The sequence below is a fragment of the Anaeromassilibacillus sp. An250 genome, from assembly GCF_002159845.1.
GTDB classification, from domain to species: domain Bacteria; phylum Bacillota; class Clostridia; order Oscillospirales; family Acutalibacteraceae; genus Anaeromassilibacillus; species Anaeromassilibacillus stercoravium.
The window spans coordinates 1-57,671 of sequence record NZ_NFJK01000021.1; the positions used below are offsets into that span (position 1 = coordinate 1).

Annotated in this window: 59 protein-coding genes and 1 pseudogene (1 of these 60 running past the window's edge); 40 read left to right on the plus strand and 20 right to left on the minus strand. The window is 52.9% G+C overall.

Going from position 1 to position 57,671, the window contains the following annotated elements:
• Positions 1-1,480, plus strand: a pseudogene (locus tag B5F54_RS17755) (FIVAR domain-containing protein); the annotation flags it as partial.
• A 355-nt stretch (positions 1,481-1,835) separates the two neighbouring features.
• Here B5F54_RS17755 and B5F54_RS14780 read toward each other — a convergent pair.
• The gene (locus B5F54_RS14780; RefSeq protein WP_087235003.1) at positions 1,836-2,042 is read right to left on the minus strand and encodes a helix-turn-helix domain-containing protein; all 207 of its coding nucleotides are present in this window, start codon (positions 2,040-2,042) and stop codon (positions 1,836-1,838) included.
• 589 nt (positions 2,043-2,631) lie between these two features.
• On the minus strand, positions 2,632-2,940 hold the full coding sequence (locus B5F54_RS14785) for a helix-turn-helix domain-containing protein (protein WP_087235004.1): 309 nt from the start codon (positions 2,938-2,940) through the stop codon (positions 2,632-2,634).
• A 147-nt stretch (positions 2,941-3,087) separates the two neighbouring features.
• On the opposite strand from B5F54_RS14785, the gene B5F54_RS14790 reads away from it, so the two are divergent.
• The 32 genes from B5F54_RS14790 (at position 3,088) to B5F54_RS17765 (ending at position 30,304) form a co-directional block, all read left to right on the plus strand.
• On the plus strand, positions 3,088-3,447 hold the full coding sequence (locus tag B5F54_RS14790; protein ID WP_087235005.1) for a helix-turn-helix domain-containing protein: 360 nt from the start codon (positions 3,088-3,090) through the stop codon (positions 3,445-3,447).
• Positions 3,448-3,858: 411 nt separating this feature from the next.
• Complete coding sequence (locus B5F54_RS14795; protein WP_087235006.1) at positions 3,859-4,992, plus strand: winged helix-turn-helix transcriptional regulator; 1,134 nt, start codon at positions 3,859-3,861, stop codon at positions 4,990-4,992.
• Positions 4,989-5,528, plus strand: coding sequence for a hypothetical protein (locus tag B5F54_RS14800; protein WP_087235007.1), 540 nt, complete (start codon positions 4,989-4,991; stop codon positions 5,526-5,528). Before B5F54_RS14795 ends, B5F54_RS14800 begins: the two co-directional genes overlap by 4 nt.
• 205 nt (positions 5,529-5,733) lie before the next feature.
• Positions 5,734-6,111 (plus strand): fimbrial protein, encoded by a 378-nt coding sequence (locus tag B5F54_RS14805; protein ID WP_087235008.1) that lies wholly within the window; start codon positions 5,734-5,736, stop codon positions 6,109-6,111.
• 36 nt (positions 6,112-6,147) lie between these two features.
• Entirely contained in the window at positions 6,148-6,858 is a 711-nt protein-coding gene (locus B5F54_RS14810; protein ID WP_087235009.1) for a hypothetical protein, read from the plus strand.
• A gap of 14 nt (positions 6,859-6,872) precedes the next feature.
• Complete coding sequence (locus tag B5F54_RS14815) at positions 6,873-7,796, plus strand: hypothetical protein (protein WP_087235010.1); 924 nt, start codon at positions 6,873-6,875, stop codon at positions 7,794-7,796.
• On the plus strand, positions 7,796-9,169 hold the full coding sequence (locus B5F54_RS14820; protein ID WP_087235011.1) for a C39 family peptidase: 1,374 nt from the start codon (positions 7,796-7,798) through the stop codon (positions 9,167-9,169). The genes B5F54_RS14815 and B5F54_RS14820 overlap by 1 nt, the downstream gene beginning before the upstream one ends.
• Positions 9,170-9,193: 24 nt before the next feature.
• Positions 9,194-12,223 carry a VirB4 family type IV secretion system protein gene (locus B5F54_RS14825; protein WP_087235012.1) on the plus strand — a complete coding sequence of 1,010 codons (3,030 nt, stop codon included), beginning with the start codon at positions 9,194-9,196 and terminating at the stop codon, positions 12,221-12,223.
• A gap of 74 nt (positions 12,224-12,297) precedes the next feature.
• Positions 12,298-12,825, plus strand: a complete 528-nt coding sequence (locus B5F54_RS14830; RefSeq protein WP_087235013.1) for a DUF5697 family protein — start codon at positions 12,298-12,300, stop codon at positions 12,823-12,825.
• A gap of 8 nt (positions 12,826-12,833) precedes the next feature.
• Positions 12,834-13,496 (plus strand): DUF6100 family protein, encoded by a 663-nt coding sequence (locus B5F54_RS14835; protein ID WP_087235014.1) that lies wholly within the window; start codon positions 12,834-12,836, stop codon positions 13,494-13,496.
• Positions 13,497-13,638: 142 nt separating this feature from the next.
• Entirely contained in the window at positions 13,639-14,778 is a 1,140-nt protein-coding gene (locus B5F54_RS14840; RefSeq protein WP_242969718.1) for a hypothetical protein, read from the plus strand.
• Positions 14,779-14,782: 4 nt separating this feature from the next.
• Positions 14,783-16,660: a VirD4-like conjugal transfer protein, CD1115 family gene (locus B5F54_RS14845; protein ID WP_087235015.1), complete on the plus strand. Its 1,878-nt coding sequence runs from the start codon at positions 14,783-14,785 to the stop codon at positions 16,658-16,660.
• Positions 16,661-16,678: 18 nt separating this feature from the next.
• Positions 16,679-17,983 (plus strand): S1 RNA-binding domain-containing protein, encoded by a 1,305-nt coding sequence (locus B5F54_RS14850; protein WP_087235016.1) that lies wholly within the window; start codon positions 16,679-16,681, stop codon positions 17,981-17,983.
• 137 nt (positions 17,984-18,120) lie between these two features.
• Positions 18,121-18,579, plus strand: coding sequence for a DUF4320 family protein (locus B5F54_RS14855; RefSeq protein WP_087235017.1), 459 nt, complete (start codon positions 18,121-18,123; stop codon positions 18,577-18,579).
• Positions 18,580-18,682: 103 nt separating this feature from the next.
• The gene (locus tag B5F54_RS14860; RefSeq protein ID WP_242969719.1) at positions 18,683-19,090 is read left to right on the plus strand and encodes a hypothetical protein; all 408 of its coding nucleotides are present in this window, start codon (positions 18,683-18,685) and stop codon (positions 19,088-19,090) included.
• A 62-nt stretch (positions 19,091-19,152) separates the two neighbouring features.
• On the plus strand, positions 19,153-19,707 hold the full coding sequence (locus tag B5F54_RS14865; RefSeq protein WP_087235018.1) for a DUF6550 family protein: 555 nt from the start codon (positions 19,153-19,155) through the stop codon (positions 19,705-19,707).
• 73 nt (positions 19,708-19,780) lie between these two features.
• Positions 19,781-20,044, plus strand: a complete 264-nt coding sequence (locus tag B5F54_RS14870) for a prevent-host-death protein (RefSeq protein ID WP_087235019.1) — start codon at positions 19,781-19,783, stop codon at positions 20,042-20,044.
• Positions 20,034-20,354 carry a type II toxin-antitoxin system RelE/ParE family toxin gene (locus B5F54_RS14875; RefSeq protein WP_087235020.1) on the plus strand — a complete coding sequence of 107 codons (321 nt, stop codon included), beginning with the start codon at positions 20,034-20,036 and terminating at the stop codon, positions 20,352-20,354. The genes B5F54_RS14870 and B5F54_RS14875 overlap by 11 nt, the downstream gene beginning before the upstream one ends.
• A 73-nt stretch (positions 20,355-20,427) precedes the next feature.
• On the plus strand, positions 20,428-22,128 hold the full coding sequence (locus B5F54_RS14880) for a hypothetical protein (protein WP_442856133.1): 1,701 nt from the start codon (positions 20,428-20,430) through the stop codon (positions 22,126-22,128).
• On the plus strand, positions 22,103-22,594 hold the full coding sequence (locus B5F54_RS14885) for a prepilin peptidase (RefSeq protein WP_172749763.1): 492 nt from the start codon (positions 22,103-22,105) through the stop codon (positions 22,592-22,594). The genes B5F54_RS14880 and B5F54_RS14885 overlap by 26 nt, the downstream gene beginning before the upstream one ends.
• Before the next feature lie 26 nt (positions 22,595-22,620).
• Positions 22,621-23,445, plus strand: coding sequence for a Flp pilus assembly protein CpaB (cpaB, locus tag B5F54_RS14890; protein WP_087235055.1), 825 nt, complete (start codon positions 22,621-22,623; stop codon positions 23,443-23,445).
• On the plus strand, positions 23,438-24,187 hold the full coding sequence (locus tag B5F54_RS14895) for a hypothetical protein (protein WP_087235021.1): 750 nt from the start codon (positions 23,438-23,440) through the stop codon (positions 24,185-24,187). Before cpaB ends, B5F54_RS14895 begins: the two co-directional genes overlap by 8 nt.
• Positions 24,171-25,571 (plus strand): ATPase, T2SS/T4P/T4SS family, encoded by a 1,401-nt coding sequence (locus tag B5F54_RS14900; RefSeq protein WP_087235022.1) that lies wholly within the window; start codon positions 24,171-24,173, stop codon positions 25,569-25,571. The genes B5F54_RS14895 and B5F54_RS14900 overlap by 17 nt, the downstream gene beginning before the upstream one ends.
• Entirely contained in the window at positions 25,572-26,495 is a 924-nt protein-coding gene (locus tag B5F54_RS14905) for a type II secretion system F family protein (RefSeq protein WP_087235023.1), read from the plus strand.
• On the plus strand, positions 26,495-27,373 hold the full coding sequence (locus B5F54_RS14910) for a hypothetical protein (RefSeq protein ID WP_087235024.1): 879 nt from the start codon (positions 26,495-26,497) through the stop codon (positions 27,371-27,373). The genes B5F54_RS14905 and B5F54_RS14910 overlap by 1 nt, the downstream gene beginning before the upstream one ends.
• 117 nt (positions 27,374-27,490) lie before the next feature.
• Positions 27,491-27,643, plus strand: a complete 153-nt coding sequence (locus B5F54_RS17760) for a hypothetical protein (protein WP_172749764.1) — start codon at positions 27,491-27,493, stop codon at positions 27,641-27,643.
• 33 nt (positions 27,644-27,676) lie between these two features.
• Complete coding sequence (locus B5F54_RS14915) at positions 27,677-27,898, plus strand: DUF6133 family protein (protein WP_087235025.1); 222 nt, start codon at positions 27,677-27,679, stop codon at positions 27,896-27,898.
• Positions 27,899-27,989: 91 nt separating this feature from the next.
• Positions 27,990-28,316 carry a hypothetical protein gene (locus B5F54_RS14920; protein ID WP_087235026.1) on the plus strand — a complete coding sequence of 109 codons (327 nt, stop codon included), beginning with the start codon at positions 27,990-27,992 and terminating at the stop codon, positions 28,314-28,316.
• A gap of 49 nt (positions 28,317-28,365) precedes the next feature.
• Positions 28,366-28,767 carry a zinc-finger-containing protein gene (locus tag B5F54_RS14925; protein ID WP_087235027.1) on the plus strand — a complete coding sequence of 134 codons (402 nt, stop codon included), beginning with the start codon at positions 28,366-28,368 and terminating at the stop codon, positions 28,765-28,767.
• Positions 28,768-28,803: 36 nt separating this feature from the next.
• Positions 28,804-29,388, plus strand: a complete 585-nt coding sequence (locus B5F54_RS14930) for a sigma-70 family RNA polymerase sigma factor (protein ID WP_242969720.1) — start codon at positions 28,804-28,806, stop codon at positions 29,386-29,388.
• A 47-nt stretch (positions 29,389-29,435) separates the two neighbouring features.
• Complete coding sequence (locus tag B5F54_RS14935; RefSeq protein ID WP_242969721.1) at positions 29,436-30,134, plus strand: hypothetical protein; 699 nt, start codon at positions 29,436-29,438, stop codon at positions 30,132-30,134.
• Positions 30,134-30,304, plus strand: coding sequence for a hypothetical protein (locus tag B5F54_RS17765; RefSeq protein WP_172749765.1), 171 nt, complete (start codon positions 30,134-30,136; stop codon positions 30,302-30,304). Before B5F54_RS14935 ends, B5F54_RS17765 begins: the two co-directional genes overlap by 1 nt.
• Positions 30,305-30,438: 134 nt before the next feature.
• Here B5F54_RS17765 and B5F54_RS14940 read toward each other — a convergent pair whose 3' ends face one another.
• Positions 30,439-31,272 (minus strand): metallophosphoesterase, encoded by an 834-nt coding sequence (locus tag B5F54_RS14940; RefSeq protein WP_087235029.1) that lies wholly within the window; start codon positions 31,270-31,272, stop codon positions 30,439-30,441.
• A 321-nt stretch (positions 31,273-31,593) separates the two neighbouring features.
• On the opposite strand from B5F54_RS14940, the gene B5F54_RS14945 reads away from it, so the two are divergent.
• Positions 31,594-32,307 carry a Na+/H+ antiporter NhaC family protein gene (locus B5F54_RS14945; RefSeq protein WP_242969722.1) on the plus strand — a complete coding sequence of 238 codons (714 nt, stop codon included), beginning with the start codon at positions 31,594-31,596 and terminating at the stop codon, positions 32,305-32,307.
• A gap of 36 nt (positions 32,308-32,343) precedes the next feature.
• On the plus strand, positions 32,344-32,919 hold the full coding sequence (locus tag B5F54_RS14950) for a macro domain-containing protein (protein WP_242969171.1): 576 nt from the start codon (positions 32,344-32,346) through the stop codon (positions 32,917-32,919).
• Between the two features lie 193 nt (positions 32,920-33,112).
• Here the strand turns inward: B5F54_RS14950 and B5F54_RS14955 are convergent, their stop codons facing one another.
• The 15 genes from B5F54_RS14955 to B5F54_RS17770 all read right to left on the minus strand — a co-directional run bounded on the left by B5F54_RS14955 (position 33,113) and on the right by B5F54_RS17770 (position 47,957).
• Complete coding sequence (locus B5F54_RS14955) at positions 33,113-33,904, minus strand: hypothetical protein (protein ID WP_140400395.1); 792 nt, start codon at positions 33,902-33,904, stop codon at positions 33,113-33,115.
• Between the two features lie 115 nt (positions 33,905-34,019).
• A complete protein-coding gene (locus tag B5F54_RS14960; RefSeq protein ID WP_087169855.1) occupies positions 34,020-35,441 on the minus strand; it encodes a hypothetical protein in 1,422 nt (473 codons plus the stop codon).
• A gap of 96 nt (positions 35,442-35,537) precedes the next feature.
• A complete protein-coding gene (locus B5F54_RS14965) occupies positions 35,538-36,647 on the minus strand; it encodes a hypothetical protein (protein WP_087235031.1) in 1,110 nt (369 codons plus the stop codon).
• Between the two features lie 74 nt (positions 36,648-36,721).
• The gene (locus B5F54_RS14970) at positions 36,722-38,074 is read right to left on the minus strand and encodes a hypothetical protein (protein WP_087235032.1); all 1,353 of its coding nucleotides are present in this window, start codon (positions 38,072-38,074) and stop codon (positions 36,722-36,724) included.
• The gene (locus B5F54_RS14975) at positions 38,071-38,949 is read right to left on the minus strand and encodes a hypothetical protein (protein ID WP_087169852.1); all 879 of its coding nucleotides are present in this window, start codon (positions 38,947-38,949) and stop codon (positions 38,071-38,073) included. The genes B5F54_RS14970 and B5F54_RS14975 overlap by 4 nt, the downstream gene beginning before the upstream one ends.
• A gap of 1 nt (position 38,950) precedes the next feature.
• Positions 38,951-41,431, minus strand: coding sequence for a tetratricopeptide repeat protein (locus tag B5F54_RS14980; protein WP_087235033.1), 2,481 nt, complete (start codon positions 41,429-41,431; stop codon positions 38,951-38,953).
• Between the two features lie 23 nt (positions 41,432-41,454).
• Positions 41,455-41,958, minus strand: coding sequence for a zinc ribbon domain-containing protein (locus tag B5F54_RS14985; RefSeq protein WP_204873626.1), 504 nt, complete (start codon positions 41,956-41,958; stop codon positions 41,455-41,457).
• Between the two features lie 27 nt (positions 41,959-41,985).
• Positions 41,986-42,339: a hypothetical protein gene (locus tag B5F54_RS14990; protein WP_087235034.1), complete on the minus strand. Its 354-nt coding sequence runs from the start codon at positions 42,337-42,339 to the stop codon at positions 41,986-41,988.
• A 44-nt stretch (positions 42,340-42,383) separates the two neighbouring features.
• On the minus strand, positions 42,384-43,580 hold the full coding sequence (locus tag B5F54_RS14995) for a hypothetical protein (RefSeq protein WP_087235035.1): 1,197 nt from the start codon (positions 43,578-43,580) through the stop codon (positions 42,384-42,386).
• Between the two features lie 309 nt (positions 43,581-43,889).
• Positions 43,890-45,356 (minus strand): helix-turn-helix transcriptional regulator, encoded by a 1,467-nt coding sequence (locus tag B5F54_RS15000; protein ID WP_087235036.1) that lies wholly within the window; start codon positions 45,354-45,356, stop codon positions 43,890-43,892.
• 354 nt (positions 45,357-45,710) lie between these two features.
• Positions 45,711-45,911 (minus strand): AbrB/MazE/SpoVT family DNA-binding domain-containing protein, encoded by a 201-nt coding sequence (locus tag B5F54_RS15005; RefSeq protein WP_087235037.1) that lies wholly within the window; start codon positions 45,909-45,911, stop codon positions 45,711-45,713.
• A gap of 310 nt (positions 45,912-46,221) precedes the next feature.
• Positions 46,222-46,413: a helix-turn-helix domain-containing protein gene (locus B5F54_RS15010; RefSeq protein WP_087235038.1), complete on the minus strand. Its 192-nt coding sequence runs from the start codon at positions 46,411-46,413 to the stop codon at positions 46,222-46,224.
• A complete protein-coding gene (locus B5F54_RS15015) occupies positions 46,406-46,822 on the minus strand; it encodes a sigma-70 family RNA polymerase sigma factor (RefSeq protein ID WP_087235039.1) in 417 nt (138 codons plus the stop codon). The genes B5F54_RS15010 and B5F54_RS15015 overlap by 8 nt, the downstream gene beginning before the upstream one ends.
• 74 nt (positions 46,823-46,896) lie before the next feature.
• Positions 46,897-47,799 (minus strand): YqaJ viral recombinase family nuclease, encoded by a 903-nt coding sequence (locus B5F54_RS15020; RefSeq protein WP_172749766.1) that lies wholly within the window; start codon positions 47,797-47,799, stop codon positions 46,897-46,899.
• A gap of 2 nt (positions 47,800-47,801) precedes the next feature.
• Positions 47,802-47,957 (minus strand): hypothetical protein, encoded by a 156-nt coding sequence (locus B5F54_RS17770; RefSeq protein ID WP_158097849.1) that lies wholly within the window; start codon positions 47,955-47,957, stop codon positions 47,802-47,804.
• Positions 47,958-48,638: 681 nt separating this feature from the next.
• On the opposite strand from B5F54_RS17770, the gene B5F54_RS15035 reads away from it, so the two are divergent.
• The 4 genes from B5F54_RS15035 to B5F54_RS15050 all read left to right on the plus strand — a co-directional run bounded on the left by B5F54_RS15035 (position 48,639) and on the right by B5F54_RS15050 (position 51,984).
• Positions 48,639-48,839 carry an excisionase gene (locus tag B5F54_RS15035; RefSeq protein WP_087235043.1) on the plus strand — a complete coding sequence of 67 codons (201 nt, stop codon included), beginning with the start codon at positions 48,639-48,641 and terminating at the stop codon, positions 48,837-48,839.
• 103 nt (positions 48,840-48,942) lie between these two features.
• Positions 48,943-50,184, plus strand: coding sequence for a tyrosine-type recombinase/integrase (locus tag B5F54_RS15040; RefSeq protein WP_087235044.1), 1,242 nt, complete (start codon positions 48,943-48,945; stop codon positions 50,182-50,184).
• Positions 50,185-50,258: 74 nt separating this feature from the next.
• On the plus strand, positions 50,259-51,353 hold the full coding sequence (ychF, locus tag B5F54_RS15045) for a redox-regulated ATPase YchF (RefSeq protein ID WP_087235045.1): 1,095 nt from the start codon (positions 50,259-50,261) through the stop codon (positions 51,351-51,353).
• A complete protein-coding gene (locus B5F54_RS15050; RefSeq protein ID WP_087235046.1) occupies positions 51,346-51,984 on the plus strand; it encodes a GNAT family N-acetyltransferase in 639 nt (212 codons plus the stop codon). Before ychF ends, B5F54_RS15050 begins: the two co-directional genes overlap by 8 nt.
• Positions 51,985-52,081: 97 nt before the next feature.
• On the opposite strand, the gene B5F54_RS15055 is transcribed toward B5F54_RS15050, so the two are convergent.
• Together B5F54_RS15055 and B5F54_RS15060 are read right to left on the minus strand one after the other, a co-directional pair.
• Positions 52,082-52,309 (minus strand): helix-turn-helix transcriptional regulator, encoded by a 228-nt coding sequence (locus B5F54_RS15055; protein WP_442856132.1) that lies wholly within the window; start codon positions 52,307-52,309, stop codon positions 52,082-52,084.
• On the minus strand, positions 52,306-52,701 hold the full coding sequence (locus B5F54_RS15060) for a hypothetical protein (RefSeq protein WP_087235048.1): 396 nt from the start codon (positions 52,699-52,701) through the stop codon (positions 52,306-52,308). The genes B5F54_RS15055 and B5F54_RS15060 overlap by 4 nt, the downstream gene beginning before the upstream one ends.
• A gap of 477 nt (positions 52,702-53,178) precedes the next feature.
• Here B5F54_RS15060 and B5F54_RS15070 point away from each other — a divergent pair.
• Positions 53,179-57,671, plus strand: part of the annotated coding region (locus B5F54_RS15070; RefSeq protein ID WP_087235050.1) for a cadherin-like beta sandwich domain-containing protein (this coding region is incomplete at its 3' end). Its footprint extends 1,461 nt past the window's final position; 4,493 of its 5,954 annotated nt are in view.

Here is a 57,671-nt window from a genome sequence, read left to right on the forward strand (position 1 = left end):
ACTGCCGAAGGAACCGCAGCTGCTGACGGTACAGTGGAGCGGCAACGCATCCATGAGCGTCGAGGGCAATGCGGAGGAAATCATCTCCACAGATGCGATCTATGGCGCAAAGGTGATGCCGGGCGAAGAGCTGACCTTCACCTTCACCCCGACGGACGGCGCGTTCTCCGGAGCGCAGCTCAACGGCGAGGACATCGAGTTTGCAGCGGACGGCTGCACGTACACCTTCACGATGCCGGGCGAGAGCGCGACCCTGCGCTTCACGTTCACGAACGTGGATAAGACCATCCTGGGCATCGTATTGGAAGAGGCCAACGCGGTGCCGCAGGACGTGATCGACAGCCTGGTGCCGTCTGCTAAGGAATTCTTCGAGAATGCCCTGGCAAAGGCACAGGAAGTCTATGACGATGCAGCCGCGACCGAAGCGGAAGTCAAAGAGGCGTGGAGCGACCTGCTGGATGCGATGCACCTCTTGGAATTCGAAGCGGGCGATAAGGAAACCCTGCTGCCGCTGATCAACATTGCAGAGCAGCTGAAAGACATGCTGGATCAGTTCAAGCCGGGCACGACCGAGGGCTTCGAGGAAGCGCTCAACGCGGCGAAGGACGTCTATGCCGAGGAGAACCCGCTGAAGGCGGACGTAGACGAGGCATATGACAACTTGCAGGCAGCGATCGACAAGCTGGAAATGCGTGCGGATATGTCCATCCTCCAGAACACGGTGGACGAGGCGAACGGCCTTGACCTGAACCTCTACATCGACGACGAAGCTATGGCGGCCTTCAAGACGGTGCTGGCAGAGGCGGAAGAACTGCTCGCGAATGCGAATGCAGAGCAGGCCGACGTGGATGCGAAGGCAGTGGAGCTGTCCAATGCAATGGCAGCCCTGCGCAAGATCCCGAACAAGGATGAGCTGAACAAGCTGATCGCCGAGATGGAGCAGAAGGATCTGGACGGCTACACCGACCGCAGCGTGGCAGCCTTTAAGGCGGCATTGAGCGTTGCGAAGACGGTTGCCGCGGATGCAAATGCAGACGAACAGGCGGTTGCAAAGGCATATACCAACCTGGAAGCTGCCGCGAATAACCTGGTCAAGGCGGAGAAGCCGAGCACGGGCAACAGCGGCAAGGGCAGCACGTCTGCCAATGCTGGCAACGCATATGGCGCAGCGGGCGTGGTATCCGCAGCGCAGGGCGTGACCAGCCAGAAGGCGTATGTGGTTTCCGACACGACGGTCAACTTCAATCTGAAGAGAGGCAGCGCATACTGCTTCAAGATGACGGTAGTCAACGGCAACGCCATGACGCCGAGCTTCACGGTCGGCAACGGCGATGTGCTGAAGACGCAGTTCGTGGCGAAGATCGGCAACGACTACTATTACAGAGTCTATGCCATCGGCACGCCGGGCCAGAGCACGGGCGTTTACACTACCCTGCCGGGCCAGAACGCGGTCAAGCATTGCACGGTTACGATTGCGTAATCGTGGACGAGACATCGAAATAAGAGGGAAGGCTTTTCCCTAATAAACAGCAAGGACCCAATCCTGAGAATCCTCAGGATTGGGTCCTTCTGTGTTTTATTCGTCTATTTTTTGCATGTGGTGGGACTGCGATGGTTGCCTTTATGAAGATTCTTGCCTTGCTTCTGTAGGGCTTCCCCTATGGAGCAGAAAGCAAACTCTTTTCCGTTTGCTTTCTTAGGGAACGCCGTAGGCGAGAGAGGCACTTTGTGCCCGCCGTAGGCGCGAAAAGACGCTGTGCGTCCGCGTCCTGACCGGAGGTCCGCGAAAAGACGCCGCGCGTCCGTGTGCCTGCGAAGGATGCTTTGCAGATTGTTTAAGCTTCATCGGGATGGTATGCGATGATGTCCGCAATATCGCATTCTAAAATACAGCAGAGTGTGTCCAGCGTCTTGAGCGTAATGTTTCTACCGTGTTTCATCCGGTGCAGGGTGTTCGCAGAAAAACCGAAATTGTAAATGAGCTGGTATTCCGTGATGTTTTTTCGAAACAGGGTCTGATAAAAGGGCTCATAGCTGATCATAAAATGCACCTCTGCTAGACCCTATCCTACCATACTCAATAGATTGACTATACCTAATATATTGAGTATAATGAAGATAAATAGAGACTATACAACACGTTTTAAGTCGATTTTAATCACAGATAAAAAAATCGGAACTATACAGAACCGGGTTTTTCATCAGGGGCTCAACCAGTTAGCAAACGAAGATGGTTAGAAGGCATGTATGGATGTACGGAACTTCTCTTACATATTTGCCTCTCAAAATATAAAACGAAAACAACATAGCGCAGGAGGACGTTTCGCCAGAAAAAATTGCCCATGGGAAACGGGCTCCTAAAAAGGTGTGCCAAAAAGTAGTCTGTCCACTCCTTTATTTAAAATCCCCCAAAGCGTCCGCTCAAAAATGGAAATTGCTCCGGCCGTTTGTGCGGGATGAAAGGCTGATGAATGGAACCTCCCCTGCGGGCGTCTGTAACCGGAAAATAAAAAAGGCGTTTCATAGGCCCGTCCGTCCATCAACGCGGTCGAGTACCGTATGAAACAGCCTTTGTTTCTATATACAATTTTTTGCTTTCTCATTTTTGGTGCAATTTCTGTTATTAGACCGTCATAGCTCCAGCCATTTTGCAAGTTGCAGGAGTACATGGGCCTGTTCCCCGTCGAGCTTCCGGACGGAAGCGATCAACTCCCGCTCATATGCAGAAGGATAGAGGACTTCCCGGTCTTCGTTAAAAAATTCCGGCAATGTTACCCCCAGTGCGTTGAGCAACCTTTCCAAAATCGCAACGGACGGTTGCGTGGACCCCTTCTCGATCGAATGAATATGGTTTTCCGATACACCCGTCTCTTTGGATAAGGCATAAACGCTCTTGCCTTTGCCTTCGCGTAGATTTTTGAAGCTTATGCCAATATCCATTTTTCGCCTCCAAATGCATTTTATGATACTCTATTATTATAGTATGAAAGGGACCCAAAATTAATACATATAGTGTTTAGGAAAATACAACTATATAGATGTGCTATTGAAGTGATTTTTCTTCACAAAAAATAAGGGGCGTTTATTATGATGAATCTAAATGAAGCACTTCGCATGTTGCGGCATCGCGCAGGATTGACCCAGAAACAGCTGGCCGATATGCTCGAACTGGACCGGTCCAGCTATACCTACTATGAAACCGGAAAAAGTACCCCAACCGTCCCGGCGTTCAAACGGATTTCCGACCTCTACGGCGTCTCCATGGACACCATGATGGGCGAAAGCCAGGAATCCCTGGTGCGGGCGATGGATGCCTCGCATCGGATGAAGGTGCTGGAGGAGGGCGGCCCAAGGGTCCGAAGGATCCTCTTGCAGGCGCATGGATTGGAACGCGAGGAAATGCGGGAGCTCGTTTGCGCGGTGCGGAATCTCTGGGAAAGCCGTTGACACATGGGGGGGCGGGTGTTGCGCTTTGCCGGGAAAACAGATATAATAATACCCACGGCAACCGGCGTTTGCGCCGGAAACGATTTCGATAAGAGAAGGGGTTCACATCCATGAAGTTGGGAATTGTAATTTGCGTTCTGAATTTCAAAAATCTCTAATTCTCTATAAAACCTCGCAAAGCCGCATGGCTACTGGGTTTTTGCTAATCTGATAAGTATAAACCACCATATTGCCCCATATAGCTCCATGCGAAAATGGTGTAAAAATGGTGTAGAGAGAAAATCCCTTGAAAAAAGCCAATGCAACTTTTTATGAGGATTAACACGATTTGGGGCCGATGCCTATTATGGCACCGGCCCCTGCTAATAAACCGGGAAATTTTCTCATTTCCCCTAATAAGGAGAGTCAACGATGCCAGAATATCAACTTGAAATCAAACAAATCGTGGATTACCCACGATGCCGGATCTACCGGCAATTTATACGAGCACTGATGGAAGACCGGAGCATTCGCGTAAGCGGCGGCTCCGGTCTTTTTTATTTTGTGGTGCTTTCCAGCTACGCCAACTTTCGCACTTCGTACCGGCGGTTGGATGGCATTAGCTATACTATTTACCCGGGCGAATGGATCTGCTGCTTATCTGAGATGCGCAGTTGGTTCCGGGTTCCCTTTCAAAAGCAGGTAATCTCCGTTTTGGATGAACTGCAAAAACAGCACCTCATTACTTATACCCTGCTGGGCCGGGGGAACATCGTCAAATTTCGGATTAAAGGCTGGCGCAAATACAACACTGTTTTAGATTATAATGCGCCCTGCCAGAAAGACAGCGGATTTTTCTTTCTGCCCATATCGGTGGCAACGGAGGTTGTCAGCACAGATCGATGCTCTGAGATGGACTGTCTGCTGGATCTGTGGATCAACACTATCTACAACGATGAGCAGGTACAGGGCTCAGATATAGGACCGGTGGTATATATGCGTAACGGCACCGGCAACCCATTGATTTCCTATTCTGAGCTTGCTGCCCGATGGGGTCTGTCAAAGGCTACTGTAGGACGCATGCTCAAACGCATGGAGAAAATGGGCTACATCTCGCTTGTTGCCTTCCCGGGGAATCGGGGCAGCGTTATTTATCTGCAAAACTATCTCTCCACCATGTTCCAGATATCGGATGTGATGATAGACAAAGAAGAGGTCGCCATGTCTCTTAATATCAAAATCACCTTGCCGGAAGAGCAGCCAGACGATGCCGGCGCGGAGCAGAACAGCGGTTCAAAAACGGCTTTTCGCGTTTCAAAATCCGCAGTGGAAATTATCGCTCAAAAAGTGGGGGAAATCCTTACAGCACAGGGTTTTTCCTGCTTCTCATGTCCCAAAGTTCAGTATAAGTTATATCCATTATCCGACGACTGCAAGGGTGTATTGAGGGGTACTGCCTCAAGTCAGCGACTTTTTCTCTGCGTTTCATGTAAAGATACCGAGCTTTTCCACTTTGAGCTTAATTTGATGCTCATTTCTCAACATACAGGAGGATCAAAACGATGAAAAAGAAGAACCAGGAATATGATGTCACTCAAAACCCGCTGTACCACGACACATGGAAGCTGCTGAGAAAATACCGTGATGTGGTCTGGTCGCTGGAGCTTTCGGTGCAGCAGGTTCGCAGTAAATTCCAGATTGAATATGGCAGCAGCATTGAGGATTTTTTGGAGTCCATCTACCTTGCCGGGGCAGATCTGTCCGGCAGTGAGATCGAGCACCATGCCCGCTGCATTGAGCGAAGCCACGAAATGCTCAAACTGATGGAAGCTGCGTTGGAGCTGCTGCGTGCCAAACACAAAAACGGCGAGAGTTATTACTGGATTTTATATTACTCTTTTCTTTCCCCGCAGCAGATGCGGAATGTGGAAGAAATCATTGAGAAACTGCGCCCCCACATTCGGGATATCAGCTATCGTACCTACTACCGCCGCCGAAAAGAGGCCATTGACGCCTTCAGTTCAATCCTTTGGGGGTATACCTCCGCAGATAGTTTCAAGATTTTGGAACAATTTTACCCAGACAAAGAAATTGGCATGTGAATGGCACTAAATCGGCAGAGCTTTGCTATTTCGCCGTAAATCATGATGTGCTACAATGGATATGCTCAATATTGTGCAAAAATCGAAAAGGACAGTAGGATGCACCTTCATTCGGGGGTGCTTTTTTGCTGCTTAAACGGCGTCCGATAGATTTGGACGCCGTTTCCTTTTCCGCCTGCAAATCAAAATTAGGAGGTATTTCGCATTGAAAAAGCTGAGGCAATTTTCTCACAAATCGGTTTCACCCGCCTGGGGCCGGCTCCTCTACACCCTGTTTTTGGTAATGACCCTTTCGATGGTCTTTGTCCAACCGGCTTTTGCAGCCGATACGATCTGGAGCAAGGCGTCTGAGATTATGCAGGATGTCTACAACCAGATCCTGCTCATTTCCACCATCGCAGCCATTGTGACCGCTTCAGTTGCGCTGTTGCTCATGAACTTTTCCCGCAGCGGCCGCACTGTAGACGAGAGCCGGGCCTGGCTCAAGAGAATTATTATAACTTGGGCAATTCTGAACAGCCTGGGTTTCATCATGTCGTATGTCGTCCCCTTCTTTGAGGGTGGCAAGTGGGTCGCATCATGACCTGATTTATAGCCCGCTGACGGAAGGAGTGATGATGTGGGTATTTTAGATGGAATTGTAGCTTGGATCGCAGAACAGGTGATGAATGGCCTTGATTTGATTACCACATCTGTCTTGGGCGCCTTGGGCTGCGATATGTCGGTGTTTCTCCGCTATTTCCCCGCAGCAGAGACCATGTACCAGGTCTTCGTGGCTCTGGGAGTCGGCCTTATCCTGCTCAACTGGGTGTGGCAGCTTTTCAAAAATTATGGACTGGGCATCGGGCTGGAGGCCGAAGATCCTCTGAAACTTTCCATCCGTTCGGTTCTGTTCCTTATGCTGGTACTGTTTGCCGATGAAATTGTAGCAATGATTATGACGATAGGCGGTACGCCCTATCAGTGGATTATAACCTCGGAGCTTCCGCCTCTTAATTTTGCGGACTTCAATTCAGTAGTCATTACCATCCTGGGTGTATGCGCCAGCGGCTCTGTTGCAATTATTGCATTGATCCTGCTGCTCATTTTGGCATGGAACTATATCAAACTGTTGTTTGAGGCGGCGGAACGGTATGTTTTACTGGGTGTACTGGTCTATACGGCGCCGGTCGCCTTTGCAATGGGATCTTCCCAGACCACCTCCAACATCTTCAAGTCATGGTGCAGGATGTTCGGAGGACAGGTTTTTCTTCTTCTAATGAACGCATGGTGTCTGCGGCTATTTGTAAGTATGGTAGGCGCGTTTATTTCCAATCCATTATCTTTGTAAAGGAGGCCGATTCCATGAAAAAGCATCGAAAACTTCTCATGCTGCTTGTCCTGTCGGTCATCTTCGTCTGCCTGTTTGCTACGCCGGCTTTTGCCATAACAGAGAGCGAGGTTCAGACGCAGGTGGATAGTGCAGGACGAGAGGCAGTTACTGGAAATCTGTTTATCTGGTTTCTGTGCGCCATTGCATTTCTCAAAGTATCCCAAAAAATCGACAGCTTTATGAGCAGTCTGGGGATCAATGTCGGTCACACCGGCGGCTCCATGATGGCTGAAGCCATTATTGCGGCCAAAAGCCTCGGTGCGGTCAAAGGAGCGGTCAGCGGTTTCCGGAGTGGCGGCCATACCCCATCAGGCGGTAAAAGCACCGGCACAGCGGTCGCTGCCGGTTTCATGTCAGGCGGTTTGGCCGGAGTTGTCAGCCGTCACTTTACCAGCGGCGCCGTCAAAAATGCAACTGGTGTTTCCGGCGGCGGTCTGGGTGGGATGCGCTTTGCTTCGTCGGTCAGTAAAGGCGGCGATTTTGCCAACCGCGTTATCGGCTCAGTGGCAAGGGGTAGTATCAGCACGATGGGGAGCATGACGGGTGCCAATGCAGAAGCTGCCCTGCTCTCCTACATGGGTTATGCCGGTATGGACGGCGAGGACATTCCGCATTACTCTGGTGTAGAGATCGGCGGCGGCCGCATCATGGGGACAGAAACGACAACTGATTACCCCAACGGCATCGCCTTTGGAATGTATAGCACAGAGCAGTACACCGCACCAAAGGGGGATTATACCACAGTCACCGCCGTAGACGGTTCCCAGTGGTACAAGCAGTATGCTGTTGATACCGTTGAAAAAACTCCCTATATGGCCCCGGATGGCTCGATTGCCTACAATGAGGCGATTACCAAGCGGTTGCCTGATCCACCCCGCAGAAAGGATAAAATCTGATGGCCGATGAAAACAGAAGTAGTTTGTCTGAGAGCCTTGAGCGAGGGGCTTCGGCGGCTAATACCATCCGTGGTGCTGCCAAGACCGGGAAGGCGATTGCCGGCGCCGCCAAAGGAGCAGCGGCCGGACCTTACGGCGCGGCTGCCGGGGCGCTTTGGGCGAGCAGGAAGCACCTTGGGAAGATTCTCTGTGCCATTTTGGCCTTATTGCTGCTGCCCGTCCTGTTTATCCTCATGCTGCCGGGCTTGATTTTTGGCGGCCTGATTAACGCTTTTACCCCGGATGACCCCACTTCCCCGATTTTGAATGACAGCGCCTACATAGCGGAAACTGCTCAGGAAATTTCATTTTGTGTCAACGGGGTGCTGTCTGAAGGTCTGGAGGATGTCTATGCCCGCATTGAGGACGATTTTGCCACCACCGACGGCGACGGTATGGAAGTCATCAATCCCTACGAAGCGGCTCCAGTCTATAATGTCAACCTCTTTATCTCACAGTATTGTGCGGCCAGGGATCAGGACTTTGAAAATATTTCGCTTTCGGATATGGAGCGCGTTCTGCGGGATGCAAAATCACAGCTTTACTCTTACACCCGAACCGAAGAAACGAGGACATCTACAATCACCGATGAGGAAACCGGTGAAGAGAAAACAGTTACAGAACAGTGGTTTATCTACAAAATAATCTATAACGGCGAGTCCTACTTTGCCGACAACATTTTTCATCTGAGTGATGAGCAAAAATCCCTTGCCGGTGACTATGCACAGAACTTGAGCCTGTTTTTAGGCGATGGTATGTTCCAAGGGCTTCTGCCGGATGAGTACAAAACGATTGTGGCGCTGGGCGATGTCCGCTTTACCGACGGACAAACCGAGGTCGTCTACTTCAATCAGCTGGATGAGCAGTATGCGAACGAACCCTATGGTACGGATAATATCGGCGGCTATGGCTGCGGTCCAACCGCAATGTCCATTGTGGTGTCTTCATTGACCGATAAAATCGTAGATCCGGTCGCTATGGCGCAATGGGCCTATGAGAACGGCTACTGGTGCAAAGGCAGCGGTTCCTACCATGCGCTGATACCCGGCGCCGCCGAAGCGTGGAAGCTGCCGGTAGAGGGCTGTACTGCTTCTGAGCCGCAGCGCATCGCAGACGCGCTTTCCGATGGCAAGCTGGTTGTGGCGATCATGGGGCCCGGCCATTTTACCAGCAGCGGCCATTTCATTGTGCTGCGCGGTGTAAAAGACGGAAAGATCCTTGTGGCAGATCCGGCAAGCTATAAGCGCAGCCAGCAGGAATGGGATCTCTCTATCATTGTTGATGAAGCAAGTAAACGGGCGGCAGCCGGAGGTCCTTTCTGGATTATCGGGTGAAGCCCACCGGAAAAGAGGCTACCTATGAATAACAAAAACGAACATGATACCTATATCATCCCGCCGAATTTCATTGACAGCGGCACCTTTTTCGGCGGGATGTTCAAGGCGAGAAACGCTATCGAAGCAGGGGCAGTCCTGCTGCTGGTGGGCGTACCGGTATTTTCTCTTGGCCTGTCCCTTACCGTAAAAATCATCATTCTGTGCCTGACCGCGTTGCCGCTGGCGCTGTTGGCATTGATTGGTGTGTCGGGCGAATCGCTGACCTCCTTTGCGTACATTTTTCTCTGTTATTTGAAAAAGCGCAGGGTAATCGGCTCTGTGTCTGAGGAAATCAAGCAGGAAAAACCGGGCCGGCACAAGAAAGCGGCTAAAGCTGCCCGCCATAAGGTCAAACCGGCCGCCAAGCAGCGGAGAGCAGAAGCAGACTTTCCCGCTGAGTTCAGTGAAGTGGGCCGCTACGCCCGCCGGCAGTCAATGCGGGATCGGCTGCCCCGTACCCGAAAAGAAAAGGCCAAACCGCAGCGGCACAGGCAAATTGAAAAAACACCCGACCCGCCTGCTTTTCTCAATCCGGTCGCGGAGTATTTGCCCATTGACCGGATTGAGAACGGCATCATCTATACGAAAGACCGGCGGTTTGTGAAGATTATCGAGATTGAACCTATCAACTTCCTTCTCCGCAGCGCCTGGGAGCAGAAGGGCATCATCTACTCCTTCATCTCCTATCTCAAGGTGGGTCCAATCAAAATTCAGTTTAAGGTGCTGACAAAAAGGGCGGATATCAACCGTCATCTGAAGACAGTTGAGACAGAACTGGAACAAGAAACAGACGAGGGCTGCCGGATGCTGCAGGAGGACTACCTCAAGTTGGTAAAGCAGATCGGTTCCAAAGAGGCCATTACCCGGCGCTTTTTCATTATCTTTGAGTATGAGCCATGGGCCGGCGCCCGGCGCGGAAATGAGGAGGCCGAAGCCATATCCGCTCTGCAAACCGCCACCCGTACAGCGGAAAACTATCTGCACCAGTGCGGCAACAAGGTCATATCGCCGGACAATGAAGACGAGTTTGCCGTAGAAGTGTTATACAACCTCCTGTGCCGCAGCCAGAGCGTCGTAGTTCCCATAGCAGAACGCGCACAGGCGGTTGTAGCAAAATACGTTGCAGCAGGGAAAGATGTGGATCGTATTCCTGTCAGTGAATTTTTTGCACCAGACAGCATTGATTTTACCCATGGCCGCTACATCCAAATCGACGGGGTGTACTACTCTTATCTGTTGATTCCCTCTGCCGGTTACAAATCCCAAGTGCCTGCCGGCTGGCTCAGTCTCATTGTCAATGCAGGCGAAGGGATTGATATGGATATGTTTCTTACCCGGCAGCCCAAGGAGCGCATCATTCAAAAGCTGGGCCAGCAGCTGCGCATCAACCGAAGCAAAATCAAGGAAACCTCGGATACCAACACTGACTTTGACAATCTGGATGACGCCATTCGCAGCGGATATTTTTTGAAGGATGGGTTGAGCAACAACGAGGATTTCTATTATCTGAACCTCCTGCTTACCATTACTGCCAGCAGTGTGGAAGAGCTGGAATGGCGCCAGGCCGAGATGAAAAAACTGCTTTTGTCACAGGATATGGATGTTGTCACCTGTTCTTTCCGTGAAGAGCAGGCTTTTTTATCGGCATTGCCTCTGGCAGTGTTAGAGAAAAAGCTCTATGAACGCTCTAAACGGAATGTCCTGACGCTGGGTGCGGCAAGCTGCTATCCCTTTACCTCTTATGAGCTCTGTGATGACAATGGCATTTTGTTCGGCACCAATAAATTCAACAACTCTCTTGTCATCATCGACATCTTCAATTCCCAGATCTACAAAAACAGCAACATGGCGATTCTGGGAACCAGCGGCGCAGGAAAGACCTTCACGCTTCAACTCATGGCCCTTCGGATGCGCCGCAAAGGTATCCAGGTGTTTATCCTGGCCCCCCTCAAGGGCCACGAAATGCACCGGGCCTGCACCAATATCGGCGGTGAGTTCATTCAGATATCCCCGGCATCCAAAAACTGCATCAATGTGATGGAGATCCGCCGAGTGGACAAGTCTGTGGATGACCTGTTGGACGGGCCGAGCATTGAGCGTTCGGAACTGGCTGCAAAAATCCAAAAGCTACATATCTTTTTTGCACTGCTGATACCAGACATGAGCCATGAGGAAAAACAGCTCCTCGATGAAGCGCTGATCAAAACCTATGCGCTCAAAGGAATCACCCACGACAACAGTTCGTTGGAGGATCCGGAAAACTATGCTGATCCCGGCTGTTATCGGGAGATGCCTGTTCTGGGGGATCTGTATGAAGTGCTGAAGCAGTCTGCCGAGACCAAGCGCCTTGCAAACATCCTAAACCGGATGGTCAACGGCTCCGCCTCCACCTTTAACCAACAGACCAATGTATCTCTGGAAAACAAATACACGGTACTCGACATTTCCGAGCTTTCCGGGGATCTGCTCACGGTAGGCATGTTCATCGTTTTGGATTTCATCTGGGACAAGGCCAAAGAGAACCGGACCCAGGAGAAGGCGATTTTCATCGACGAATGCTGGCAGCTCATCGGCGGCGCCGGCGGTATCAACGGCGCTGGCACCACTGGATCCCACCTCGCCGCCGAATATGTCCTGGAATTGTTCAAGACCATCCGTGGATACGGCGGCAGCGCCATCTGCGCGACTCAGGACCTCAACGACTTCTTCTCCCTTGATGAAGGTCGTTTTGGGAAAGGCATCATCAATAACAGCAAAACAAAAATCGTTCTCAACCTGGAAGATGAGGAGGCGCAGCGTGTCCAGTCGGTCATGCACCTCTCGGAAGCTGAGGTCATGGAGATTACCCATTTTGAACGCGGCTCCGGCCTCATCAATACCAATAACAACAATGTCACCGTGGAGTTCCGCTGCAGCCAGCTTGAAAAGGACCTCATTACCACAGACCGCCGTGAACTGCAGGAACTGATCCGCCGCGCCCAGCAAAAAGAGGACGATGCACCGCCGGCTTAATACGGCGCTAATACGCATTCATAATGTATACCGCGATAATACGGACTTAATACGCATTAGAAAGGAACAGAACCGTGAAAACAAGGGATCAAATTTACGGGCAGGAAGCAGCCCGCCTGCTGCGGGATGTAACAATGTACCGAGCGCTTACCAAGCCGCAGCTGCTTGCGCTGTACCCCGGAAAAAAAGAAAAAATCGCGGCGCTGCTCAACCATCTGGTCCGGCAAGGCCGTATTTTTTATGACAGCACCAACGATTGTTACCATGCCGATGCCGAGATGAAACAGGATGCCGGCATGATGGCTGCGGTCTGGGTTTTGATCGATTTCATTGAGGAAGTGGAGTTTCACTCCGTCAGCGATTACCCGGCCAAGCTGCTGTTTTTTGCCGGCGGCGAGGTGTACGAGGTCATCTATGTTCCGCTGAATCAGGAAGCCCTTATCAATCAGCTTTGGGTACAGAAGGAGGAACAGCCGCCCCGCCGCATTGTCCTTGTGGATATGCCTGAGCAGATCCCGCGCATCCATATCCCGGGCTGCAGCGGGTACTGCACGGTTTCCCCCGCCGGAAGCGTGACTTATTTTCAAAAAGAAGCGAATTGAGGTGTTAAATGGACAGACAAGTTATTTCTCAGCGCATCACCTCCATTTTAGGTGATATCAGCCGTCTTCAAAGCGCTCTGTATGCGATGAACACAACAGACATCCAGCGTTATCCTGACAACTACGAAGTTCTTTCCACCGACGCGGCCCTCCGCAGTGAAAGTATTGCCTGCCGTCTGCGGCATTTGATATATGCAACAACAACTGTAAAAAAGGCGGAGTATCTGCAATCGGCCAGTGTCATGCACGGCATTGAGATTCGTTATGAAAGCGGCGTTTTGGAGGTAATGCTCCCGTCCCTGCTGCCCAAAAGAAAACAGCGGCAGAGCACAGAGTTTTTGATTGATCCGGTGTACTTTGCGCTCAACAACTACGCCGACCACCATCCCATGCCCAAGTTCAGCCATTGTGTTGTCTGCTTTTCTCATATTTACAGCCGGGAACTCCCAGCCAGACGGGTGCGGGATTATGACAATCTGGAACTCAAGCAACTTTTGGATGTCATCTCCACCTTTATCATGGCAGATGACTCCGGCCTTTTGTGCGACGCCTACAACACGACGGAACTGGGGGAACAAGACTGTACCTGTATTTCGGTTATGGATCAAAAGTCCTTTTCAGAATGGCTTTCCAAGCGCCAAGACCACATGAAATCCATATCCGATTTTTAGCGGTTTTACGGCCCAAAAATCGGGACAGCCCACCAGAGGCCCGAAACTGCCGGACGGCGCGGCTTTCGCAGCCCCGGCAGCTACCTAAAAATACCCGGGTTATATGCAGCCTCGGTAGTTTCCCGCACAAGGGGGTGATTTCTTGAATCCCACCAGCCGCACATTGCCCAAACGCTCAACCAAGCCGTATCTGCTGCTGACCCTTACCGCACTCTCCGGCGAGTTCCCAGCCGGTCAAGCCGACAGGCTCGGCAGTCCCACCTACTTTGAGAGCGTTGTCAAGTCGCTCAAAAAGGCGGGCCTGTTGCGCACCTACTACAAAAACGGTCACCGAGGCTATCGGCTGACCCTCAAAGCCAAGGAGCTGCTTTTGGCAGACCAGCCCGCACGGTTTTCCTTTTTTCTTACCGGCAGCAGCGAAACCAACCACCCCAAGAGCGAGGTGACCCGCCGCCTGCGCCTACACAGAATTGCAGAGAGCATCGTCACCATGATTGGGGCGGATGTGGCGATTTTCCGGGATGAAAAGCCTCATGTCTTCTTCCCGGAGGGCGCTTCCGCGCCGCAGGCGCTGGATATGCCAGCTCCTGCCTTCTATACATCCAGAGAGATTAAAGAGGTCGGGACCGAACTTGCCCAGATTCGCGGCGCCCGCGCCGTTGGGGTACTGCTTACCACGGACCGGATCTTCTTGACCTATAATACCGGCGGTGCCGCCGAAATGAAGTGGGAGAATAAATCGGAGATGCGGGCCAAGGCGCTGATGAAGACTATCCTCTGCCAGCACCGCCTGCCATCACAATACGGCCCGGATGCGGTGCAGGCCCTGCTGATGGGAAGAGATATGGAAATCGTCAAACAGATTTTGATGGGACAGCGCACCGGCAACCACAATTATTTCATTTTTGATGGCAACTACGACCACTTTTACTACATTCCCAACAACCACGCCGGCGAGATCATGCTGAAGCTGCTCTGCAGCGAAGCCCTGTCCGCCGAACTGGACGGGATTCTGCGGCAGAATCTGATGCCCCGGCAGGCGGGCGGTGTAATTGAAAATGACGCCACCGACGCCCAGGGCGATCCGGTCCTGTTTGCTTATCTTCTGGATCTGCCCCGCATCCTGCGCTTTGACAGGGCGCTGGAGCTTCAGGACCGGCAAGGAACCGTAATCTGTTTTGACTTTCAAGCGGAGGTATTGAGGCAGTTCTGCTGTAAGAATATTTCCTTTGAAGTCATCAATCTGCAAAAATATGAAAGGGGGATCCTCCATCAAGCATAAAAAAATGCTGTTGGTACTGCTGGCCGGACCGCCGGTTCTTTTGGCGCTGCTTTATGCCGGCGGCTATTTGGCCCAGTTCATCGCCAACTACAATGCGTGGAAACAGGCTGGCGGCTATCCGGGAGACGGCACCTCGCCCATGATGCCGTCCGCCTCTTTTCTTACCTGTATCCAGTCAGTATTTACCCCGCCGTATGGCGTGTTCGGCATTTTTATCTGCGCCGGCCTGCTGTTGTTGCTGATCGCACTGGTGATGAAAATGGGTTTCAGTGACAATGGCGAGTACGACCGGGAGCGAAATCTCATCTACTCCCGCAAAGGCACCTATGGTACAGCGGGGTTCATGAGCCGCAAGGAGATGGCCGGCGTACTCGATCTGGTGCCGGATATCCGCCGTCACAAGGGAACAATCCTTGGGATGCTGGACAAGCAGGTGGTGTGCATCCCGGAAGATACGCCATTTAACAGTAATATCGCAGTGTACGGGGCCAGCGGAAGCAAGAAGACCCGGGCCTACTGCATCAACCGGATCCTGCAGAGCGCAGCCCGCGGCGAATCTCTGGTGTGCAGCGATCCGAAATCCGAGCTTTATGAAAAGACAAGCGAGTACCTGCGCAGCAAGGGCTATGTCGTCAAGGTATTCAACCTCGTTTTGCCGGAGAACTCCGACTCATGGAATTGTCTGGCTGAGATCGAGGGGAATGAATTGATGGCGCAGCTTTTCTGCGATGTGGTGATTAAAAACACCGGAAATGAACATGGGGATCATTTTTGGGACGCTGCCGAAATGAATCTACTCAAGGCATTGGTCCTCTATGTGGAGCAGGGATATCCGCCTGAAAATAAAAACATCGGCCAAGTGTACCAGCTTTTAACGCTCAACTCGGAAACAGAGCTGAACCATTTGTTTGACCTGATTCCGGCGACCCACCCTGCCAAAGCGCCCTTCGCCCTTTTTAAGCAGGCGTCTGATACCGTCCGAACCGGGGTCATCATCGGGCTGGGTTCCCGGCTGCAGGTGTTCCAAAACCAGATGATACGGGAAATCACCGGACATGATGAGATCGATCTGGAGCTGCTGGGGCAGAAACCCTGCGCATACTTCCTCGTGGTGAGCGATCAGGATTCGGCGCTGGATTTTCTCTCATCGCTGTTTTTGTCTTTTGTTTTCATCAAGCTGGTGCGCTATGCGGATAAAAATTTTGAAAATGGCAAGCTGCCGGTCCCAGTCCATGTCCTTGGAGAAGAGCTGACCGCGTGCGGCATCATCAATGACCTGTCCCGAAAAATTTCAGTAATCCGTTCGAGAAATATCAGTATGTCCTGCGTGTTTCAAAACCTCGCGGGCCTTCAAAACCGGTATCCGGACAACCAATGGCAAGAAATTTTGGGATGCTGCGACTTTTCTTTGGCCTTGGGCTGTACCGATGAGCTCACCGCCAAGTTTTTAAGCGACCGTACCGGCGAGGTTTCCGTCCACGTTTCCAGCAAGGCCAAGCAGCTGGGGACCTGGCGGATCTCCGACTACACCCCGGAATACCGTGAAACCAGCGGCGTCGGCAAGCGGAAGCTGTTGACGATGGATGAGGTGCTGCGTATGCCCATTGATAAGGCTCTCGTCATCATCCGTGGGCAGAAAGTACTGCAAGTCGATAAATATGATTACAGCCTGCACCCGGAGTCCAAATACCTTCAACCCTGCAAAGCTTCCGCCCACCTCCCAGAGTGGCGCAAGCAGCAGGCGCATCCGTTTTCTGCATCGTCTGCCTCATCAGCGGAGCCCACCACACCCAAATCATCCCGGCGGCGCAAGCCCAAGGCAGCAGACGGGCAGCCATCAACCGTCCGTAAGGCCGATAAACGGTCTATCATGGACAACTAAATAAGGAGGAACACATTTATGCCGAGAAAGAAAAATGATTTGTTGGAAGTTTTAGAACCCATACCCCAAGAGCAAATGGAGGATCAGGCTGATATGGCATCGGCAGCGGGTGCTTCTGGACAGGAAGACATCAGCGAGATTTTGGCGTCGATGGACGGCACCACTCTTGGATCGGACACGTTGCCGGAATCCGCCCCGCCCGCAGATGAAACACCTGAAGACACCCCTGCCCCTGCCGATACCCCCAATGCCGCTGAAGATACAGAGCCGGATCCGCCCAAGCCCAAGCGTGCCACTCGAAAGAAAAAGACCGCGCCCGCTGTACCTGTGGAAACATCTCCGCCTCCCGCTGCCCCTCCGGAAGTTCTGGAGCCGAAACCAGCTCCCAGACCATCGTCCCGCCGTATTCCGGTGGATGACTCAATCCTCACTGTGGATGTCCGGGGTGAGGCAGAGACTCATGAGAGCATCGAGGATACCATCTGGCATGAGATACACAATGCCTACCGCACCCATAAAATTCTGACGGGGACCCTCAGCGGTATTGAGCAGACGGACTCCGGCAAAACCTTGGTGGTGGCGGACTATAAACATTTCCGTATTATCATCCCGCTGAAGGAGATGATGATTAGTCTGGGTCGCAGCCCTTCCGGCGAGGCGTATACCGATTTGGTCCGCCGTCAGAACAAGATCCTTGGTAATATGCTGGGGGCCGAGATTGATTTTGTTGTCAAGGGCATCGACTCCAAGACCCGCAGCGTGGTTGCCAGCCGTAAAGAGGCCATGCTCAAAAAGCGGCAGCTCTTTTATCTGGACACCGACGCATCCGGGCGCTACCGCATTTATGAAGGGCGCGTCGTCCAGTGCCGCGTAATTGCAGTGGCCGAAAAAGTCATCCGGGTCGAGATATTCGGTGTAGAGACCTCCATTATGGCCCGCGACCTGGCTTGGGACTGGATCGGTGACGCGCATGACCGTTTCTCTGTGGGCGATCAGATTCTGGTGCGTATTACCGGCGTTTGGCGGGAGGGTTTGGAAGATGTCGGCGTAAGAGCCGATGTCAAGAGCGTATCTCAGGCAACGGACCGCAGCAACTTGCAGAAATGCCGGATCCAGAGCAAGTACGCCGGCACTGTCACCGACGTGCATAAAGGCATCGTTTACATCCGCCTGATGAACGGGGTCAACGCCATCGCGCACTCCTGCTATGACCGGCGGATGCCCGGAAAAAAAGATGATGTCAGCTTTGCCGTGACAAAGATCGATGAGGAGCGCGGGGTAGCAATCGGGATTATTACCCGCATTATCAAGCAGAACTTGTAATTGGCACAGGCCTGTCACAACATTGGCACGGTTTTGCGATGTTCAAGTAAATCCATATCTGCTATAATCAGTACAGTGAAAATTATGGACAGCGGCTGCCGGCCTCCCCGATTTGCAGTCGCTTTTTTGTAAAGGCGGTGATTTCAATTTTACAAAAGCGTATTCGCAGGCTCTTACATTCCGAGGCCGGCGACGCCAATTATCTGAGCACGCTTCTGTTCATCTTCATCGCGGTCATCCTGCTGGCTTTCATCTTGAATGTTTTCAGCATCATCAGCACAAAACAGCAGCTCGACCATGCAGCCGACCAGATGGTAAAGCAAATCCAGCTGGCTGGAGGCGTCAACGATGACACAGATGAACTTTTCGACTTCCTGTGTTCTGAGATAACCGGAGCCAGCGATATTGATTACACAATCTCTACCAGCTACCATACTCCACGGCCTGCCGGGATGCAGAAGGCCATCCAGCTTGGTACCCCGTTCTATATCACCATCACTGGACGAGCCGAATTGGGCGGTTTCTGGAACTTTGATCTCATCAACATCCGTGTGGTCGCCCGGGGCTCCGGTGTGTCAGAGATCTATTGGAAGTGAGGTGGATGGATTGCGCGAACTGATCAGCCGTATAAAACGGCCGCTGAAAAATGAACGTGGGGACATTCCGGTTTTCGCCTGCTTTTTTGTTACCGGAGTCATTATGCTGGTTACTTTCCTGCTACTCTTCTTCTCAGTCCAAATCAACTGCATCAACATTCGCAATGGCATCAAAATGGAGCTCAACAACCTCAGCGCCTCCATCTACGCAGACACCTACCGGTCACAGCGGGAAAGCAATTTCAGCGAGTATTTGAACACCCTCTATCAGAGCAGCAGCTATAAGAGCCAGCTGGAGAACATTGTTTTGGATGGGCTGGAAAGCAAAATTTCTCTGTCTACCGATGACTATACCATTCGCAACACCGATCTGGAGTTTTCCATAGACGGGGATCGCATGGAATATGTGTTTACCTGCGAGGTTGACTTTTTTATTAAAATGTTTGGCAGCAACTACCCTGTCATCACACAGGAGATCCGTTTGACCGGCTACCACAACACCAAGTTCTGAAGCCGCTGTTGAAAAAGGCCTGGCGAAAAGCGTAAATAAGGAAAGAAGGAGGTCTTCACTTTATGAAAAAGTTTTTTACGTCAAAACCATTTGTCATTTCTGCTCTGGCGGTCCTTTGCATCGGTATTGTTGCCGCCTGTCTGATTTGGGGACGGGATAAACCCAGCGAGTTCACCCCTGACCCGCAGGAGAGCCAGACCACCGATGAGTGGAAAGACAATTCTTCCTCCGGCAACGGCGCGGAAAGCTGGAACACTCCCGGTGGTGCGGAAAACCAGCCGGACGAAGCATACCCCAAAGTCGTGGAAGAAACCGAAGATGAGGTCGTTGTTGATTTCACAGCGCCCAAATCCCCGGATGAGGCGGAACCCCCCGAAATACCGGAAGGCAAGACAGAGATTGCGGATCCGGAACCTGACCACACCCCCAACATCGACCCGTCTGTTACAGCGCCTGAGCCCGAAGCGCCGGCATCCAGTGGCCCTGCCCCCGGCAGCACCAACAACAACGGTGAATTTTATGATCCAGTGTTTGGGTGGGTAAAGCCCGGGACTGTTCAACAGCAGGAAATCGACAACGAGGGCGACCCCAATAAAATGGTCGGCAATATGGGTTAATATTCAGACATAATCATGCTTGAATATCGCACAGTATTTGTGCTATACTATAGGCATGAAAGGAAGTGATCTTATGCCAACCATTCGTCCTATGGCAGACCTTCGTGATACAGGCAAAATTTCTGAGCTCTGCTATCAAAAAAACGAGCCTGTTTTTATCACAAAAAACGGAAGCGGGCATCTTGTGGTAATGAGCATGGATACCTACGAAAAGCAGCTTGGCATTCTGGATGTCTACCGCAAGCTGGGCGCCGCGGAAAAACAACTGGAGGATGGCGTTCCGCTTCTGGATGGAGACGAGGTGATCAAGCGCCTGCGCGAAAAGCATGGAAAATGAGCTGTATAAAATCCGTTACACCCCTCTGGCATACGAGGATCTGGACAGCATTGACAGCTACATCTCTGAAACGCTGTGCAACGAGTCTGCGGCGGAACGGCTGCTGGACAAAATCGAAAAAGCGGCCGGCCAGCTCAAACAGTTCCCGCGCATGGGCAGCGAGGTAGAGGATCCGTACCTGAGCGCAAAGGGGTATCGGAAACTGGTGGTTGACAACTATCTGCTTTTCCACCTCATTGATGACGCCCAAAAGGAAGTTATCGTTATGCGCGTCATATATGGCGCACGCGAATACCATGACCTTTTATAAACAATGAATAGAAGGCATACAAGCCGTCACTTCATGACAGGAAGTGACGGCTTTTTATGTTCAAAGGAGTGTGATTTCACTGAAAAGACTGTGCGGCCTGCTCTTGAGCTGCCTGTTGCTGATGGGTATGCTGGGGACTCCGGCTTTTGCGGATGGCGGAAATCCCAACATCGACGGCGGCGGTGGTTCGATGGGGCAAGGTACTTCTACAAATTTTTGGAATCCGGGCAATGATGGCGTTCGGATTACGGTTGTGAACAGCGAGAGTGGTTCTGCAGCGGCAGGGCCGGTGGATTTCTCCAACCGGACGCAATCCGGGACGATTGCCCATTTTGGCAAAGTAAGCAAGCTGAGCTACCGTGGTGGTGCTTCTCTTTCCCTGCAGTCCGGCGTCGCATATACCTGCCTCAAGCCTAAAACGGCAATGCCGACCATCGTAAGCAGTGGGGGGCGCAATAATATTGACGCCATCAAGCGGTACTTTTGCAGCGAGTATGCCTGTATGATGGTAGCGGAGGCCACCGGGATTGGCTATGAAGACCTCATCAGCGGCCAGTATAAGCTGCTGATTGAACCAATGGTCTTTTTTACCTACAACGGCCAGTATTATGCTATGACTGCGACTGAAGCTGCTCTGTACGATCAAATGGCAAGCGGCGGTCTGCGAAGCAAAATGGCGTCTCTGACGCATCAAAACCTCCCGCTGGCTCTTTACCTGGAATACAGCGATCTTGGCTTCCCAGTTTGGTCCGGCGGCGCCAGCGGCCGCCAGTCCAATACCGATATTATCAACGCCCTGGGGCTTGGTATTGTGTGGTTTGATGAGGTCCCAGACCCGCCCAGTATCGATGCGCCGGATGTTCAGTACCGGGTAGATACGGATGTAATCACCAGCATCACCCTCTCGACTGGCAGCCGCAGAACTCCGGATAATCCCGCGTCGGTAACCTTTACCATTGACGGACGGCGCTACCGGGTTGACAACATCGTGATTCCCGCCGGCGATTCCCAAGTGGTCTGGGTAAAATGGCACACGCCCAGCACGCCGCAGCGGCTTACGATTTCCGTATCGGTCAGCGGCGGATCCACAGCCCAAACCACATTTATTGCCGATATTGTGGATCTAAAAGAGAAAGTCCCCCCAGATCCGCTGGCGACGGATACCAATCCGAGCTACTCCGTCCCCAGCCTGCCCTCCAACTCCCAGAAAACCACTGCGCACTGGGGAGTGTGGGACTGCTACTGGGTGCCGGATTGGGATTGGTGCGACCATGGCGAGGATGGCGGCCACTGGGTTGACAACGGCGATTGGGAATATTCCTATGACAGCTATTCCGCCAGCATTACCGGAACGATGGAACTGATGCCCGATGATATTGTTCCTACCGCTGAAGGCAAAAGTATGAAATCGGGCTATGGCGTAAAAGTAGATGTAACGACGAGATTGACTACGAACTCCCCCTCCAGCCATTACACTTATACCCAGACCGCCCTGTCCGTATTTCCGGAGTTCCAATACCAGACATACCTGCGGTTGCTGGAGCGGACTTCAGGCGGGATGAATGCGGTATTCAATTTCCGTGAAAATGAGTTTTCCACCTATAACCGCAGGGTGCATTTCACTCCGGTGTGGTTCCCAGACAAAACAAAATACACGGTTTACACGCAAGTTTGGGACACCTGGACGCCAGATGGGATGCTGTCGGTCAATCTGAACGACTATGTGGCGATTGACAAGAGTTTGTTTGATGACTGGTACACAAATCGGGAATAACCCGCTGCTGGCAGCCTATGGCGCCGTTCTGGTTGCCATCATTACCGCTTTTGCAATCTATGACCTGTACAAGAGGCGGGTGCCGAACAAGGCACTCGCCTTTTCTGCACCTGTTTTTCTGGCCGCCCCCATATTGGCGGCATGGGATGGCGGATCTTGGAGCATGGCGGTTGCAGCAGGCCAAATCATATGGTCCCTTCTGGGGGCGCTGGTGGGCTTCGGCATCCTTCTGTGCGCGGCGATGCTCACCAAAGGCGGTTGTGGTGTTGGAGGCGGCGACATCAAGTTGGCCGGCCTGATTGGCTGTGCTCTCGGTCCCTATGGGACGATGGGTATGTTGCTGACCGCCTGCATTTTGTGTATTCCGGCGGCATTGTTCTGCAGGATGCGAAGGAAAACGGCGGCGTTGTCTTTGCCTTTTGTACCATTCCTCGCTGTTGGCTGCTGCCTGGTCTTTCTATTTTAAATCATCAGTTAAAGGAGTCGATCAATATGAAGCTTAATAACCGATTTCTGTTCGGGATTCTCAGTATCCTGCTGGCGGCCATCATCGCTTTTGTGGCCCTGCCCACCATCAGCCGGCAGACTAACGGGAAAACAGAAATTGTCCGTGTGACCCAGCCGGTGCTGAAAGGCGCTGCCATCACCGACAAGGATGTGGAGATCGTAGAAGTTGGCAGCTACAACCTCCCCTCCAATATCGCCGTTTCCAAAGAAGATGTGGTGGGGCGGTATGCCGCTGCCGATCTGGCGGCAGGCGACTATATCCTGTCCAGCAAAGTCAGTGTGACTCCGGTCACATCGGATATTGCCCTCAACAGCATTCCTTCCGGCAAGGTGGCAATTTCACTGACGGTCAAGACGCTGGCCAGCGGCCTGTCAGATAAGCTGCAACCGGATGACATCATCCGCATCTACCACTTCCTCGACACCGCAAAGGACATCCCTGAACTGCAATTCGTCAAGGTCCTCTCGGTCACCGATTCCAAGGGCTACAATGTGGATAACACCAAGGAACTCTCCGAAGAAGAGGAAAAACAGCAATCTGCCACAATTACAGTGCTTGCCAGCCCAGAACAGGCCAAAATCATCACTGGACTCGAAAATGACGGCATGGCCCATGTCGCTCTGATCTCACGCGGTAATGAGGCGCTGGCAGAAGAACTGCTGGCCGAGCAGGATCAGCTTTTGACGGAGCTCTATTACCCGGAATTGCTGGAGCCGGAGCTCTCCACTCAAGAAGGCCCCGCTTCTGAACAAGGGCTGGAGAGCGAAGAAAGCACCATAGCTGAAGAGGAGGTAAGCGCCAATGAGTAAGGTCATCACTGTCTGGGGCAGCCCTGGCAGCGGCAAATCCATGTTTTGCTGCATTCTGGCCAAGGCGCTGACCCGGGACAAGCAAAAAGCAATCATCATCAATGCCGATATCAGCGTACCCATGCTGCCGGTATGGTTGCCCGAGCAGATGATTGAAACGGGGGCATCCATCGGCCATGTGCTGACCTCGGTGGATATTGACACCACTCTGGTGGCCAGCAAGGTCACTGTCCTGAAGAGCTATCCCTTCATTGGACTGATGGGGTACACCGCTGGCGAGAACCCGTTGAGCTACCCGGAGATCCGCTATGAGATGGTACTCCGGCTGATCGAGTCTGCGGCCAAGCTGGTGGATTTCGTAATCTGCGACTGCAGTTCCAATATGACGAACTTCTTTACCCCGGCCGCTATCGAAGCCGCCGACACAGTGGTCCGCATTTTGACGCCTGATTTGAAGGGCGTGAACTACCTGAAAGCTCATCAGCCTCTGCTGACCGACAAGCGGTTCAAATATGCGGAACACTTGACTTTTGCCGGCCAAGCACGCCCTTTCCACGCCATTGATGAAATGGAGCATCTGATCGGCGGTATGGACGGCCTGCTGCCGTACAGCAAGGAGATTGACCGGTGCGCAACTGAGGGCGGTATGTTTCAGGCCATCAAATACTGCCACCCTAAATATATGGCGTCGCTGAAAAAAGTTCTGGAGGAGGTGGCCGCAGCCGATGAACAATTTGAATGATATTTTCTTTGCCCCCACCGCCTCTGAAGAACTGAGCTATGAGCAGATCTTGGAGGATGTGCAGCGGTATTTTGCGGAAAATCATGCTGTTGCCATTGCCGGCGAGGGTGACAAGGGCGGCGAACTGCTTCAGGAGCTGATGACCCAGTATCTTGTTAAACGCCGGTACACTGTAGAGGGCCTGTCCACCGAAGAATTGGTGGAGCGGTTATATGAGGATATGGCCGGCTACTCCTTTCTCAAGAAATGGATCTATCTCACCCCAGGCGTAGAGGAGGTCAACATCAATGCCTATAACGACATTGAAGTCATCATGAACAGCGGGCGCAGCGTCAAGATCCCTGAAAAGTTCTCATCTCCCCAGCACGCCATCGATGTGGTGCGCCGAATGCTCAGCTCCTGCGGTATGATACTGGATGACACCATGCCCTCGGTGGTGGGCTATCTGGACAAAAACATCCGTATTTCTGTGGATAAGACGCCCATTGTTGACCCGGATGTGGGACTCAACGCCAGCATCCGAATCGTCAACCAGCAGACCGTGAGCAAAGAGAAGCTGCTGGAATCCGGAAGCGCCACCAGCGAGATGCTGGAATTTCTGACGGCCTGCATCCGATACGGCGTATCAGTCTGTATCGCCGGCTCCACCGGCAGCGGCAAGACCACCATCATGGCATGGCTCTTATCTCAGGTCCCCAACAACCGACGCCTCATCACCATTGAAGAGGGCAGCCGCGAGTTCGATCTGGTGCGGCGCGATGAAAACGGCCGGATTGCCAATTCCGTCGTCCACCTGCTGACCCGCCCCCATGAAAACCCGGCGCTTAATATCAACCAAGACTTCCTGCTGGAACGGGTGCTGCGCAAACACCCCGATGTGATCGGCGTCGGTGAAATGCGGTCGGCGGCAGAGAGTCTTGCCGCCGCCGAGAGTTCCCGGACGGGGCATACGGTCTGCACCACCATACACTCGAACAGCTGTGCATCCACCTACCGCCGTATGATGACGCTGGCCAAGCGTAAATATATGATGAGCGATGAAGTTCTAATGCAGATCATGGTGGAGGCGTATCCCATTGTCGTCTACACCAAACAGCTGGAAGACCGCAGCCGTAAAATCATGGAGATTATCGAAGGTGAAGGCTATGAGGACGGCAGGCTTATCTACCGCTCACTCTACAAGTATGAAGTGGCGGATAACACGATAGATGAAAACGGCGAGCCTCATGTAGTGGGTCGGCACAGAAAGGGCGATGACATCTCGGGCAACTTGCGCAAACGGTTCCTGGACAATGGCATCTCGTTCAAGGAATTGGAGGTTTTCTCCCAAGAGCCGAGCCAGCTTATGCGCAAATTGGGCCCCTTCCCAAAGGAGGTAGATTGAATGCCGTGGCTTTATATCATCATTTTTCTGCTCATCAGTACCGGGCTGCTCTCCCTGTTCGGCGTTCATGTAACAGATCTGCTTACCATTTTTTCTAAAAGCAAGAGTGTGACGCTCTCCGACGAATTGAAGGTCGTGATGGGCATTCCGGTCAAAGGGTTCTTCAACCGCGAGTACGAACTGGGTGAGATGCTGCGCAGTATGGGCCGCGCAGAAAAATTTACTGCTGTTAAACAGCTGTCTTTATTGCTCTTCGCCGTGGGCGCCGTGCTGGCGCTGCTGTTGAACAACATCTATATGGTCCCTATTTTCGGCATCGGTTTTTCTCTTGTGCCGGTCTGGTATCTGCGCAGCACCGCGGCTACCTATAAAAAACATCTCAACGAAGAGTTGGAAATGTCGATCTCCATCATCACAACATCGTACCTTCGGACAGAAGACCTTATCAAATCGGTCAAGGAGAACCTGCCTTTTATCAACGAGCCGGTCAAATCCACCTTCAGCGCCTTTGTATCGGAGGCGGAACTCATCAACGCCAATTTGGTGAGCGCCATCAACTCGATGAAGATGAAGGTTCCAAACCGGGTCTTTCACGAGTGGTGTAACATTTTGATCCAGTGTCAGTCAGACCGGTCCATGAAACAAACGCTGCCCACCATCACGCAGAAATTCAGCGATGTCCGCATTGTCCAGTCAGAGCTGGAGGCCATGATGCAGGGGCCGCGCCGTGAAGCGATCACCATGGTATTCCTGGTGATAGCCAACATCCCTCTGCTCTACTTTCTCAATCAGGACTGGTTCCACGCCCTACTCTTCACTACACCCGGGAAAATCGCACTGGCCATCTGTGGAGCCATCATCCTGTTTTCTGTATCGCAGATTATGAAGCTGTCCAAACCGATTGAGTATGGGGGTGATGTATAATGGTGTTCCTTGCGCTGATGGCCTGCATCCTGGTGGGCGTCGCAGCCTATAACCTGACCTGTGCATTTGTGGATGTCCCCACCAGCAAGACCTCAAAAATGATGATGTTTGCCAAAAAGCAACAGGGGATCCGCAGTGAAAAACTGCACGAGGTCTACATTACGAAGATTGCCACCAAGCTAGCCCCCTTCATCCATTTGGATAAACTGAAACGGGACAAGCTGCAGTCAGTACTGAGCATTGCCGGTATCCCGTTGTCGCCGGAAGTCTATACGCTCCGGGCTTATGTGACGGCCAGCCTTATTGTGCTGGCAGCCTTGCTCATGGCTGTAGTCATGCCGTTGTCGGTCCCTATCCTGATCGGCCTGGCTGTCGCCATGTGGTTCTCCACTTATTACAGTGCCTTTGATTTTGTAAAGAAGAGAAAAAAGGTCATCGAGGCGGAGATCCCCCGGTTCGCCCTCACCATCGCGCAGAATCTGGAGAACGACCGCGATGTGCTGAAGATCTTGGCCGCTTACCGCCGTGTGGCCGGCAAGGAGTTCGGCATGGAGCTGGACCAGACGGTGGCCGACATGAAGACCGGCAACTACGAAAATGCCCTGATCCGGTTTGAGAGCCGGATTGGCAGCACCATGCTCTCTGATGTGGTGCGCGGGTTGATCGGCACTCTTCGCGGCGACGACCAGCGGATGTACTTCCGCATGATTACCTTTGACATGCGCCAGATCGAGCAGGCAAACCTCAAGAAAGAAGCAGCAAAACGGCCCAAGAAGATCCAGCGCTACTCGATGATGATGCTCTTCTGTATCGTCATCATCTATCTGGTGGTATTGAGTACCGAGGTACTCGGCTCTCTGGGGGCCTTCTTCGGGTAAGAAAGCCCCACTTCAAGGAGGTGATGGAAAATTGTATTTTAGTGGGATCCCCCCTAACCGGGCGAGCAGCGATATGCTGTACGCCCGGTTTTTTTGTATCCCCAAAAGGAGGAGTCGATGAAAAAGAAAAAATCCCGCCGCAGCCGTAACCGGCGATTTTTCCAGCGGCGTAAGCCCTGGCTGGCGGCAGTCTATCGTCGGCAGCCGGTACCCAGCAGCACCGCACATCCATGGAGAAATCCGTTCCTCAAATCTATTAGACGTACCTAAAGAACCACAATAACACAAATATGGAGGTAATTTATGTCCAAATTTTTCAGCAAGATCCGATCTGGAGTGAATGCTCTGGCCATCCGTTCCCATATGGCCCTGTCCAACCAGAGGGGAGATTTTTATATCAGCGACGCTGTGAAAATCATCATTGCCGTCGTGTTGGGTGCTCTGCTTCTGGCCGCCCTGACCCTCATTTTCAATGATACGGTGATTCCGCGCATCACCCGTGAAATCGAAGGGCTGTTCAGCTGATTCGCCTGCCCGGGACTGGCGCTGTATCGACGCCGGCCCCGGGCTTTTTTTATTAACTTTTTTGAATGTTGAATAATGGAGGTGAAGGGACATGAACGAACACACCTGTGAACTCTATCCCTTTTTGAAAGCAGCCGGCGGCAACTGGCGCAACGCCCTGTTTGTCCGGTGCGGAAAGCTACCATGTGCGGATATGGCAGACTGCTCCGGCTTCTTATTCTGCGCAGACGCCGATGGAAGACCCTTACTCGTACCGGAGCATCGGTTCCGCCAGCTCTCCGGCGAGCAGATTGATCCAGCGGAGTGTGCAGCTCAACTGGATTGGCGGGCCTTCGCGTCGTCCTATCATCTCTGGCTGGTTTGGACGATAGAAAACCCCGCCCACTGTCCCTGCTTACAGATAGAGTCATCTATGTAAGCAATTATACGTATTAACACCGCATTACCGCGGTACAGGAGGTGATTGATTGAAACGGGCTTATGTAAAGTGTCCCTACTGCGGCGCTCAAGCGATGCTGCGGCCTGCCCATGTCGTACACGGTGACCAGGCAAAGCAGGGCCAGTACCTCTATGTCTGCAACCGCTACCCTAAATGCGACGCCTATGTGGGAGTTCACGCCAAGTCCCTTCTGCCTCTGGGAACGCTGGCCAACGGAGATCTTCGGTACAAGCGAATTTTGGCGCACCGGGCGTTTGAGCAGCTCCAGCGAACCTGCAAGATGGAGAAATGGCAAGCGTACCAATGGCTTCAGGCCAAATTTTCTCTTCGCCGTGACCAGGCTCATATCGCAAAGTTTTCTGTGTATATGTGCGATCAGCTGATTGCGGCCTGTGAGGAAGTAGAGGCAAACCACAGGCGAGCAGCTTGAATCTGTCACATTTGATAATGGAAACGAGGTGATTTTATGAAGAGGCTGCCGCCCTTAAATGAGCAACAGCAGCAACTGGTGGAAAAGAATTTAACTGTCATCCACTGGGCGATCCACAACTTTGTGAAGATAAATGAAACGGTATTTGGTTTTGAATATGATGACCTGTACGGAGAAGGCTGCGTATTGCTTTGTAAGGCCGCAGCCACCTACGACTCCGAAAAGGGGCGGTTCAGCGCCTATGCTCAGACCGTTGTGAAGAATGGGCTGCTTTCCTACTGCCGCATCATGTGCAACAGGCAGAACCGGCAGCGTCTGCTTCTGGATCCCAAGGTCTTTGAGGATAACGAGGAAACCTATGCAGCTCTGTTGGCGATTGAGGATCCTCTGGATGAACTGACCTCTGAAATAGACGCCCTGGCGCTTCTGGCATCCGTCAAGAAGAACTATCACGGAATCGTTCGCCTCGGCATCGAGGCGTTGGAGTGGAAAATAAAAGGGTTGTCCGGCCGGGATATTGCCGATCTGTACGGCGTTCAGCCCAACACCGTGGGCGCATGGATCTCCAGAGCCGCAGTGAAGCTGCGGGAAGATGAGCGTGTTTTAACATGGAAATGTTGAACTTCCGCAGTTTCAAAGCGTAAATAAGAAATAAAGGAGAAATTTTCATGACTACAATCTATACAGCCGTTGGGAGATTTCAAAAGAGACAAGGCGCCGGCGGTTTGTCCTGCCCCATCATCACGGTGGGCCAGCGGGAATACGGGGTTGATTTGCAGGAGATGATCCTCTGGACCATTCTTAACTGGAGAATTTTGAAAGCTGAACAGCTTGAGGGGCTTTATCAGGAGAAGTGTCTTGAGGTCAATTACCAGGCCAATCGTCCCTTTGATGGTTGTCTTCGCCGCCTGCTTCAGCGCGGGCTGGTGGTCTCCGGATCAGGCCAGACGGATGAAGACGCCCTGTACCATTTGCTCTCCTGCCTCTATATTGTCCCCATCTCTCAGAGCATTCCCCTCCGCGCCGCCACCTTCTTAAAGCTCATGCTGTCCGGAAAGGCCACCTTTGCCCAAGCTAGGCGGCTGTTCAAGAAGAATACCCTGTCTGACTGTGAGCGACGTGTGATGGAGTTGTCGAAACAGGCCCTTCTTTCTACTGCAGAAGTCATCAAATGTGTGGAAAAGGATGCTTATGATCTGTCCAGCAGTACAAAAATCATGGACATCCTATACGGCGACAATGAAACAACCAGTGACAACATCGCCAGTATAGCGCGGTGTTTTGAAAGCCGTCAACCCGTTATTCTCGCCGTGGCGAATTTGTACCTGCGCCAGCAGATTATTTTTGAACGGGGGGATCTGGCTTAATGGATATATGGAAAGACTGTCCCCAGATCCTGATTCATAAGCTGTTTTTAACATTGCTGATAGGAGTCGGCTGCCTGCTCGTCGGGATTGCGTATTTCTGTTTTTACCACGACTTTTTCTTTTTGGTACTCAGTGCCGCAGTTTTTATCAGTACATTGCAGCAACTGTGACAGAGGAAGGGGTCGTCCTGTCCTGGTAATGGGGACGACGCGAATCACAAAGGAGGAGTGATATGATTGAAAGCCGGGTTGACCCGCGAGGAATGGGCAGCCGAGGTCGCTCGCCAGAATACGGAAAAGGCCGATTATACACTGATAATTTCGGGTCTGTTGTTAAATCGTATCGGGATGATGCTATTTCCTATGCCCCTACTTACAACCATAGTTGTATAATTTTCTGAGTATATCCCGGCATCGTACTTTGGAAACAATCCTTGATTAGGCGCCACTATTCCACCGATAATAGGTAAGCGAAACTGTCCTCCGTGTGCATGGCCACTCAAAACAAGGTCAATATTTTCGGATACATAGTCTTCAAATGCTTCTGGTCTGTGTGAAAGCAACACACAATAATTGTCAGTTAGATTCATATTATTGATTTTCGTTTTTATCATGCTTTGCTGAAGGGGGGCTCTATCTGTAAAATCGGGGTCATCTAAGCCAGCAAGCTGTATGCTTTCCGTGTTTTTTATCAATTGTACTGCTCTATCATGGAGAATAGCAACACCTTCATCAAGCAATATACTTTCTAATTCCTGATATTGCTCACCAAGCCATGCCTCATGATTTCCTGTTACATAATAGCAAGGTGCAATCCCTGTAAGAGTTCCCACGAGTTTTTGGGCTATATCAATATTGGTCTTGTTGGAATCTACCAAGTCCCCAGTTATTACTATAATATCAGGCTTTTCTTTTTCTATCAATTTTATTAATTGACTGTTGTTTTCACCGAATTCGGCATTGTGTAGGTCAGAAACGACAACAATACTATAATGATCAAATGAAGCAGGGAGCTTATCGCTTGCAACCGTATAGTGCGTAATCCCCACAGTTGTATTGCTCCAAGCGGTCCATATTACGAGAAGAACCACTATTACTGTTACTATATAAAAATGCCTTTTTGATTTTTTCCTTAACATAATGCTTCCCTCGCTTAATTTCCCGCTCGATAAACCTGAGTACTTGCATGAGAAGGCTGTCCGACAACCACAAGATCCCTCGGGAGGCCCAGTCCTACATCATCGACTCCACCGGCGCCCCAGTCTGCGCTCTGCTGCCCTTCTCCACATGGGCGGTCTTCTTCGCCGGTCTGTTCTACGCCGAAGCCGGTATCCCGGAACTGGGCTACGGCAGTGCTATTGACACCTTCTACCACATCATCCCCTTTACCTTCTACGCCATCGCCGCCGTAATCATCGTCCCCCCTGTTCGCCTATGGCCTGATCCCCAAGTGGGGGCGAATGCGGAAGGCATATCAGCGAGTGAAGGAAACCGGGCAGGTCTACTCTCCGGAGAGCCGGGATCTGAATCTGGATGAGGAGGATGAGTCCCCCGACATCAAAGGTAATATCTTGGATTTCGTCCTGCCCATTGGCGTGCTGATTGCCTTGACCATCGTCACCGGCGAGCTATTCCTGGCCCTAATCGCCGCTATAGCCGTGTGCTTCCTGCTTTATATCCCCAGGAAGAAAATGACCGCCGCCCGTTTCTGCGACCTTGCCATGCATGGATTCTGCAACATGATCCCCACCGTTGCCATCATCTTCTTTGTCTTTGTCATGCAGCAGGGCATGACCGACATCGGAATCGCCAGCTATGTCATTGACGCCGTGCGGCCCGTGATCAGCCCCGTACTGCTCCCGGCCATCACCTTCCTGCTGGTAGCAGCGCTGAACTTTGCCACTGGAAGCACCTGGGGCATTCCTGCTCTGGTCAGCCCCATCATCCTTCCGCTGGCTCTGTCCATCGGCGTCAACCCTCTGGTGGTCATGGGTGCCATCGTCTCCGGCGCCACACTGGGCAGCCATGCTTGCTTCTACTCCGATGCAACTGTCCTGACCTCCAGCTGCTGTAAGATGAACAATATGGATCACGCGCTCTCGCAGTTGCCCTATGCTATGTGTGCGGCCGGGATTGCAACGGCGGGCTACCTGATTTGCGGTTTTCTTCTGTGATGAAATATGGTATGATTTCGATGGAGGTGTTTGCATATGCGTATCGTACTTGGGGATATTACTAAAATGGACACGGACGCCATCGTCAATGCCGCCGTTTCCGATCTCTCCCCCTGTCCCGGAATATGCAGCGCAATCTTTGCCGCAGCGGATACGGAGGAGTTGAAAAAGGCCTGCCGGAAGATTGGGCGATGCCGAATCGGCCACGCTGTGGTCACGCCCTCCTGCGGACTTCCGTCCAAAATCATTTTCCATGTGGCTGGCGCTGGCTGGTATGGCGGGGTCCAGCGGGAGCGAATGCTCCTGGAGGAATGCTACCGCCGGGCGTTGCAGAAAGCTCTGCTCTACAATTGCAGGACTGTGGCAGTTCCACTGATCTTCTCCGGCGACTGCCATATGCCTCGGGCCGAGTCTATCCGCATCGCGGGAAAAGTTATCCGGGAGTTTGAGGTTCGCCATCCGGACATTGAGGTCACTCTGGTTCTCTACCGAGAGGGGGTCTATGAGATGGCCCGCCGTCTGCTGGCTCAAGATAAGCCAGACTCTACTGAAGCTGATGTTGGTCGCTCGGAGCCGGAGCCTGGCAAATCACCGGATCGCCCATCTATATAACACAGTAAGCAGGAGGCTGGTCGATACCGACCGGCCTCCTGCTGCTTTGAATGGCTTTGCCCATAGATAGAGGCGAAGACATTTTCAGGTCTTTACAAAGAGGTTTCATTGAATCATAGTTATGCCGCCGGCATACGCCTTTGCAGGCCCCGAATCTTTTTGAAACCTCGTTTCCAAGGATAAGAGTCACCGTCTATGCGATTGGGCTTGTGTAGGTAAACCGGTGCCCGTTGAGCTCCATGTCCAGCACGACGCTCGTCTTGGCCTCAGCATAAACAGACGGAGGGAGCAAAGCGGTGACAACTGTGATATATTGCGTTATAGTCTGACGTTCATCCGGATTATCCCAAGAGGAAATCTCGGTTTCCTCCGTTTCACCGTCAACTGCGTAGTTTTCCTGAGGGATGGGCTGACCATCCGCCAGCACCGTCACACTGACAGTTTTACCCACCGCGTCTTCCGGCGCACCGCACACCACGGGGAGGAAGTCCTCTCCTTTAAACTCATACAACCGGATTTCCACCATACCAGTATCCGGGTCATAGGAGCAGCGAAACTCGGGGCTTCCGCCCATATGCTCGGCCACATAGGTTTCCGTTTCTCCATCGGTCCGCTCAATGGTCAGGGTGATCTCAAAATCCGGATGGCTCCCCTCGCCGTTGGCCGCCCAATATGCTTCGAAATCGGGCACAAAATTATCATACATCGCGCTGTAATGCCCGGTATCGATCTCCTCCCTGGAAATGCCTTCACCAAAGATGTCTTCATAGAAAGCCTTTTGAGAAACTAAATCAAACACATCGATCCTGGCCGATGAAATGGTCTCCGGATTGGCCAGAGTCGCGTCTATCAGCCCATAGGAGCTGTTTATGATGGCAGTGTAGATTTGGCATTCCTCCTGCGCATCCGGTTCCTCCGCATCAGAGGATGGCACTTCATGCGGGTCAGAAGCCTGCAGTTTCGGAGAGCCTGTCGAGGATTCCACGACAGATCCTGTATCCGAATTTTCTGTTATTTTTTCTGCCGACTCTCCACACCCAGCCAGGACGGTCAGACACAGGAGAACGGGAATGAATAAACTCCATTTTGGTTTTCTGCAGTCACTCATCGCGGCCCACATCCTTTCCTTCTGTTTTTTCTAAAGCCTTTTTCCTGCGAACCAAAACGAAAAAAGCCAGTGTCACTACTGCGGCTAAGAAAATGGCGGCGGCAATGGAGAGCACTGTCCATCCGTTTTCATACTCTTCCGGCAGATCTGCCGGCGGGGAAATGGATTCCCCGTCAGCCGGGTCGACGGGATCTACATTTTCCCTTCCGGCTGAAACGGCGGCGGCATCTCCAGATGGGGATATCTGAATCACATCATTTGTGCAGTAATAACTATACATACCTGTTTTTTCAATTTCAGGCCGATAATCCTCCGGAACCGCGCTTTGATCGGTGGTGAGGTTCCTTAGACCGTCCACAGGAACTACAAGCTTTGCAGGTGCCGTCTCGCCGCTCCATGCATCTGTGATTGGGATTTCCATGATGCTCCGATAGACGGAATACATGTACTCCTTAGGATACTCTTCGCTTTCTTCCAAACCGTCCGTGCCCCAAAAGAATATTTCTCCATCCTTTTCAATGGCCCCCATGCTGGATAACTCAGACTGTCTTAGGGTCATCATTTTGTTTTCAGGGTCTTTGGTGTATTCCTCCGGCCATCTGTCTTGACGGAGGGTAGCGACGCTGACAGCGAGATACTCATTTCCACTTGGAAGCCCGGCGGCAGGGATCAGTTCAAAAATATCCACCTGCCCTTCGGTAATGACCTCATCAGGCTCAAGAACCCGGATACCATAGAGCCGATTATCGCCTTTTTTGGAAGCAAGTTCAACGTCGGCGGTGTATTCGCTTTCCTTTATGACTGTTTCTCCAAGCCAGGCCTCTTCTTCCATGCCGGAGTCATCTGTCAGAATTGGTTCTGCTGCCAGCTTGCCCTGCAAGGGAAAACTGCTGGAAATAGAACCCACAAACGCTGCGGAATAATATTCGGCGTCGGAACCTCTATATGCTGTCAGCGTAGCTTCCGGACCGATTTTGAGAACGCCTTTCGTCCCTTCTGCCATAAACCGTATCGCAATGGGGGATTTCTTGGTCTCATTGATAATCAGCGAACCGTCCCCGATGATTTCCAAGCTTCCACCCCATCCGAATCCCCACACAACAAGAGCGGAAATATGGTTTTCCCCAACTAACTTCAGCTTCAAATCATCTCCCATTTCATTGGTGTTCAAACTGGTGTTCGGGTGATTGTAGTTGGTCAGCGTGATGGTGTTGGTCTCACGATCATAGGCCGCTCCCGCTACTTCGACAGCCGGCTCGCTGCTGCTGAATAGAAGCTGCGCTTCTTCTCCTTGAATCAGTTGAATCCAGGCGCTGCTCCATTCTCCGGAAGACGGTCCGTTTTCCGCGAATGCCGCTACGGGCAATCCAGCAGCGATGCAAATGGTCAGCAACACTGCAATCAGTCTCTTCATGAGCTCTCCTCCTTTTTCCGGCTTTGCCGGGGATAAAGCTGGACAGGATACAATGGCATGGTATCCCGATGTTTGTATGGTTCTGATAGTCTCATCCTATTTATGAGATGATGCTTTTTTTCTGCGTGCAAGGAGGATAAAAGCCGTAACCCCTGCTGCAACTGCTGCGGCAACAATCAGCCCAACCGCCATATAGGAAGTTTCGCCGTCATCCTTTTCCGGTTCGGGTTCCTCTGCCTGCGGACTATCCGGTGAGACTGGTTCTTCAGAGCCGTTGCCGTCGGACGCCTGAGCGGAGGTTTCCGGGGTTTTGCCTTCCATAGAAGCAGTTCCAGACGCTTCAGACTGCGGGCTATCCGAGGAAGCGGCTACCGGCACAAAGGGCTTGTCGGATCCTAGGATAGCGATCCGCCCCAGGGAAGGGGCTTCAAAAATCAAAGCGTCGCCCTCGGAAACGGTTTCAAGAGGCTCCGGCTCCTCGCCGAGATAAACCGCCTGATGATGGCTTTGGCTTTTCAGATGATCATTTAAGGGGATGCGGATCTCTATCGGAATGTCCCCCAGCTCCAGCCGTCTGCCGCTTTGCCGGATCGAAATCTCATAGACCGATAAAAGCCCTGGCAGCTGGGCTTCCAGTCCGGGATCGGCGCAGAGCAGGCTTTCCGCCGCCATTGTATCGGCATAGAGCTCTGCATCCTCCGATAAATCCGCTTGGAGGGAGACGGACACGCCGTTATCCGGAAAGGTGAGTTCCACCTTCCCGGAGCCAGCCGCAGCAGGGGCCGGCCCGTCTGCTTCCGGGCCGCTGGAGGCCCAGGGCCCCCAGTCCCCAACATCGGCTACCATATATTGGCCGTCCGGATCCCCGACGATCATAATCCACCGGGCACGCACCCGGATGGTGTATTCCTCCTGCGGCAGGGTCACGGTATCGGATGAGAAAAAGACATAGGGCTGGATCTCCGACGTCTGGTTTTCCAACACCTCGCCTTCGAGAAGCAGATGAGCCTCGTACTCGAAACTGTCGCTGGAACCGGCGTTTTCCGGCTTATCCCACTGCACTTGATTTTTGTAGCCTGACCAGCGGGGATTGCCGGGTATATATTCTTCCGCAGCCAAAGCAGGCTGGGCAAGCGCTGGGAGCGTGATGCAAAGCGCCAGTGCCATTCCCCATATCCGCTTTTTCCATGTAGCCCGAATCTTCATGGCACACTAGATCCTCCTTTTTTACTGTAAGGCGCGGGAAGAGGCTGTCTCCCCGCGCCTCTTGTTTCCTGCTCTCAGTTCAGTACTGCGCCGCCCCACTCGACCGCCTCAAAGCCGCTACGGTCCATGGGAACGATTTCCGGCTCGGGAACCGCGCCGCCCTCGTACCGGACAAAGCCAAACCACAGGCGGAATATGTTGTCCGGCTGGACCGAGAAGCGGACCGGCATTTCCGCATCCACCCCTTCGGTGAGCAGTGGATACATCACATAATCTACGCCGGGCTCCAGGTAATCCGTCCAGTATTCGATAAAGTCCAGAATTTCCTGCTCGTTGAAGCCATAAGCCTCCAGCACCCGGCGGTAGGTCTGCTCCCGCTGCTCCGCCTTCACCACAAAGCCCTCGTCCAGGCGGAAAATGGAGGGATCTGCCAGGCTTTCGTAGAACAGGAAGCCATATTTGCCGCCTGCATCCTCCAACGTGCCGTCCGGATGGGCGGTAACTGTCCATCCGTCCCCATACAGCGGGTCGGACACGGTCAGCAGCTCCGGCCGGTCAAAGGTGACGGTGATCTGCGTCTCTGCTTCGGGGTACAGGTAGATGTTGGGCTTTTTGACCTCCACTCCCCTGGGGGTCATGGAGGAGGGATCCTGATTCATGGAGTTGAGCCGGTCCAGAAGGGCCTGAGCCTCGGCTTCCTTGCCCGCGGCGATCAGCTCGGCGTACCGCTGGTACAGCTGGGCGATCCTCCAGTCCTGCCAGTTCTGGCCTTGGACATCATCGAAGGCGTTGAAATCCCCCGCAAGGGACTCATACCCGTTATCGCGGATGTTCCGGATATAGGCGTCCCCGTCCCCGCCGAACAACTCGGTGATCCCCCAGTTCATGTCGATGGTCATCTGATCCATGAAATCAATAATGGGATGCTTGTTCTCGGCGATATAGTCCACCACCGGCTGGGACTGGATCACCCCCTGGGTCACCTCTGCGGCGGTACCGATCCGCTCTGCGCCGGGATGCTTGACCATCTCCGATGTGGCGCCGATTCCGGTTAGGATATTATCGATAAATTCCATCCCGGGGGAAATATTGGCGTAGGGGCTGCTGCCCGGGGTCATATCCTCCACCGCTTCGGTCAGGGTGGAAATCTTTTCCACCCCATTCTGGAATCGCTTGGCCCCCCGCCGGACAGCGGCAGAGCTGGGGGTCTGGCTTGGACTTTCCCCCCGGGGTCTGGTCCAGTTCTGGATCGTCTCCTCGGTTAGCATGAGATAAACGCCTCCGGCGGCGTCGGAGCCGGAGGGCCGGTAGCCCTCAAAACTGCTGGGCAGCGACCCGGAGGGCGGGTCGTCGGCGTAGACCGGCGTTATGGCGGCCGACGCCGCGATGATCGCCGCCAGGGCAAAAGGCATCCATTTTCTTCTCATTGCAGTTTTCCCTCCTTTTTCGTAAATTCCGTGTATTCCGCTATGGTCTGGGAGAGCGCCTGGTCCTTTCCGTCGTCCAGTTCCGTCGCCTGATCCAGATAGGTCAGGGCCAGGGGGTAGTTCCCCCGGATGCAGTTGGCCACCCCCAGATAACAGTTGGTGTAGGGATTCTCGGGGTTCAGTTCGTAGGCCCGGCCGAGGAAGAAAAAGATGGTAGGCAGGACATAATCCATATCGCGTGCAGTCACTTCGTCCAGTATGCTAATCCCTCGCATCAGGTTGGCGGTCTCCCACTGGGGATAGGCGTACACGGCATCCAGCCAGTTGTTTCGGAAGCCTACATCGCTTCCCATTTGGCGGCACAGCTCGCCGTACTGGAGGAAATACTCCTGGCTTCCTTTGTCGGCCACTTTCTTCAGAGCTGCCTCTGCCCCGGCCGGATCTCCAGCCACGAGGCAACACTGGGCCAGGAGCAGATGTACCGTGTCGTCCGCCGGGAGGAACTCCGGCGCGCCGTTTTCCGCAATATCCTTTTCACGTCCGGCAGTGTATTCCGCCGCCAGTCGATCGCCTTCAATCAGATCACCTGAGAGCGCCGCCTCCGTCAGTTGTGCAATCAGCGGGTTCTCAGCTGGGCTTTCTTCGGACAGTCCGGACGCTGGAAAAAGAAGTCCCGTTCCGGCCGCAACTGCAATCAACAGTACGCATCCTGCCGTCGCCAGCTTTTTCTGGGGATACCTGCGCCGCAGCACTGCCAGGGCCGCGGCCCCAGCCGCCAGGGCCATGCCGAGGATCCCCCCCAGCAGACTTCCCTTCAGGAAAACAGTGCAGCACAGAAACAGAATAAACACAAGGATCGATATGGTCATCATCATTTCAGTTCCCTCCCTGCGCAAGCTGTCCTCGGACCCGTTCCAGCGCAAAACCCGCGTGAACGGACACCCCGGTCCAATCTCCGGTATGGCTGCTGCCGATTTTCGGCATGATGTCCAGACTGATCTGGAACGCCTGCTGGGCGTTTTGCAGATCTCCCAGTTCCTCATAACAGGCGCCCAGGGCGTACCAGATGTAATGTTCGTCTGGTTGCTGAGCCAAAGCCGCAGTGTATTCCCGGATTGCCTCTTCATACCGGTCCACTCCATTGAGAACCATCCCCCGGATATAGTGGGGGAAGCCGGCTTCCTCCTTCATGGAGATGAGGGCGTCCGCCAGCTCCAGCGCCCTTTCTCCCTCGGGATCCTCCCATCGATAATAACCCAGATCCACCACCGTATTGTCTGTGGATGCGGCGAAGGCCTGGATATAGGCGTTGAGGTATTCGTTCTCCTGGATCTGCTTCAGCTGCTCCTCCGGCAGCTCGTGGTAACAGGCGGCGCCGGGGAACCTGTCGCTCATTGCATACCAACTGTCCTCCACCGTGAGGTAGCTGACGAACTGATAGAGCATATAATCGGCGTAAGGGTCATCGCTCTCTTTGGCGATATCCGACAGGCGTACTCCATAGTCCGCCACCGCCGGGTAGTCGTCCAGCAGCATGGCGGCCCTGCCGGCATAGCTGAGGGCTATAAAGCTGTCAGGATCCTCCTTCAATGCCGCCTCTGCCAGCTCCAGGCACTCCTCTCCCTGGGCCAGCATAAAATAGCCGTACATAGCCTGTTCGGTAAGGAAGGGGTCACCTGTTTCCTCTGCGGCCCGCTGAGCGTAGGCGGCCCCCTTTGCGGTGTCCCCCAGCTTCAGATAGATACCGGTAAGCTTCTTCATGTGGGCCAAACGCTCATCCTCACTGTCCTCAGCCATAAGCTCCTCCCGGTAGAGGGTATCGTATCGGTCGACACAGGCGAGGATCTCAGAGGATTGCGAGGATCCCGGGACAACCGGATACCCGTCCAGCATGTAAAGGACCAGGTACTGGTAGGCGATCTCTTCCGGGAAATCCTCTGCCAGCCCCATAGTCCGATGCATGATATCGTTGTCCACTCCGCTTTCTCCGACGCTATCTCCCGCCTGAGCCCAGGAGATCAGGTCCGCGCAATTATACTGCACCTCCACCTGCGCCCGGCCGGCCAGAAGCCGTTCCACGGCGCTGGGGGAGAGTCCTGTTTCCTCTTGTGCGGCGCCGCTGTAAATCTGGGCCGCCGCCAGCTGCACCACAGCATCCTGCTGGAGTTCTTTTTGCGCATCGGACAGCTCTTCGGCCTGCCGATATGCCTCCAGCAGCCGGAAGCACAGGGCCGATGTGATCTTTCCCTGCCGGTACTGTTCCTCCAGCAAAGTAAGTTCATTCGCTCCGGCAGTTATATTGACCAGCTGCGCTAGGGTCTCGTTGCGGGTGTGTGCACTGGCATGGAGAGAACCAAAGTGTCCTCCTTCCGCATACTGCTCCAGCGCGTCCAGCGTTTCCAGATAATCTACATACTCCTTTCGGGCAGAGAGATAATCCCCTGCCGAAAGATAGGACTGTGCGGCGGAGAGCTGCTGCTCCATGCTGGCCAGGAAGCCGGTAGACCCGGCCTCCGTGGTGGTAGGAAGGGCTCCCCACAGCAGTGTGAGCGCCAGAACAAGGCAGGAGAGGGCCGGGCGAAACCAGCCGCTTTTCCATACCGGCGATTTGGGAGGCGGGGCTGCGGATGCGTCGTCTTCTCCGGAAGGCTTCTGCGCGCTGGGCATTTCAGTTGGCAAACCAGTGGCCAGGGGCCGTCTGGAAGCGGCGGCGAGGATCCCGGTCAGCACAGCCCATTGGACAATGGCCGAGACCAGCCTGGCCAGCCCGGCGGCGAATACGCTGTCGCCCGCTGGCTGGAGCAGAGCGACCGCTGAGCTCAGCATCGCAGAACCCATGAACAGCCCGACCATGATCACTGCGGAGAAGATGGCTGAAACAGACACACCTTTCGCTCTCTTTTCACCTGTAACCGTTTCCACCACATGAAAAAGAAGCATAGACGTCAATACAGAAGCGGTCGCATTGATCAAAACAGCGGGAATCCAGACGCTCCAAAGGTTTTGGAACATCGGCGCAAGGTAGGTTTGGAGCAGCGACAGCAGCAATTCCCGGCCGTAAAATACGGCGAGCAGAGGAAGAATCCCGCTGAACAATAGCCGGAAAGGGAACCTCTTATCAGGCCGGGCTGACCGGGCTGCAGCCAACACAAAGGCCGCGCCGCCCAATATCCCGGCAGAATCCGCAAGGAACAGGGTCAACACATCCAGCGAATGTTTTTCTATGTAGAGCAAGGCTGTTTTCAAAAGAAAGGGAAGCAAAAGCTGGCAGCAAAGCCCGCCGAACAGCCATTTTGCCCAGCCGCTTTGATATGCGTCAGCCAACGTTCGTATCAGTCGTTGTTTTTCTTCTTTCAAGGCAAAGCCTCCTTTCAGTGGAGTCATTGTTCATCTGGCCGAGGGGCTTGTTCCGGCTGAGAAAGAGCCGTGCCGCATTCCGGGCAGAATTTCACTCCCGGTTCCGCAGCCGCCCCGCATTGTGGGCATACAGCAGGGGACTCTGCCACCAGTTTTGTTCCACATTGCCGGCAAAATTTTGTTCCCGCTGTGTTCTCTGTCCCGCAGGATGGGCAAACAGGACCTGCCGAGGCCGTCGTGACAGCCTGCGCTGCTTCCGCCGCGCGGATTCGGTCAATCTCCAACTGTGCATGTGCAGCCTCATCGTAATGCGCTTTGGCCGACTGACAGGCCTCCAGTATCTCTGGCTCTATCTGGCCGCCGGAAAGAAATTGGCCATAATAATACTCACCGATTTTTCTCAGCTCTGTTTCCGCAAGAGCCTTTTCCGATGTAATTTTTCCGTTCAACTTGCTCATCGCAATCGCTTCGTTGGTTTTATCCCCCAAATTTTTTGCCAAGCTGCCTAACTTATCCAGAAACGCCATAACAATACTCCTCTCTTATGATTTTGTTTATCTGACAGAGCCGTTTTCCGGCTCATGATTCAGTCTTTCGACGGGTCGATTCATTAAAAGCTCGTTTTCGAGATACTGTACGATCTGATCCGACATAGCGGCCATCGTCCGTTCTTTTCCCTGTTCAGACAATCCCCCGCATGGCTGCAGCAACGCGACCTTCAGCTCGGTTCCTACCTCCTTTTCCTCGGCAGAAATAGAAAAGACGCTGATATTTCCATACACCTTTGCCCTGGCCACGATCGCGTCTTCTTTCTTGTGATAGGAAATGCTCTCTTCATCCAACACATCGTAGATCGCCATCAGCACATACCGCCTCACATAGGGAAGGATCCGTTTTACATTTTCCATATCATCGCCTCCTTTTTTCTTTATCGGTTCTCTATTTGTGGCTGTCATTCGATATATCCGCTGATGGGTTCCAGATACATCGAGTCTTCTGAGACCAGCTGATACCGGTCGCCATGATACCCGTCGCTCCAGCCGTTTTCCGCTTTGTAGATTTCCCCGGTTTCGGTATCGCAGATACGCTCGTATCCGAGGGTTGCATCGCTTTGCTTTTGACTGATGATATCCTGACTGGTGTTTCGGTTTTCCCAGGAGGACATGATCCCGTCTAGCACCTCGTTTGCATTCCGGCTGAACTCCATAGCCCGCGCGACGGTTTCAGTTCCGGCCTGTTTTACGGCATTTACATAGCTTTCAGAATATTCTAGGCTCCTTGCGCACTCCGTAAGGATGTCGATCCATTCCAGAAAAGAATCTTTCACGGCAGTTACAGCCATCACATTATAGGCCATATAATAGCCGCCATCCGCCGATGGGATCTGATATCCTACTGGTGGCCCCGCCGCAATCTCAGCACTTCCGAAATCCACCACTGACGCGGCAAACATGCCCTCACCCTCTTTTCCTCCTTCGGTAAAGGTAGCCCGTAGAATCTCATCGTTCAGTGCGTAAGCACTCAAACCGCCGGTTGACGGGAAACGCTCGGTGACAGCAAATCCTTCAAACCGGGGGAAGGTATAGCCAGTATAACCCGGCTCAGCCTGCACAGCAAAATCTGCATACTGCGGAAAAATTTTAAAAAAGTTCTCAGTAGAGGGGGTTGACAGGACTGGCGCCAGGGCAAATATCTGCATTCCGGGGACGCCTGAAATCCCGGAATAATAAGCCCAGGCGTCCTTTCCCTCCTGACTGTGGAGCAAAGCATCTGCCTTCAGCAGCACGAAAATCTGGTTGAGAGGCTCAGCAGGATCCTGGACCCGGATGGAGTGATACATGCCTGTGCCGCCGCTCGTTACCGTCCATCCCTTGGGGATTTGCAAACTGAAATCTGCTGTTTCATACAGCTCCAGTTCGACCGATTTGGCTGCTGTTGGCGTGACGGCGATCTCGTCCTTCGATGAAGATAAAGCTTCCTCCGAAGGAGGGGTATCTGGTTCTGTGTCCGAAGGATGGGTTTCCAATTTGGAATCCGAAGAGATCTGAGACTGCGCAAGGTCTCCAGCTTCTCCGCATCCGGAAAGGGTAGTCAGAAAAACTGCTGCCACTAGTAGAAGTATAAATTTTGTCCGCCTCAACTTTTTCATACCATAAGTCCTCCTGATCCATACAAACGCTTTAGATAGAAACGTAAAATTTGCTGAAATAGTGATTTCACAGGATTGTTTTACATCTTTATATCCACTCCTTCCGGTTTCTTGTTTGCAGAAAACTTCTGCGCAAATAAAATAGCGCCGCATCAGAAATTCTGACACAGCGCTATACTGCTTTTCAGATCTCCGCGCCAGTCCCTTAAACAGAGAATAGCATGGAGTATCCTAAAATATAAGGTTACATTCATCTCTTTTTTTGTTTTTATGCTGTTTTTTCTGAGATAACAAGGGGTTACATTTGTCTCAAGCCCTAAAATCCGGGCTTTTTTCAAGGGCGGCGTCTTCTTTTTCCGGAATCCACTCATAATAAAATTGCAACAGGCCGATTCGGCTTTTGGTACCTGTTTTTTCATTGAGACTGCTAATATGGCGGTACAGTACGGGTCTTGAGATCGCCATCTGCTGCGCGATATCCTGCACACTGCTATCGGAAACCAGAAGATACTGCAGAACATCCTGCTCTCGGTCGGTCAATGAAAAAAGACTTGCAAAGGAAGAAAACTTTTCTTTTGGCGTGTATCCTGTTGCCGGGGCCTCGGGCGGGGCCAATGCCGTATGGGATCTAGTCGTATAGGCAAACATCAGAATACTGACAGCAACAAACAACACCAGCATGAAGATGACCAGTGTGAGGTTTCTGCCTGAAAGGAGCAGAGTTACTGAGCTGTTGGTAACCAGCGCCGCCACAAGGTTATTCACCGCCCGTCCCATGCCTGCCCAGAGAGCTGGTATACGCATGCAAGCCGCAAATTCTAAAAAGCTAGTGGTAAAAAACACAACAAAAAATCCGGAAGCTATATAGGCGATCACTACTCCGGTCAAAAATGGGCCGCCCCACCGAAGTATTATCACACACAGAACAGAGAATACCATTACGCAGTACATCATAAGCGTCATGTATTTTCTGTTCCGAATATCAAAGAGAAAGCCTGCCGCCAGGCCGCTCAGCGCCAGCAGAATGCGGGGCCATTGCCCGATATCCATTGCGCCTGCAGCATGGCCTAAGGTGATTGCGTTGTCCAATGTGCTGAATACGCAGGCCATCAGGGCCACTAGAAAGACCAGGAGTAAGCCCGTCGTTATTTTTTTCTGTATTGGGCCGTTTGTTTTCTCCAACGCTTTAGATAAAGTTTTCTCTTCACCCATCAATTCCACGCGAAAAACATGCCTCGTCCGTATAAACAGAACGCTCAGCACTGCTAGAAAAACAGAAAGAATGACCGCTTCGGCAATTTCTATGTTGATTAAGTTGTTATTGATATATTGCAGAAGAATACCGCCCGCATAGGCAAAACCCACCAGCCGGGCCAGTGTTCGCTCCCCATGGATGGTACAGACAGCCAAATAGTGAGCCGAACTGCCGAAAAGCCCCATCAGAAAAAACAAAATCAACCCTGCTGTTAGGGTAATGGCGTATGAGATATGTTGCTGGATTAGAAAAATGCAGATGATGGAGACCAGAACGGTAGAAAAGGTAAGTAGGGCTTTGAACCGTTCATGAACCGCCCGATTCAAAACCGGATACAAGATAAATCCCAAAACGCTGATACCGAGTGCGTAATTTTGAGCAATCACTGTCTGATCCTCACCAACCATACGAGACATCATATTGACATAAAGATACTCCACGCCTAAAAAGACGAATGTAAATATGCTCAACAGCAATATGGCATTGATGGATGCTGGTGTTCTCAATCCCCTTGTCTTCATAGATTCTCCTTCACTTTATGCAATACGCATGGTCTCATCACACACTCTCTTATATTCACCATTATAGGAGATATAGGCTGTATATTGTTAACGCCCATTAGGAAGAGGGTGATATTATATTCATCAAACTCCACTTACGGAGAGATCACAAGTTAGTGTTATAAAACGATGAAGCAGTTGTAACTTCCACCGGAATTACTTGTTTACATGGATATATGGATATATGGTACAAGATATTCTGTCAGATACAGAAATATTTTTATCTCTCAGAAATGCCGACTAATATACCAACACCATTAAAAACAAACAAAAAGCATGACTCATAGAATCTTATTCGCCCTTTTCTTCATCTGCTTATGTTTCAAAAATAGTGGCCGCAAATTGAGCAAATGCACTTTTGGGCGGGATAGCCAACCCTCTGCTTTCGTCTCCCAAAATCATCAGTGTATCTCCTGGATTTATTTTGAAAATCTCTCGGGCTTGCTTAGGAATTACGATTTGTCCTTTTTCACCAACCGTCACAGTCCATGCATATTTTCCTTCCGACTTTTCCATGTTCAGTTCTCCTCCGTGAAACAAGTATGATTTGTATAATTAATTATACTTCGTAAAGAGCTTAAAGTCAATATAGCACTGTTGAAAAAGCATCTTTACAAATATGCGGATGTGAAAAAATTGACCAACATTTTAAATAGGGTACAGTTAAATAACACTTTTGATAAAGCTAGACACTGCTTTGTATTTGTGTGCTTGCTTGAAAACTGGCAGTGACAGTCATGTTTTCAGGGATGCCAAAAACAGAAATTCAATACAGGGAAAAAGGTCCCCAGAGTCTGGGGGCCTTTTTCATTACACTGAATTAGATTCAGATTTTGATTGTTTGGATGCAGCGGAAAAGGGTCAAGCTCAATTCTTGAAACAGATCTTCATCCATATCCATTCTTCCGTTGATAATGGATTCCTTTAGCAGCAATGGCCGGTACATTGCAAGAATTTCCTCAAAGGCGGCTTGGTCATTCTCCTTTGCTCGGAGTAGCAGTGTTTTGAAATCAGTCATGCATAGCATCCCCTTTCATCATGCGCCGCAGTTTTAATATCAACCGGTAGTAGGAGTTGGAGACCGCCTTATAGCTGACGCCGAGATTTTTGGACAGCTCAATGAAGCTCCGCTCATCAAGAAGCCGCGCCAGCAAAATATGTCGTTCCCAATCCTTGATCTGCAGCAGCGCCTGTAAAAGCAATGGATTTTCAATTTGTTCCATCAAGGGCAGCCCCTCATCCAAGTTGAATTCTGCGTACGTTTCAACCTCCGCTCCGCAACGCTCAAGAAATTCCATAGCACGCCTATGGGCTTTGAGCTTATTCATGTACGCAGCTTTTCGATTAGCAACCGCAGTAATCAAATAAGCGGTGAATTTGTTCTGTATAATATTCGCCTCGCTGGCACCATCATTTCTATGCCACATAATGTATCCTCCATTTCTTCTAAGTCTTTCGGGAACTCAGAAGAAAGGGGGATCACGGCAGTGAACGCGGTGTCTTACGGTGTCCCATTCACATCGCAGGTAGCGGAGCAGCCGGCCCCCAGTTCGGCTACAATCAATCCTTTCATGCGCTGTAATTCCTGGTCAATCTGTTCAACAGAGGCCTCGACCTCGCTCTTGGCCTGCTGCAACTCCAGAAAACGCAGCAGATAATGGGAAGACTGTCCGGTCAAAGCAATCGGGGGCAGATCTGTATTGGCTGGTCCAAAATGCCGGCGCACACTCTCGATGATGAGATCGCCCTCTTCGATATAGGGCGGCGGCACCTGACGCAGAACATGATTGTTCCAAAAATCTTCTTCCAACGCGATCATCTCGGCCTCATACTCCAAATCTCTGTCCAGCTCGCGGACAATCAGATAGTTCTCGCTGTTCCCATGCAGGCAGGCGTAGAACATCTTGTTGATGTGCATGACCGGCATATAGTGTCGGCCCTGGAGCTGATAGTTGAGGGGAACGGTTGGTTTGTCGCCATCCCACCATTTCTCTGTAGCGTCCGGACTGGTCGTTTTACATTCCAAAATGGCAAAACTTCCATCTGGCAGTTGGACAAAAAAATCTACATCCGCAAGCATAAAAGAATGCTCACGGCTGCGGAACATTTTCCGGATTTTGAAGACACGGTATCCTGTGACTTCTGCGAACATCTCAGCCACGACATCTTCCAGCAGGGTACCGATCTTTTTCTGGTACTTGTTTGCCTCATCATCGTAAAAGGAGGCGATGCTCAGCTTGTCATAGTAGATATCCCGCGCAGTCCCAAAGGGTGAGATGCCGAGAATTGCTGCAACATCGCTGCCGCCGATTCCGGTCTTGCGGTATGCAAGCCATTCATCTCTGGGGAGATCTGTGGTATCGGTGATGACGATGGGCTCATATGGAAGTATGATGTCCGGCAAGATCAACACTCCTTTCTTTCTACACTGCGGCGATAAGGCCGCATCACTTTTGGAAACGGTCTGTAGTTTCCCCCTTTCTTGCGAGTTCTGACATTCCCTTTTACCACCGCACCCCGGCGGAAAGGCGTGTCAAAAAACTTCTTCTTGTACTTCATCATTCTGCGTTCCACCTTTCTGTATTGATATATTCCAAACACCTCGCGGCATTTTGGACAATAAAAAAAGCGAGAACAACGATCTCCTTGCCATTTGGCACTGGCGTTCACATCGCTGTGAACCATCGTCATTCTCGCTGAAATTAGGGGGCAAAACCCCGCAAAAACAAAAAAGCCAGCAAAATAGCCGCTTATGAGCATGACTATCCTACTGACGCATACAAACTTGAACTGCGTGTGCAATGCAGATTGCTCCGCGTTTCTCTCCTATCGGATTGAAAGCCCAATACAGGCGCGCACAAAAATCAATTACACATACACTCTAACACAATATACGGTATTGGTCAAGTCAAAATCTCCTGTATATAGTATGTTTTAAAAAAGTCAAGGTTGATTTGGGGAATATGGCGAAGCAATTCTCTTTTTATAAGGCAAAAGGACCCGCCCAGGCGATCCTTTTGCTTTTTTGGTACCTTGACAATTTCATAGCCCCCCATCAGAGGTTATACAGGAGCTGCGGACAGCAGGCCATGACGCCAACAGGCCGAGCCTGCCCGCAGCCGAAATGCCGCATAGCGGCAGCCTGCAAATACGCGGCTGAAAGAATGGCGCAGGAAATGGGCTGGTGGGGGAACATCTCATATTTTAAGGAACGGCTTCTATCTCTTGGAAAGGAGAGCTTATATGGAATATGAAAAAATACCAATTCATCTGAAGATGACCTTAACGATAAAAGAAGCGGCTGAGTATAGCAATATCGGTATAAACAAAATCGAAAAAATGCTTCGGGAACCGAATTGTCCATTTGTTCTCTATGTTGGCACCAAAAAGTTGGTAAAACGAAAAGAATTTGAAGAATTTATCAGCAAAAAGTTGATTATTTGATGGCAGCGGCTCGCGGAGTTTTCCTTGAGAAATAATAGCCTTTGTGATACAATCAAGTTGTTGCATTGGCTCTTTTTCTCGTGGCAGGAAAGGAGTTCACCGAATGGGAAAAAATTTGAAAGGAAAAGAATGCGGAAAAGGCATTTGCCAAAGAAAGGATGGTCAATACTACGCGAGATTTGTAGATAGAAGCGGGAAACGCCGGGATGGATATTTTGCCACACTTCCCGATGCGCGGAATTGGCTGGAAGATGCTCGCTATCAGGATAAACACGGAAAGCCGATCACATCTCCTGATATGACGGTGGACGAGTGGTTTGAGTTTTGGCAGGCAGAACTTCTCCAAGGGTTATCCCCCAACACCAAACGGAATTATAGAGATCGCTATGTGCATAACATCAAACCAGTTATGGGGGATATGCGGCTCGTTGATGTGAAGCCTATGCACTGCAAAATTGTGCTGAACCGTATGGAGAAAAAATATGCCGGCTCCACGATCCGTCAAGCCTATATTGCCATGGGAACCATGTTTAAGGCGGCCAAAATGAATCACATGATTGACGCACACCCGATGGATGGTGTACGATACACCAAGCCTGTCCGGGCGGCGGATGACATTCATTTTCTCACCATCGAGGAACAGGAAAGGTTTCTGAACGCGGCACGAAGCACCCATAATTTTTATCAGTACGCGCTTATTTTAGAAACCGGACTGAGGACAGGCGAAATGATTGGCTTGACTTGGGATGCGATTGACTGGAAGAAGCGGACGCTTACCGTCAACAAAACCTTGGAGTATCGGCACAAGCAGGGGCATTGGCGGGCGGGTCCACCTAAAACCGTGTCCAGTTACCGAACCATCCCGTTGACGGAACGGGCTTATGATATTTTGAAGGCCGTTCATGCCACCCGCAACTTCCGCAAACAGGCGCCGCTATTGTCTGAAACCTTAACCTACATTGACCGCCGAACCGGTAAGGAGATGAAGTTCTTTCTGGGAGATCTGGTATTCATCAACTTCCGAACCGGCGAGCCGAGCAAGAACAGCAGTTATGATACCCACCTCTATAAGATTTGTGATGAGAACGGGATCGAGCGGTTCTGTATGCACGCCCTGCGGCACACCTATGCCACCCGCGCCATCGAACGCGGGATGCCTCCCAAGACACTTCAAAAACTTTTGGGGCATGCCAGCATTAAAACTACCATGGACCGGTATGTTCATGTAACCGAAGAATCCTTGGTGGCGGGAGTGCGGCAGTTTGAGCAGGGCGATCCAGCAAACACCCAACTGGAGCAAACTTCAGCGGGTGACAACACCAAGAAATCAGATAGCGCGGCCTAAATGGTGTAGAAATGGTGTATGAGCCATCTCCTAAAGGCCGCAAACCCTTGAAAATAAAGGAGATGTGGAGATATATGAAATTAGGTATTGTGGGCTTGCCGAACGTCGGCAAAAGCACCCTGTTTAACGCGATTACCAATGCGGGCGCACAGTCCGCAAACTATCCATTCTGCACCATTGAGCCGAATATCGGCGTGGTGGCTGTCCCCGACCAGCGGCTGGACAAGCTCGCGGAGATGTACCATCCGGAAAAATACACGCCCGCAACCATTGAATTTGTGGACATCGCCGGGCTGGTGCGCGGCGCCAGCAAGGGCGAGGGCCTGGGAAATAAGTTCCTCGCCAATATCCGCGAGGTGGACGCCATTGTGCATGTCGTGCGCTGCTTTGTCAACGACGACATCGTCCATGTCGAGGGAAGCATCGACCCGAAGCGCGATATTGAAACCATCAACCTGGAATTGATCCTCTCCGATATGGAGGTGCTCGACCGCCGCATCGAAAAGACGCAGAAGATGCTCAAGGCGGATAAGAAATACCAGGAGGAACTCGACTTTTTCAAGCGGGTCCGCGAAGCGCTGGACGAGGGCAAGTCCGCGCGCAGCGTGGAATGCACCCCGGAGGAGGCGGAGCTGCTCTCCACGGTGTCGCTGCTGACCAACAAGCCGGTCATCTATGCCGCCAATGTGAGCGAAAACGACTTCAAGGGCGGCATTGAGAACAACGCCTATTTCCACCAGGTGAAGGAGATTGCAGACAGCGAACACGCCGGCGTGCTGCCGATCTGCGCGGAGATCGAGGCGGAGATCGCGGGGATGGACCCGGAGGAGAAGGAGATGTTCCTTGCGGACATGGGCCTGCAGGAGTCCGGCCTGGACCGCCTCATCAACGCCTGCTATTCCCTCTTGGGATTGATTTCCTACTTGACCGCCGGGCAGCCGGAGGTGCGCGCCTGGACCATCAAGAAGGGCACGAAGGCGCCCCAGGCGGCCGGCAAGATCCACAGCGACTTTGAGCGCGGCTTTATCCGCGCGGAGGTTATTTCGTTTGACGACCTGATGGCGTGCGGCAGCATGGCCGCGGCAAAGGAGAAGGGCCTGGTCCGCTCCGAAGGAAAGGACTACGTGATGAAGGATGGGGACATCGTCCTGTTCCGGTTCAATGTCTAACCCAGGCAAAGGCGTGTGCTGCATCCGGCAGGCCCGGCCGGAGGATGCGGCCGTCCTCGCGGGGATCTATGCGCCCTATGTGCGGGACACCGCGATCACCTTTGAATACGATCCGCCGGACGCCGCGGAGTTTGCCCGGCGCATCCGGAAAACGCAGGAGCAATTCCCCTATCTGGTCTGCGAGGTGGACGGGAAGCCGCAGGCGTATGCATATGCGTCCCATTTCCACGAGCGCGCGGCGTTCCAGTGGGACGCGGAGCTGAGCGTCTACGTGGCCGCGTGTGCGCAGCAACGGGGGATTGGGCGGGCGCTGTATACCTGCCTGATCGCGTTCCTGCAAGAGCAGGGGTATTCCACCCTTTACGCGCTGATTACCGTGCCAAACGATAACAGCGAGCGGCTGCATGCGAAGCTGGGGTTTGAGCGGGCCGCCCTCTATCCCCGCACAGGCTACAAGTTTGGGCAGTGGCGGGATATGATCGTGATGGAAAAGCGGCTGTCGCCCCCCTTTGCTCCCCCAGAGCCGCCGCATGCGTTTTCCACCCTTCCGGCCGCATTTGTGGAAAACGTGCTGCGGGAAGAAGCCGCAAAATGCAACGCAAAAACAGAGGCCGGGAACCCGCAGCGGTAAAAGCGGCTTGGCTTTATAAAAAAGAGATGCAACCCCCTGCCAGAGGGAACATGCCCCTGGCAGGGGGTTACTTGCTGTATGTGGGCCGCATAACGCTTCAAGCCCGGCCCTTTTTTTCGGGTTCCTCGGTGAAAACGAAGATGTCTTCCACCGTGGTGTGGAAAACCTTTGCGATGTCCATGGCCAGCTTCAGGGAGGGGTTGTACTGCCCCCGCTCCAAGCGCCCGATGGTCTCCCGCCGGACGTCCACCAGGCGCGCCAGCTCGCTCTGTTCCATGTGGCGCTCCATGCGGAGCTCCCGGATCTTTGTCTTGAGCATGGTCAACCTCCAAAGCGTTCCAGCGCGAGGAACAGCGAGCTGCGCCCCAGCCAAAGCAGCACAAAGCCCAGGGCCAGGTCGTACGATGCAATCGCGAAGTCCCCGGCAAACACTGTGCACGCCAACACAACGCCCGCCAGGACATACAGCAGGTTGCAGATGATCGAGTTGGCTTGCCGCTCGTTTTTGACCGCGCGCTCATCCATCTTTTCCCGGGGAAGGAATGCCACCAGCAGGGTGCCAATGATGACCACGACGGCCACACAGAGGGCTGCCACGCGGAGCCAGGTAGGTTTTTCAAAGGGCCATTTTCCCAGCAGCAGGAAGCACAGGATCAGCGCGCCGCCCATGACGTCCAGCTGTTTGGCGCGGGTGATGGACAATTCCGGAAGTTTCATAGGGGATTCTCCTCTCCGTGTGATATATTTGTATCTTATGTGATAAATATATCACTTCAGTGCGGCATTGTCAAGCGCTATTTCGGATTTTATGGATGGGACAGTGGGCGGGGTATCTCTAACATTTGAATCGTTTTTTCACTTTAATAATTTGTATTCATGAATACATAAAAATGTCAGAAATAGATAGGGTTCCCTTTTAAAGCGGCGAAAACAATAAAAGTTATGCGAACAATTCATGAATTTTCAGTTGAAATATTGACAAGGGAGGGGAACTATGTTTTAATATGTTTACTAAGTTCATTGGAATAAGTATTAAATTGGTATTGCTTTACAATGGGATGAACGACCATTGCAAAGGCCGGAATCGCCTTCTTTCCGGCAAGGGTTTTGAAAGGGGGATGCAAGGAGAAGGCACGGTGGAAGAGAAAGGTTCCAATGGGGAACAAGGAAGATTGTCATTTTAGGAGGAGAAAAATGTTTCAGGTGAAACGGAGGGCGACCGCGCTTTTGCTGGCCGCTCTGATGGCAACATCTGGATCGGGCGCTGTTGGGATGGCGGCGGATTACTCCGCGCGCGGGTCCCTGGACAGCGGCGCCGTGTGGGAACTGGGGGACACCCAGGTCACCGGCTCGCTGCATGCAGCACCGGCCGAGGCAGACCTTGAGCAGGAAGGCCCGCTGGGATGGATCCATTTCAGCGACAAAACCCTGGAAAACTGCCCGCAGAAGGACGGGGACAACGGCATCACCAATGTCGAGCTGTCCGGCACGCTGGCGCAGATCGCCGGGGATACCGCAACCGATTTCCGCTATACGGACGCGCCGGAGGGCAACACCAAAGGCCAGGTCATCAACGGGACGGGCGGCCGCGTGTCGTTTCACGTCCCGGCCAGCACGGAACCGCGCTATCTGCGCGTCTATACCGGCTCTTGGGCGTCCGAAATCACGCTGCGCGTCTCCATCAACGGGGAGGAGCAGTACACCCGTTCCTTTGGAAAGCGGAACACAACGTCCGGAGCGGACTGCTATGTATCTTGGATTACGTATCAGACCGAATCTGAAGAGGATGAGGTCACGGTGACCGCTGAAATTACCGACGTCTACGACAGCAGCGGCAGCGGCAACATGAGCATCCAGGCAATCGCCCTGACCGACGAGGCGTTCCCGGAGGAGGAGCAGCTCGTGACGGGCCAGGTGCTTGATGCGCCCGAGACGGCAAACCTCTCCAAGCAGGGCGGGCTCGATTGGGTCCAGCTTGATCAGACCGATTTTGGCGCGTTCAACCGCAAGGATACCGAGGACCCCATGATCGGCGGCCCGGAGTTGATCGGCGAGCAGGACTATGTCGCCACAAACACCCAGACAAACTTTGTGTTTTTGGACGGCATTTCGCCCATACAGTCCGTTGAGGACGACAACCACAAGGGCCTGGTGTTCACCGGCGAGGGCAACGGCTTGGAGTTCACGCTTCCGGCCAGCAAGGAAGAGCGTTATGTAAACATCTATACAGGCGCATGGGCCGCGGACATCACGGCGGAAGTCTATGTCAATGATGAACGCGTCTATGCAGAGACCTATGGCAGCGCCGACACCACCGCGGGCACCCCCGCAGACTACAAGATGCTCCAGCTGTCCTACAGCTGTGCGGATGAGGGCGATGAGGTGCGCGTCCGGATGGTGGTTTCCAGGGCATACGACAGCCAGTGGGGCAATATGTCCGTCTCCGCCATCACCCTGAACGATGCATTGGTGGAGGATACCGGTTCCGTTGCGGCGGGCAAGGTTTCCACCGCGCCGGTTTCCGCAGACCTAACCAGCGAGGGCAACATCGACTGGGCTTATTTCAACAATGCCAGCTTTGCGGATTACAACCGGAAAAATGTGGAGGAATCCCAGATCACCAACGTGACCCCGGTTGGCGAGCAGCAGAGCAGCCCGGTGATCCGCGACGCCAAGACCGCGTACGTCTATACGGACGGCGTGGACCCGGAGACGGAGGAAGGCGCCCACAACGGCTTTGTCTTTGTCAAAGAGGGCAGCGGCGTCACCTTTAACGTGCCCGGCGGCCCGGATCTGAAGTACCTGAACGTCTACACGGGCGAATGGGCGTCCGACATCACGCTGGAGCTATTGGTCAACGGCGAAGTTGAATACAGCGCCACCTATGGCAGCAGCGTCACGACCGCGGGCACCCCCGCTGTGTGCAACGTCGCCCGCCTCCAGTATTATACGCCCAGCGAGGACGACGAGGTCGAGGTGCGCGTGCTGATCTCCCATGGCTATGACGTAAACTGGGGCAACATGAGCATCCAGGCGGTCACGCTTTCCGATACCGCCCCCGTCAGCCTGGACGAAAAGATCACAACGGACGAGTGGGAAATCGACCACACCGGCGGCCAGATCCAGTCCATGAAGACCCTGATCGACGGCGAGATGTACACCATCCCGATGCGCACGGACGACCGCGGCGGGTTTATCTGGAAGTACAACGGCCGCCAGATTGCGATGACCTCCGGCGACCCAGCGGAGGACGGCAGCATCACGTATACCGGCCGTTCCCGCAGCTCCAACGAGGACCTGACCTTCACGCTGCGGTATTCCGTGGACGAACAGAAGCAGCTTGTGGTGACCGCTTCGGTGACCAACAATAAGGATACCGAACAGCCGGTGGACAAGCTCTCCCTGAACCTGGGCTTCAACACCTATCTGGAGAGCTATCCGCAGTACAACGACCAGCTCTTCCCCACGCTCCTGCGCTGCGAGAAGACGCATCTCTGGGGGTACCTTTCCACCCCGTCCGGCCGCCTGATGACCATTGCGACCGACGCGCCCGTGGCCTCCTATACCCTGGACTATGAATGGGGTGCGCACCGCATCTATACGGCGTCCCTGGACGTCTTGCAGTCCGGCGAGCTGCCGGAGCGCCATCCGGAGGGGATGGACCACCTCGCAGCCAACGAGACCAAGACCTGGAACGTCTATCTGAAGCCGGTCGAGAATTTGAATGCGATCGACGAGGTCAAACCCACCATCTCCAACAACACCATGCTCCCGACCATCGACGCAGACCGCTACACCATGGCGGAAAATGAGGTTTCCCAGGTGACCATCTACTCCCAGTCCCCGCTGAAGGACGGCGTGGTCACGATCGTCGATGAGGACGGGAACGAGACGCCCCTGGCCGTGACGGACAACGGCGACAACACCTATTCCTGCACCTTCGAGGCGGAGGGCAAGGCAGAGGGCGTCTATAAGCTCTGGGCCGAGAACGAAGCCGGCTATAAATCGGAAGGCATGTTTACCATCCGGATGCCGTGGTCCTGGTACACGAAGATGGCCCGCAAAGCAGCGGTTGAAGCGCCGCAGAAGGCGACCTCCCATACAGAGTCCTGGTATGGCCTGTACTCGGCGTACATCGCCAAGAGATACTTCCCGGACGAGGAGCTGGACATGGCGATCGACGAGAAGTTCGAAGAAATCTATCCCCTGATGTACGACGTGACGACCGACCTGCCGACCTCCTGGCAGAGCCGTATCCAGAACCATTCCGGTATGCTGGGCGTCTTTGTCGATAAATACCAGAGCTCCGGCAATATGAGCGACCTGGAGAGCGCCGTCCATCTGGCGGACTTCCTGCTCACCACGCAGGGCGAGAGCGGCGGCTATTACAACGGCAGCACGGATTACACCTCCGTCATCTATCCCGCAAAGTCCATCATGGAATTGATCTATGTGGAAAAGGACCTCATGAACGATGAGAGCCTCTCCGAAGAAGACCGCGCAACCTGGGCGGAGCGCTACGAGCGCCATTTCGCTTCCGTGACCCGCGCCATGGACAACCTGGTCAACTTGGACGGCCACTTCGAGACCGAGGGCCAGCAGACCTTTGAGGACGGCGCAAACTCCTGCTCGGCGACCCAGCTCAGCGAATTTGCCCTGATGTTCCCGGAGGGGTCTGCGGAGCGCGAAAAGTATACGAACGCAGCGCTCAAGATCATGAATTACCACACCTCACACCAGCAGTCCATCATCCCGGATTCCCGCATGAACGGCGGCACCCTGCGTTTCTGGGAAGCCCAGTATGACGTAGAGATGCAGCTCACCGGCGATTCCCCGAACATGATGAACTCGCCGCACGGCTGGTCCGCATGGAACATCTATGCGCTGTTCAACCTGTATGAACTGACCGGCGACCAGCAGTACCTGGAGCGCGGCATGAACGCCATGGGCTCCTGCGCACAGCTGATGGGCTTCGACGGCACCCTCCGCTGGGCGTTCATCGCAGACCCGTACCGCAACACCGGCCTGTGGGTCAAGGATGAAGAAGCTTCCCACGACGATGTGATCGTCGGCAAGCATGTCAACACGGTCATCGGCGAAGAGTACGTCGATATGATCTCCTACTGGTGGAGAGCACCGAAGAACACCTGGGTGCCGGGCTACACCGCCATGGGCGGCGCTGTCACACAGGGCGCGGCGTGCGACAACGACGTGCACGAGGTGTTCAAGGCATTGGGCGAAGTCGCCCTGACCAAGGCATATGTCTTCCAGAAGGACGACGGCGCCTATGAAGCGTACAACTGCACCGTGGAAGAGACGGACGGCGGCCTGGTGATCACGCCGGCGGAAGACGTCGTCTCCAACGTCAGCGTGCAGGTCAACCAGGACACCAACGTCACCGTGAAATTCTACAACGGCGACCTGTCCACAACGGTTTCCGCGGGCCTGCCGCAGTGGGTTTCCACGGAAGAGAACGCAGCAGACTTTGAGAATGGCGATAAGGATTCCAGCCTGAGCAGCCTGACCGTGAGCAACGGCGAGCTGAGCCCGTCCTTCCAGGCGGATGTGCTGGAATACACCGTGGACATCGGCGCACAGGCGGGCACGGTGGACATCACCCCGACGGCGAACAGCGAACACGCGGTCGTCTATGTCAACGGCACCCGCGTCCTTCCGGGCGAGAGCTA

Bases quoted from the DNA above. Each gene is read 5' to 3' on its own strand.
- B5F54_RS14780 (WP_087235003.1), bottom strand. From the start codon at position 2,042: ATGATCAGCTATGAGCCCTTTTATCAGACCCTGTTTCGAAAAAACATC.
- B5F54_RS14785 (WP_087235004.1), bottom strand. From the start codon at position 2,940: ATGGATATTGGCATAAGCTTCAAAAATCTACGCGAAGGCAAAGGCAAG.
- B5F54_RS14790 (WP_087235005.1), top strand. From the start codon at position 3,088: ATGATGAATCTAAATGAAGCACTTCGCATGTTGCGGCATCGCGCAGGA.
- B5F54_RS14795 (WP_087235006.1), top strand. From the start codon at position 3,859: ATGCCAGAATATCAACTTGAAATCAAACAAATCGTGGATTACCCACGA.
- B5F54_RS14800 (WP_087235007.1), top strand. From the start codon at position 4,989: ATGAAAAAGAAGAACCAGGAATATGATGTCACTCAAAACCCGCTGTAC.
- B5F54_RS14815 (WP_087235010.1), top strand. From the start codon at position 6,873: ATGAAAAAGCATCGAAAACTTCTCATGCTGCTTGTCCTGTCGGTCATC.
- B5F54_RS14820 (WP_087235011.1), top strand. From the start codon at position 7,796: ATGGCCGATGAAAACAGAAGTAGTTTGTCTGAGAGCCTTGAGCGAGGG.
- B5F54_RS14825 (WP_087235012.1), top strand. From the start codon at position 9,194: ATGAATAACAAAAACGAACATGATACCTATATCATCCCGCCGAATTTC.
- B5F54_RS14835 (WP_087235014.1), top strand. From the start codon at position 12,834: ATGGACAGACAAGTTATTTCTCAGCGCATCACCTCCATTTTAGGTGAT.
- B5F54_RS14845 (WP_087235015.1), top strand. From the start codon at position 14,783: ATGCTGTTGGTACTGCTGGCCGGACCGCCGGTTCTTTTGGCGCTGCTT.
- B5F54_RS14850 (WP_087235016.1), top strand. From the start codon at position 16,679: ATGCCGAGAAAGAAAAATGATTTGTTGGAAGTTTTAGAACCCATACCC.
- B5F54_RS14860 (WP_242969719.1), top strand. From the start codon at position 18,683: ATGCTGGTTACTTTCCTGCTACTCTTCTTCTCAGTCCAAATCAACTGC.
- B5F54_RS14865 (WP_087235018.1), top strand. From the start codon at position 19,153: ATGAAAAAGTTTTTTACGTCAAAACCATTTGTCATTTCTGCTCTGGCG.
- B5F54_RS14870 (WP_087235019.1), top strand. From the start codon at position 19,781: ATGCCAACCATTCGTCCTATGGCAGACCTTCGTGATACAGGCAAAATT.
- B5F54_RS14875 (WP_087235020.1), top strand. From the start codon at position 20,034: ATGGAAAATGAGCTGTATAAAATCCGTTACACCCCTCTGGCATACGAG.
- B5F54_RS14885 (WP_172749763.1), top strand. From the start codon at position 22,103: ATGACTGGTACACAAATCGGGAATAACCCGCTGCTGGCAGCCTATGGC.
- cpaB (WP_087235055.1), top strand. From the start codon at position 22,621: ATGAAGCTTAATAACCGATTTCTGTTCGGGATTCTCAGTATCCTGCTG.
- B5F54_RS14895 (WP_087235021.1), top strand. From the start codon at position 23,438: ATGAGTAAGGTCATCACTGTCTGGGGCAGCCCTGGCAGCGGCAAATCC.
- B5F54_RS14900 (WP_087235022.1), top strand. From the start codon at position 24,171: ATGAACAATTTGAATGATATTTTCTTTGCCCCCACCGCCTCTGAAGAA.
- B5F54_RS14905 (WP_087235023.1), top strand. From the start codon at position 25,572: ATGCCGTGGCTTTATATCATCATTTTTCTGCTCATCAGTACCGGGCTG.
- B5F54_RS14910 (WP_087235024.1), top strand. From the start codon at position 26,495: ATGGTGTTCCTTGCGCTGATGGCCTGCATCCTGGTGGGCGTCGCAGCC.
- B5F54_RS17760 (WP_172749764.1), top strand. From the start codon at position 27,491: ATGAAAAAGAAAAAATCCCGCCGCAGCCGTAACCGGCGATTTTTCCAG.
- B5F54_RS14915 (WP_087235025.1), top strand. From the start codon at position 27,677: ATGTCCAAATTTTTCAGCAAGATCCGATCTGGAGTGAATGCTCTGGCC.
- B5F54_RS14920 (WP_087235026.1), top strand. From the start codon at position 27,990: ATGAACGAACACACCTGTGAACTCTATCCCTTTTTGAAAGCAGCCGGC.
- B5F54_RS14930 (WP_242969720.1), top strand. From the start codon at position 28,804: ATGAAGAGGCTGCCGCCCTTAAATGAGCAACAGCAGCAACTGGTGGAA.
- B5F54_RS14935 (WP_242969721.1), top strand. From the start codon at position 29,436: ATGACTACAATCTATACAGCCGTTGGGAGATTTCAAAAGAGACAAGGC.
- B5F54_RS17765 (WP_172749765.1), top strand. From the start codon at position 30,134: ATGGATATATGGAAAGACTGTCCCCAGATCCTGATTCATAAGCTGTTT.
- B5F54_RS14940 (WP_087235029.1), bottom strand. From the start codon at position 31,272: ATGTTAAGGAAAAAATCAAAAAGGCATTTTTATATAGTAACAGTAATA.
- B5F54_RS14945 (WP_242969722.1), top strand. From the start codon at position 31,594: ATGCGGAAGGCATATCAGCGAGTGAAGGAAACCGGGCAGGTCTACTCT.
- B5F54_RS14950 (WP_242969171.1), top strand. From the start codon at position 32,344: ATGCGTATCGTACTTGGGGATATTACTAAAATGGACACGGACGCCATC.
- B5F54_RS14960 (WP_087169855.1), bottom strand. From the start codon at position 35,441: ATGAAGAGACTGATTGCAGTGTTGCTGACCATTTGCATCGCTGCTGGA.
- B5F54_RS14965 (WP_087235031.1), bottom strand. From the start codon at position 36,647: ATGAAGATTCGGGCTACATGGAAAAAGCGGATATGGGGAATGGCACTG.
- B5F54_RS14970 (WP_087235032.1), bottom strand. From the start codon at position 38,074: ATGAGAAGAAAATGGATGCCTTTTGCCCTGGCGGCGATCATCGCGGCG.
- B5F54_RS14975 (WP_087169852.1), bottom strand. From the start codon at position 38,949: ATGATGATGACCATATCGATCCTTGTGTTTATTCTGTTTCTGTGCTGC.
- B5F54_RS14985 (WP_204873626.1), bottom strand. From the start codon at position 41,958: ATGGCGTTTCTGGATAAGTTAGGCAGCTTGGCAAAAAATTTGGGGGAT.
- B5F54_RS14990 (WP_087235034.1), bottom strand. From the start codon at position 42,339: ATGGAAAATGTAAAACGGATCCTTCCCTATGTGAGGCGGTATGTGCTG.
- B5F54_RS14995 (WP_087235035.1), bottom strand. From the start codon at position 43,580: ATGAAAAAGTTGAGGCGGACAAAATTTATACTTCTACTAGTGGCAGCA.
- B5F54_RS15000 (WP_087235036.1), bottom strand. From the start codon at position 45,356: ATGAAGACAAGGGGATTGAGAACACCAGCATCCATCAATGCCATATTG.
- B5F54_RS15005 (WP_087235037.1), bottom strand. From the start codon at position 45,911: ATGGAAAAGTCGGAAGGAAAATATGCATGGACTGTGACGGTTGGTGAA.
- B5F54_RS15010 (WP_087235038.1), bottom strand. From the start codon at position 46,413: ATGACTGATTTCAAAACACTGCTACTCCGAGCAAAGGAGAATGACCAA.
- B5F54_RS15015 (WP_087235039.1), bottom strand. From the start codon at position 46,822: ATGTGGCATAGAAATGATGGTGCCAGCGAGGCGAATATTATACAGAAC.
- B5F54_RS17770 (WP_158097849.1), bottom strand. From the start codon at position 47,957: ATGATGAAGTACAAGAAGAAGTTTTTTGACACGCCTTTCCGCCGGGGT.
- B5F54_RS15035 (WP_087235043.1), top strand. From the start codon at position 48,639: ATGGAATATGAAAAAATACCAATTCATCTGAAGATGACCTTAACGATA.
- B5F54_RS15040 (WP_087235044.1), top strand. From the start codon at position 48,943: ATGGGAAAAAATTTGAAAGGAAAAGAATGCGGAAAAGGCATTTGCCAA.
- ychF (WP_087235045.1), top strand. From the start codon at position 50,259: ATGAAATTAGGTATTGTGGGCTTGCCGAACGTCGGCAAAAGCACCCTG.
- B5F54_RS15050 (WP_087235046.1), top strand. From the start codon at position 51,346: ATGTCTAACCCAGGCAAAGGCGTGTGCTGCATCCGGCAGGCCCGGCCG.
- B5F54_RS15060 (WP_087235048.1), bottom strand. From the start codon at position 52,701: ATGAAACTTCCGGAATTGTCCATCACCCGCGCCAAACAGCTGGACGTC.